Source organism: Micromonospora fulviviridis, from assembly GCF_014648395.1.
GTDB classification, from domain to species: domain Bacteria; phylum Actinomycetota; class Actinomycetes; order Mycobacteriales; family Micromonosporaceae; genus Micromonospora; species Micromonospora fulviviridis.
Window position 1 is genome coordinate 157,933 of sequence record NZ_BMRA01000003.1, and the last position, 56,915, is coordinate 214,847.

Consider the following 56,915-nt stretch of genomic DNA (forward strand, 5'->3'; position numbering starts at 1 on the left):
CCCACCGGCGTCGTCGGCTCAGCGCCCCGGACCGCGATCCTGGGGCCGCTGCCCGGTGAGGCGCTGGAGCTTGGCCTCCTTGTGCTCGACGCGCCGGCGCTGGCGAGGCGTGAGCTGCGGGCGGCCACTCTGCTGGCGGTAGTGGGAGACACGTCGGTCGGACGGCAGCATGCTCATGGCGGGCTCCCCTCGGTCGGGATCGACTCTCGCGCTGGTCACCACCGTCCCGCGCGGGCGGGTGAGGGCGCCTGACCCGATCCGGGTGAGCGGGCGGTCAGCTGCCCGGCTTCGGGAAGGCCACCGGGCTGCGGTGCCCCGCCCGGTCCACCGCCCGGACGCCGAAGAACACGTTGTCCTTGGACAGGTCGATGGTCACCTCGGTGACGTCGCCCACCGGCAGCACCTTCTGCCACTCGGGGGCGGTGGTCTCCCGCCACACCACCTCGTAGCCGGCGAGGTCGGGTTCGGCGCCGCGCTGCCAGCGCAGGGTGGTGTCGTTGGTCAGGTTCGTGGTGACGACGGTGACCCCCTTCGGGGTGCCCGGCGCCTGCGCGAGGGACCACAGGGTCGCGCCGTTCACCCGGGCCACCCGGGTGATGTAGTCGAAGTCGCAGAACTCCGGCAGGTCGCCGTACTGGACGCCGTCGACCACCCGGACGTCCTGGTGCTGGTGGGCGAAGTCCTCGTTCGGCTCGGTGAACCGCCCGGCCGGCCAGCCCTCGCGCAGGAACGAGATGTGGTCGCTGCCGCGCAGGTAGCGGTCCCGCCGGTAGATCACCCGGACCCGCATCCCGGTCGCGCCATTCTCGGCGACGTCGGACACGAACCGGGCGAGCTGCCGCGACGGCGAGTCGTTCTCCCCGCCGACGGACTGCCGCACGCTCGCCTCGGCCGGGGTCTCGGCCGTCGGCACGCCCTCGGCGAAGAGCCGGACCACCCGCGGGTCGCGGGTGCCGTCGTCGGCGGTGCTGCTCCCGACGATGTCGTTGCTGAACATGCCCTGGACGTCCACACCGGCCGCCTTGAGCCGGCCGGCCAGGTACGCGGAGCCGTACAGCCCCTGTTCCTCGCCGGCCACGGCGGCCAGGACGATGGTCGCCTCGCTGCGCCGGGTGGCCAGCACCCGGGCCAGTTCCAGGACCACCGCCACACCGGAGGCGTCGTCGTCGGCGCCCGGGGCGTCGCTGACGGCGTCCATCACGTCGGTGGCCCGGGAGTCGTAGTGGCCGGTGATCACGTAGACCCGGTCCGGGGTGGTGTCGCCGCGCAGGGTGGCCACCACGTTCGTGATGGTGGTGGCGGTCGGGATCCGGGAGGCCGGCTGCTGGACGTACGACTGGAGCTCGACGGTCATCCCGCCGCCGGAGGCGGCGGCGTACCCGGCGAGCTGGCTGTGGATCCAGTCCCGGGCGGCGCCGATGCCGCGTACCGGATCGTTCTGGTCCGAGAGGGTGTGCCGGGTGCCGAACGCGGCGAGCCGGCGGACGGTGGCCTCGATCCGGTCCCGGTCGATCTCGCGCAGCAGCGCGGTCAGCTCGCGGTCCGGCGGCTGCGGCCGGACCGGGTGGCCGGGGCCGGGTGGCGTGACGGTGTCGGTGGCGGCGGCCGGCGTGGCGGCCAGCGGGGCGGCGACGGTGGCGGCGGTGGCCGCGGCGGAGGCGGTGAGGAAGGTGCGTCGGGTGGACCTCGTGGGTCGGCCCCCGGCGGTCTCGTGGGTTCCCATCAGGGCATCCTTACCCTCGTCTATGGATTTGTCCATATCGGCGGCCGTGGATGGTGCCGGTTTCACCCGGTGCGGGCGATGCCGGCCTCGCCCTCCTCGTCCCTACCGTGGCGGCATGGCTGCCGTGCGTCCGACTCCGGCCGATCCGATGCCCGGCCTCGCCGCCGCCGCCGGGCCCGGCGACCAGCGGGCCGTCCCGCCCGAGCTGGGCCCCGAGTCGCTCGCGGTGCTCAGCGGTCCCACCTTCATGTACTCCGACCCGGCCGGGGACGTGCCGCCCGGCAGCATCGGCGGGCTGGTCCACCTGGACACCCGGATGATCAGCGGCTGGGTGCTGACCATCGACGGCTGTCGGTTCCTGGTGCTGCGCTCAGCGACCATCGACCACTACTCCGCGCAGTTCATGCTCACCAATCCCGAGCTGCCCGGTCTGCCGCCGGACAGCGTCACCGCGCGCCGGCTGCGCTACGTCGGCGAGGGGTTCCACGAGCGCATCGAGCTGACGTCGTTCTGCACGGAACCGGTGCGGTACGAGGTGCGGCTGGCCGTCGCCGCCGACTTCGCCGACCTGTTCGAGGTCAAGTCCGGGGCGCGGGACCGCTCCGGCGACATCGTCCGCCGGCACGGCGCCGAGGGCGCCGCGCTCTTCTTCCGGTACGACCGGGACGGCTTCACGGCCACCACCGAGCTGCGCTCCAGCCTGCCCCCGGACCGGATCGAGGGCGACGATCTGGTCTGGCAGGTGGAGCTGGACCCGCGGGAGGTCTGGAAGGTGGACCTGGAGGTGCCGCTGTCGCCCGGCCTGGGGGTGGTGGAGCCGGTACGTGGCGACATCGCCGATGTGCTGCACCGGCGGGCCGACGACCCGCTGCGCCGGTGGACGGAAACCCGCGCGATGCTGACCAGCGACAACCCGGTGCTGGAACGGGTCACCCGACGGTCCCGCTACGACCTGGCCGCGCTCCGGCTGGACCTGGAGGTCAAGGGCCAGCGGGTCATGCTGCCCGGGGCGGGTCTGCCCTGGTTCCTCACCGTCTTCGGCCGGGACACCCTCATCACCGCGTACCAGACCCTGGTGGCCGGGCCGGGCCTCGCCCATGGCGCGCTGCTGGCGCTCGCCCGGCTCCAGGGCACCCGGTACGACGACTTCACCGACGAGGAACCCGGCCGGATCCTGCACGAGGTGCGCAGCGGCGAGCTGACCCGCACCGGCGCCAAGCCGTACACGCCGTACTACGGCACGGCGGACGCCACCCAGCTCTGGCTGATCCTGCTCTCCGAGTACTGGCGGTGGACCCGCGACGACGAGATGGTCCGCCGGCTGCGGGAGCACGCGCTCGCCGCGCTGACCTGGATCGACGCGTACGGCGACCGCGACGGCGACGGCTACGTCGAGTACGCCACCCGCTCGCCGGAGGGGCTGGGCAACCAGTGCTGGCGGGACTCGCCGGACGGCGTCTGCTTCGCCGACGGCCGGATCCCGGTGCTGCCGATCGCCACCTGTGAGATCCAGGGTTACACCTACGACGCGAAGCTGCGCCTGGCCGAGCTGGCCGAGGGCCCGCTCGCGGACCCGGCGCTGGCCGCCCGGCTGCGGGCCGACGCCGCCCAGCTGTACGAGCGGTTCAACCGGGACTTCTGGCTCGACGAGCGGGGCGGCTTCTACGCGGTCGGCCTGGACGGCGACAAGACCCCTATCGACTCGAAGACCTCCAACATGGGGCACCTGCTGTGGAGCGGCATCGTGCCACCGGAGCGCGCCGAGGCGGTGGTGCGCCAACTGATGCACGAGGAGATGTTCTCCGGATGGGGGATCCGCACCCTGTCCCGGGAGGAGCGCACCTACAACGCCCTCGGCTACCACCTGGGCACGGTCTGGCCGCACGACAACTCGATCGCGGTGCTCGGGCTGGTCCGGTACGGCTACCGGGCCGAGGCCAACCGGATCAGCATGGCACTGCTCGACGCGGCCGAGCAGTTCGGCTACCGGCTGCCGGAGGCGCTCAGCGGGTACACCAGGGACCGGACCATGTTCGCCGTGCCGTACCCGACCGCGTGCAGCCCGCAGGCGTGGGCGGCCGGCGCCCCGCTGGCCCTGGTCCGGGCCATGCTCGACCTCAACCCGGTGGACGGCCGGCTGGAGCTCGATCCGGACATCCCGCCGGAACTGGGCCGGATCGCCGGCGAGCGGGTGCGCGCCTTCGGCCGCCGCTGGGACATCGAGGCGGTCGGTCGGACCGGGTACGTCCGGCTCGCCCCCGACTGACGGCCACGTTTGTCGGGGTCCTCGACGGGAACGGCAGCAGGCATGACGAAACCTCGTGTGGTGATCGTGGGGGCCGGGTTCGCCGGATACCACGCGGCGAAGACGTTGAGCCGGCTGGCCGGCAAGCGGGCCGAGATCGTCCTGCTGAACACGACCGACTACTTCCTCTACCTGCCCCTGCTGCCCGAGGTCGCCGCCGGGGTGGTCGAGCCCACCCGGATCTCCGTGCCGCTCGCCGGCACCCTCGACGGCGTCCGCGTGGTCATCGGCGAGGCGGACCGGGTCGACCTCCAGAACCGCTGGGTCGGCTACCGCTCGGCCGAGGGGGACCACGGCCAGCTCGCGTACGACCGGCTGGTGCTCTCCGTCGGCAGCGTCAACAAGCTGCTGCCGATCCCCGGGGTGACCGAGTACGCGCACGGCTTCCGCGGCCTGCCCGAGGCGCTCTACCTGCACGACCACGTGGTCCGCCAGATCGAGCTGGCCGAGCTGGCCGAGGACCCGGCCGAGCAGCGGTCCCGGACCACGTTCGTGGTGGTCGGCGCCGGCTACACCGGGACCGAGGTCGCCGCGCACGGCCAGCTCTTCACCGACCGGCTGATGGCCCAGCGGCCCCACCTCAAGGTGCGTCCCCGCTGGATGCTGCTGGACGTCGCCCCGCGCGTGCTGCCCGAGCTGGACCAGCGCCTGTCCGTCACGGCCGACCGGGTGCTGCGCCGGCGCGGCGTCGACGTGCGGATGGGCACCTCGGTCTCCGAGGCCACCCCGGACGGGGTGATGCTCACCGACGGCGAGTACGTGCCGACGTGCAGCCTGATCTGGTGCGTCGGGGTGCGCCCCGACCCGTTCGTGGCCGAGCTGGGGCTGCGCACCGAGAAGGGGCGCCTGGTGGTCGACGAGTACCTCAACGTCCCCGGCTATCCGGAGGTGTTCGCCTGCGGCGACGCGGCGGCCGTGCCCGATCCCACCCGCCCCGGCCAGGTCTGCGCCATGACGGCCCAGCACGCGCAGCGGCAGGGCAAGCTCGCGGCGCACAACATCGCCGCCTCCTACGGACAGGGCACCCGGAAGTCGTACAAGCACCGCGACCTGGGCTGGGTGGTCGACCTGGGCGGCAAGGACGCGGCCGCCAACCCGCTGCACGTGCCGCTCGCCGGCCTGCCGGCCAAGGCGGTCACCCGCGGCTACCACCTCTATGCCATGCCCAGCAACCGCGCCCGGGTCGGCGCGGACTGGCTGCTCGACGCCACCCTGCCCCGCCCGGCCGTGCAGCTCGGCCTGGTCCCGGCGAACGCGGTGCCGCTGGAGAGCGAGTCGCCCGAGGTGGTGCGTCGGCGCTGACCGGGTCCGCAGGTCTCATCCGCCGGCCGGCGGCGGGTTCCCCTCCGCGGGACCCCGACCGCCGGCCGGACGCCGTACCGGCGGCTCCGGGCCGGCGGCCGGAACGGGCAGGGTCTGCCGTCCGGCGGGGGCGAACTCGCGCAGCAGGACCTGGGCGATCCCCGCCACCGGGATGGCCAGCAGGGCGCCGACCAGGCCGGCCAGCTCGGCGGCGAGCAGCACGCTGACCAGTACGGTCAACGGGTTCAACCGGACCGCGCGCGCCATGATGACCGGTTGCAGCAGGTGGTTCTCGACCTGCTGGTAGACCACGAAGAAGACCAGCACCACGACGCCGGCGGTCGGGGAGTGCAGGAACGCTGCCCCGGCCGCGACGATCGCCCCGAGGGTGGCCCCCACCAGCGGGATGAGGTCGGCCAGCGCGACCACCAGGGCGATCACCGCGGCGAACGGCACGCCGACCAGGAAGAGCACGCCGAAGGTCAGCCCGCCGCAGATCACGCTGATCACCAGGTTGCCGCTGAGGTAGCCGGTGATGATCCGGGAGGAGTCCCGGCCGATTCGCCGCAGCCGTTCCGCCGGCCCGTCGCCGACGAGCTTGAGCGTGCCGGCGATGATCTTCGGCGCCTCGAGGACCATAAGGTAGGCCAGCACCACCACGGTCACCACCGCGGCGACGGTCTGGAGCACGCCCCGCAGCACCCCGACCGCCGGCTGGCCGATCCGGGCACCGTAGCGCTGGAGCTGGTCGGCGTGGGTGTCGGCGTACCGGCGCAGGTGGAAGCGGTTGAGCGCCTCGCCGACCGGTCCCCGCCCGGCCCGGGCCTCGCGGATCAGCTCCGGGGCCCGGTCGGCGAACCGGCCCAGCTCGTCGACCAGCGGCAGCACGATCATCGCCCCCAGCGCGGCCAGCAGCACGAAGGTGGCCAGGAAGACCAGCAGGGTGGCCAGCGCGCGGTGCCGCACCAGCCGCCGTTCCACCCGGTCGACCAGGGGCTTCAGGGCGACCGCGAAGAACGCCGCGACCAGGCCCCAGACCAGCACCCGCCGGGTCGCCCAGACCAGCGCCAACCCGACAAGCGTGACGAGCACCAGACCGATCACGATCAGCGCCCGGCGGGCGGTGGACCGGTCGTCGGCGTTGCTCATCCGGCGCGGCTACCCACCGCCGGCCCCCGGAAACCCCGCCGGGTCAGCCCTGCGCGAGGGTGGCGTCGGTGGCCGGCCGGGTGCCGGCGACGAACGCGTCCAGCGTCGCCCCGTGCAGCACCCCGCCGGGCAGCGGGTCGCCGGCGGCGCGGGCGACGAGCCGGCGCACCGGCAGGCGGTCGGGGCGGGTCGCGGCGGCGAGCACCAGGTTGCCGTACCGCCGGCCGCGCAGCATCCGCCGGTCGGCGACCAGGCAGACGTCGGCGAAGACCGCCCGGAGCGTGGCCACCTGGGTCCGGGTGTGTACCAGCGGCGGGAGGTCGGTGACGTTGACCAGGAAGACGCCGTCCGGGCGCAGCACCCGGGCCACCTCGGCGGCGAACTCCACGCTGGCCACGTGGCGGGGCATCCGGGCCGCCCGGTAGACGTCGGCCAGCACCAGGTCGTACGCCCCGGCCGGCGCGGCGGTGACCGCGTCCCGGGCGTCGCCGATCTCCACGACCACCTCGGGCGGCACCGGCGGCAGGTCGCGGCGCACCAGCTCGACGACCGCGGGGTCGCGCTCGATCACCCGCTGCGGGGAGCCGGGGCGGGTGGCCGCCAGCCAGCGCGGCAGGGTGAGCGCCCCGCCGCCGAGGTGCAGGGCGGTCAGCGGCCGGCCCGGCGGGGCGGCCAGGTCGACCACGGCGGCCATCCGCCGGACGTACTCGAAGTGCAGGTGGCGCGGGTCCGTGACGTCGACGTAGGACTGTTCCACCCCGGCGGCGAGCAGCGTCCGGCCGGTGGGCCGGGCCGGGTCGACCACGATCTCCAGGGCCTCGGCGTCGCTCTCCACGGCGGGCAACGGTACCCGGGCCACGGCGGGCCGGCGGGCGGGGTGCCCGCCGGCCCGTGGACCGCCTGCCGATCAGCCGGTGGCCATCCCGGCGCCGGCCTCGTCGATTGCGTCGTCGACCCGCCGGGCCAGGTCCACGTCCAGCGCCGTCACCCCGTCGACCTGCTGGGTGCGCACGGTGAGCACGGCGCTGTCCGGGTCGGGCCGGCCGATCTGCGGGCCGCGCCCGGTCTCGCCCCGGAGCTGGTCGAGCCGGTCGAGCACCCGGTCCAGGTTGCCGGCCGGCAGCTCGATGGTGCGCACCAGCGACTGCCGGTCGCTGGACCAGTACGGCAACCGGCCGAGCGCGGCGCGCAGTTCCTGCTCGTCCAGCGGGGCGGTGGCGGACGTCGGACCCACCAGGCCGCCGCCGGGCTCCGACGGCGCGAGCAGGTCCCGCAACCCGTCCGGTACGCGCAGCGACTCGACCAGTTCGCCGTCCGCGTCGGCCAGCGCCGCGAGGGTCGCCTCGGCCTGGTAGCGCGCCTGCTCCGGGGTGAGGCGGCTGCGCCGGCCCACCTCGGCCAGGAAGCCGGGCAGGTCCCGCCGCCGCTCGATGCCGTCCACCGGCACCACGTCGTGCAGCTTCACCGGCACCGCCTCGAGCAGCCGCTCCCGCTCGGCCTCGTCGAGCGCCCAGGCCAGCGCGAGCACGGTCGCCTCGGCCGCCACCTTGGCGGTGGAGAAGTCCACCCCGGCCCGCCGGCTCACGTCGTCGACGAGATCCCGGTAGCCCAGCGTGGTCACCCGGACCGGCCGATCGTCGGGCAGCGGGCGCGGGCGCTCCGCCACGGCCGCCGGCGGCGGCGCGGGACCGCCGCGCGTGGTGTCCGGCTTGCGCCGGCCGGCCGGCGGCGGGCCGGACCGTTCGCGCCGGTCCAGCGAGGTGATCTGCTTGGACGCGCTCAGGCTGGCGCCGGTCTGGCTGGGCTGCACACCGCGTCCCCGGGCGTCCCGGGCCAGGGCCCGGCGGCGCTGGTTGTCGCCCTCCATCTGCTTGCGCATCGTCGCACCTCGTTCCTGGTCGGTTGCGCTTGCGCCGGTCGCCTTCCCGGCGCCGCTGGGAAGGAAACGGGCGCGGCCAGACCGGCCAGCTTCACTCGCTGCGGGTGAGGACCGGTCACCCGGCGGGGCCGCACCATCGGGGTGGACCGGAAGAACTTCCGACGCACGCGGAAGGGCAGGTCGTCATGAAACGGATCGTGGAGATCGTCCCCGCCCGGCCCGGCTGGTACGCGCGGTGGCAGGTGGAGCCGGAAGGCACCCGCTGCTACCCGGTGACCCTGTGGGCGCTGCTGGAGGAGAGCGACGGCAGCGGGCGCGAGGTCGTCGGTGTCGACTGTGTGGGGCAGTGGCCCGGAGCGGACGACAACGAGGTGGGTGGGGAGTTCGTCCGTTACCTGTTCCAGACGCCCGATTCCGGCGCGCCCGAGGACGCGGCCTCGCCCACGGTGGGCGAGCTGCGCGAATCCGGCCCGCGCCTGCAGGCCGCCCCTGCCGCCTGAGCCACCCTCCCCGGCCCCCGGCCCCTGGTCCCAGGGTCGGGGGCCACCCCCCGTTCCGGCGGTGGTCAGCCGACCTGGCGGGTGTCCCCGGTCGCCGTGGACGGCGGGACGGCCAGCAGCTCGGCCAGCCCGGTGCGGTCCAGCAGCTGCCGTACCGGCGGGTTCACGGAGTCCAGCAGCACCGTGCCGGCGCCCGACCGGTGGATGACCACCAGGGCGCTGAGGCCCGAGGAGTCGCACAGCGTCACCCCGGCGAAGTCGAGCAGCAGCTCCTGGTAGCCGTCGCGGCGCAGCTCGGCGGCGGCGGCGACGAGTTCCGGCGCGGTGTCGAAGTCCAGCTCGCCGGTCAGCCGAAGCCGGGCACGTCCGGCGGCGAGCCGGTCCACCTCGATGGTCAACAGCTGGGAGGGCATGTCGCCATGTTCCCAGGTCGGGATGATCGGGAAACCCCCGGGGTGCTCACGCCAAGGCGGACGAGTCGGTCACGGGCCGCTCGGACCGGCCCTCCGGCCGCGGCCGGGACAGCAGGCCGGTGACCCCGGTCAGGTCGAGGATGGTGGTCAGGAAGCGGGGCGGCTCCCGGAGCTGGATCGCGGTGCCCCCCTGCTGACCCTCCCGCCAGGCGTGCACGATCACCGACAGGCCGGTGCTGTCGATGAAGAGCAGGTCGTGGAAGTCCAGCACGAGTGTCCCGGGGTGCTCGGCGAGCAGCCGGTCGACCTCGGCGCGCAGCGGGGCGGCCGTGGTGAAGGCCAGGTCGCCGCCGACCTTGACGACGGGGGCCGCGGGGTCGGACCGGTCCACGGAGATGTGCAGCGGCGTCGCCTCGGGCGTAGTCCGTCGGGGTGCCACCATCACGCCTTTCCGTGGCTGCCGGTCGGGGGCGGTCGTCAGGGATCGTAACAACGCCGGCACGGCCCCGCCGGACGGCGCGTCCGCAGGCCGCGGCGCAGGCCGTGGGGTGGCGGTCCCGGCACACCGGCGTAGGGTGGGGCGGAGAGATCTGACCATACGCGCCGTCTCAGGCGCGCCGCGGGTATCGACAAGGAGTGGGGCTCAGCTGGTGACTTCCGCCGACGTCAGGGGTGCTGACCCGGGCGACGGACGGGTCTCCACGCCGGGAACGGGAAGGGCCCGTCCGTGGCCCGACGCCGCCCCGGCCCTGCCGCCCCTGGCCCCGGACCGCGGCCTGCCCACCCCCGACTGGTCGGAGGTGGTGGAGCACTTCCGTGAGGGTCTGATCGTGTGCGACGCCGACGGCGTGGTGCGACACCTCAGCCCGGTCGCCGAGCGGCTGGTCCCCGAGGTGGTGGCCGGCGAGGTGCTCGCCGCGGCCGGCGTGCCCGCGCTGCTCGCCACCGACCCGGGCGAGTTCACCCATCACGGGCGGCGCCTGCGGCTGCGGCAGGTCCCGCTCTCCGCCGCCCGCCGCTGCTGGTACGTCGAGGACGTCACCGAGAGCGTCAGCCGGGCCGACGCGCTGCTCGCCGAGCGGGCCCGCTCGGCGTTCCTCGCCGTGGTCGGCGAGAAGCTCGGCAACCCCCTGCACCCCGACCGCGCCGCCGCCGCGGTGGTCCGGCTGGCCGTGCCGACCGTGGCCGACGTCGCCGTGCTGGTGCTGGCCCCGCGCTCCGGCCGGGCGCGCTGGTGGCGGGCGGTGCGGGCGGACGACGAGGCGCCCGCCCTGGACAGCGGCATGCTCGCCGCCGCGGCGCTGCCGTCGGCGATCGAGGAGGGCCTCGGCGGCACCGAGCCGCACGCCCTGGACTGGGTGGTCGAACAGGCTGTCGAGGCCGGCTGGCTGCCCGGGGTCGACGCCGCCGGAGCCACCGCGCGGGTGGTGCCGCTGCCCGGCCGGGAGACGCCGGCCGGGGTGCTGCTCGTGGCCCGTCGGGACGGCCGCTGGTACGACGAGGCCGACCTCGACCTGGTCCGCGCCTTCGCGGCCCGCGCCGGCGCCGCGCTGACCACCGCCGTGCTCTACCGCGACCAGGCCGAGGTCGCCGACACCCTCCAGGCCAGCCTGCTGCCCGTCGAGCCGGCGGCGGCCGCCGGTGTGCAGTGGGGCACCGCGTACCGGCCGGCGCAGGCCGGGTTGCGGATCGGCGGTGACTTCTACGGCTCCCACCGGCTCGTCGACGGCGGCTCGGTCTTCTTCCTCGGCGACGTCTCCGGCAAGGGCGTCGAGGCGGCGGTGTTCACCGGCCAACTGCGCCAGTGCCTGCACGCGCTGCACCGCGTCGAGTCGCAGCCGGGGCGGCTGCTGAAGCTGCTCAACGACGCGCTGCTGGAGACCACCCAGGCGCACGGGCAGGGCCGGTTCGCCACCATGGTGCTGGGCGTGGTCCGTCCGCACCGCGACGGCAGCCTCACCCTGACCATGGCCGGCGGCGGCCACCTCCCGCCGCTGGTGCTGCGGGCCTCCAGCGAGGTCGAGGTGGTGCCGCTGAGCGGGATGCTGATCGGGGTGGTGCCGGATCCCCGGATCGGCGAGGTGACCGTGCACCTGGCGCCGGGCGAGACCTGCCTGCTCTACAGCGACGGGGTGACCGAGGCGCGGGGCGGCCTGCGCGGCGACGAGCAGTTCGGCGCCGAGCGGCTGCTCCACGCGGTGACCGGCTGCCACCGGATGCCGGCGCCGGCGCTGGCCGAGCGGATCGAGCAGGTGACCTGCGACTGGCTCGGCCACGGCGACCACGACGACATCGCCGTGCTCGCGTTGCGGGCCACCGGCCCGGGCCGCCCCGGCCGCCACCTGCACGCGGTGCACGGCCCGACCGGCGCCGACCGACCCAGGGAGACCACTCCGTGACCGCGACGACCACCGAGGCCGACCCGGCCCGCGCCTTCCCCGGCTACCTGGAGTTCCTCGCGGAGGCCGACGAGCACGGCGCGGTCGAGGTGGCCGTCGGGCTGCTGGAGTCCGGCGTGCCGGCCGAGCGGGTGCTGCTGGACCTGGTCGCCCCCGCGCAGGCCGAGGTGGGGGAGCGGTGGGCGCGCGACGAGTGGAGCGTGGCCCAGGAGCACGCCGCCACCCACATCAGCGAGCGGGTGGTGGCGGCCGTCGCCGCGTACGCCGATCCCCGCCCGACCCGGGGCCGCATCGTGGTGGCCTGCATGGACGGTGAGTGGCACGCGCTGCCGGCCCGGCTGGTGGCCGAGGTGCTGCGGCTGCGCGGCTGGCAGGTGACCTTCCTCGGGGCCAGCGTGCCCGCCGCGCACCTGGTCTCCTACCTGCACCGCTACGACGCGCACGCGGTGGCCCTGGCCTGCGCGCTGCCCATGCGGCTGCCGCACGCGCACCGGATGATCGAGGCGTGCCGCCGCTCGGACGTGCCGGTGGTGGTGGGCGGGCGCGGCTTCGGCGACGACGGCCGCTGGGCCCGGGTGCTCGGCGTCGCCTGGGCGCCGGACGCGCCGACCGCGGCCGACCTGCTCGCCGACGAGCGGGCGCTGCGCGCGATGCCGCCGGCCCGGCTCGACCACCTCGCCGACGACGAGTACGCGAGCCTGACGAAGCGTCGCGGCGAGCTGATCGACAGCGCCCTGGCCGACCTGCGGGAGCGGGTGCCGGGGGTCCGCGACTACACCCCGGCGCAGCTCGACTCGACCGTCAGCGACCTCGGCTACATCGTCGACTTCCTCGCCGCCGCCCTCTACGTCGACGACGAGACCCTCTTCGGCGAGTTCGTCGAGTGGCTGGTGGCGATCCTGGTCAGCCGCCGGGTCCCGGCGAGCGCGGTCGGGCTGACCCTCGACCACTATGGACAGCGGCTGCGCGACTTCCCCCGCGCCGGCCGGTTCCTCGACCGGGCCCGCGCCCTGGTCAGCGGGCTGTCGGACGCCCCGCGACGGTGACCGCCGGGGTGCGGGGAACTCTGCTTATACTTGCTGCACTGCAAGGGTCGGCCTGCGGTGGGAGCGAGGGGGGCCAGGGTGACGTTCACCGTCACACGCACCGGGCTGGACGGCAGCCCGGCGCGCCTCCGGCTCGCGGGTGAGCTCGACCTGAGCACCGCGCCGGAGCTCACCGCCGCCATCGACCGGCTGGCCGCCGAGGGGCACCGTGAGCTGCTGCTGGACCTCGCCGAGCTGACCTTCTGCGACTCCACCGGCATCGCCGCGTTCGTGCGCGGTGACAACCTCGCCGCGGCCGCGGGCGGCTGGTTGCGGATCACCGGGGCGACCGGGCGGGTGGCCCGGGTGCTCCAGATGACCGGGCTGGCCGAGGTGCTGCGCTACGAGGGGGGCACGGCCGACCCGGCCACGCCGGCCGCCTCCTGATCGGATAGATTTCCCCGCCGGGCGGTCGACCTCGCCGTCGGCCCCTCCACCTCCGAGACGAAGCAGGTTTTCCCATGGGTCATGGCACCCCGAGCCCCGTTCGCATCCTGGTGGTGGACGACGACCCGGGTGACGTCCTGATGATCGAGGAGGCGCTCGAGGACTCGGACGTCGAGAAGATCATCGACGTGGTGAACGACGGCCAGGAGGCGATGGAGTTCCTCCGCCGCGAGGGCCGGCACACCGATGCCCAGCGGCCCGACGTCATCCTGCTCGACCTGAACATGCCGCGCATGGACGGGCGTCAGGTGCTCGGCGAGGTCAAGCGGGACGAGAACCTGCGTACCATCCCGATCGTCGTGCTGACCACCTCCAACGCCGACACCGACATCCTCGGCAGCTACACGCTCCAGGCCAACGCGTACGTGACGAAGCCGATCGACCTGGACGACTTCAACGACGTGGTGCGCCGCATCGACGAGTTCTTCGGTCGGGTTGTCGTGCTCCCCAAGCACCCCTGACCACCTTCGTCCGGGCATCCGGATGCTGAACATTTTGCGGGAACCGCCACGGGCGTGGCCGCCCGCCGCCCAGGATCGTCAGGTGGGGAAGTGACACCAGCTGCCTGGGGGGCGACACGCATGAGGTTCTCCGTGGTTGAGACCGGTTACGACCAGCGGCAGGTGGACTCCTGCCTGGACGAGCTGGGAATCCGGTTGGTCCGGCTCGCCGCCCGCGCGGAGAGCGCCGCCGGCGCCGGCCGGGAGTGGGACCAGATCCGGGAGGACGCGACCCACCTCTGCGACTTCCTGCGCCGCCGCACCGCCGTCGTGGACGGCGAGGCGGCCGCCGGGACGGCCGCGGAGCGGGAGGCCGCCATGCTGCTGGCCCAGGCCCGCAGCGAGCTGGAGGCGGCCCGCGAGGAGGCCCGGCAGGTACGCGAGCAGGCGTACGCCGAGGCGGTGCGGGCGCGCCGGGACTTCGAGGCGGCGCTGCTGGCCCGCCGCCGTCGCGAGGCCCGTGTCGACGAGATCCTCCGCGGCGACGTGGTGTCCCCGGACACCCCGACCGCCGCCGCGGGCCTGCCGACCGGTGGCGCCGCCGAGCGCAGCGCGGCCTGAGCGCCCGCTCAGACCAGCGCCGCCACCACGGTAGTGGCCCGCTGCTCGTGCTGCGCGTACGCGTCGGGGAAGGCGGAGACCTGCACCGCCTGGGCCGCCGCCGTGAGGCTCAGCTCCGTCCAGCCGGGCACCTCCTTCAGCGCCGTGAAGAACGCGCGGGCCGCGTACGCCGGCCGCATGATCTCGGCGACGGTGCCCCAGCCGCTGCTGGGCCGCTGCTGGAACAGCCCGATCGAGTCGTGGTCGGAGCCGCTGCCCTGGTGCGGGTAGTCGAACGACTCGGGGAGCACGTCGCTGGCCAGGTTGTAGAGGTCGCTCTCCTGCATGGCCGTGGCGACGGCCACCACCAGCGCCCGGCGGGGCATCTTCATGGCCAGGCCGACGTCGACGATCGCCTTGGCGTTGTCCATCTGCCGCTGGTCCAGCCCGGCGACGGGCCGGGGGTGCTTGGGCCGGACCGGCTTCTTCGGCGCCTTCCGGGTGGGCGTCGGGCTGGGCGTGGCGACCGGGACCGGGGTGACCGGCACGGCGACCGGCGGGGCGGTGCGCTCGAAGTCCCGGGAGGCCCGCTGCTCGCCGGCGGCGGCCGCCCGGTCGGCGAGGGCGTCGCGGATCGGCTCGTGCGCCTGCCCGGTCTCCCGCGCGCCGACGACCCCGATCAGGCCGAGGCAGCAGGTCACGCCGGTGGCGACGGCGACCCGGGCGGGGGTGGAGCGGAGCGGCCCGCGCCGTGCCGGTTCCGGGGCCCGGTGCCGCCCGATCCTCCGTTCGGCTGATGCCGGGTCGATCGTACGGCGAACGGGGGCGGTCTCGGTCTTCTGCTGCTCAGCGGGCTCGTCGGGATGCACCCGCCGAGGCTAGAAAGCTTCCCGGCGCTTGCCATCGGGGTGGTTGGTGGCATGCGCCACAATTTGCCATGATCCGCCCGCGCATTACGCTCGGTAGAACATGAATTCGATCTCTCTCGCCTTTCGCTTTTTCCGGTCATGTCGGAAACACCGGAACAGATCAGGCGCATGATCATCTTTGCGGCGGTTCCGGCCGGCCTCCTCCGTTCGGGGGAGGGGCAGGCCCGTCACCTGGGGGGACCCGCGTGGGCCGGAGAGGCCACGCGGCCGGGGCCGGGGCATACCCGGATCGCCGCCACCCGAGGGCCGCCGGCTCGATACGATGCGGACGGTGACGGAGCAGATGGTCGATGAGCGGGCCGCCGGAGAACCCGCCGGCCGCCGGGGCCGGCGGGGCCTGGTCGTCAGCCTCTGCGCCGTCCTGCTCGCCGTGCTGCTCGTCGGCCACCGCGCGGTGCCCAACGTGCACGGCCTGGGCAGCCTCGTGGACAGCGCCACCCCACTGCTCGGGCTCGGCGTACCCCTGCTCGCGCTCGCGGCGCTGCTGCGCCGGTCCCGGCTGGCCCTGCTCGTGGTCCTGCTGCCGGCGATCGTCTGGGCGGCGCTCTACGGCGGGGCCTGGCTGCCGCCGGCCTCCGGCGCCGGCGCCACCTCGCTCCGGGTGGCCAGCCAGAACCTGCGCTCCGGCAACCCCGACCCGGCCGCCACGGTCGACGCCCTCACCGACGCCGACCCGGACCTCATCGGGCTGCAGGAGGTCGACGACGGCGACCGGGTCGCCGCCGCGCTGGCCGGGCGCTACCCGCACCGGGCCGCGGTCTCCACCGTCGCGCTGTGGAGCCGCTGGCCGATCCGCGAGGCGCACGGCGTGGACACCGGCCTCGGCTGGGAACGGGCCCTGCGGGCCGTGGTCGCCGCCCCGCAGGGCGACCTGGCCGTGTACGTGGTCCACCTCGGCTCGGCCCGGGCCGGGCACACCGCCACCCGCGACGAGACCGTCGCCGCCCTCGCCGCCACCGTCCGCGCCGACGACGCGCCGCGGCTCGTGGTGCTCGGTGATCTGAACACCGCCACCACCGACCGGGTCTTCGCGCCGCTCACCCACCTGCTGCGCGACGCCCAGGCCGACGCCGGACAGGGCTTCGGCTTCACCTGGCCGGCCGACCTCCCGGTGACCCGCCCGGACCACGTCCTCTTCCGGGGGCTCACCCCCACCGCTGCCGGGGTGGTGCACACCCCCGACAGCGACCACCGGGCGGTGACCGCCGGCTTCCGCTGGTGAGCGGTCAGTGCCGGCCGTTCTCCGCCGGCGTCACGGTCAGCCGGTGCCGGCTGTTGTCGCCGCTGGAGAACGGCCAGAGCCGGTCCGCGTGCGCCACCAGGTCGGCCAGCTGCTCGCGGGTGAGGCCCGCCGAGGAGATCTCGGCGTGCACGTCGGCCCGGTAGCGGCCGTCGTCGTCGCGACCCAGCTTCGCCGCCGCCGTCACCTCGACGGTGTGCGCCTCGTCGGTGATCTCACCGGCCGCCTCCACCGCCGCGTGGTGCAGGCAGGAGGCGAACGCGGCCGCCAGGAGCTGCTCGGGCGTCAGACCGGTGCAGTGCGGCGCCAACGGGGACGCCAGGGCGGAGGAGAGACCGCCGTCTTCGGTGCGTACGTGACCGCCCGCGGCGGTCGCCGTGGCCGTCTCGGCCAGCCAGGAACTCGGATCCGGCATCGCGTTCCTCCCGTCACTCACCCGCCCGGCTACCCGGCCCCCGGCCGGCGAAACCGCGCCTGAGCAGGCAGCGCGTCAGCCGGCCCGGCCGGTCGGGTACGCGTCGACGGCGACCGCCTCGGTCGCCTCGGCCGCCGCCCGGTCGGTCCACGGCGACACCGGCACGCGCCGCTGGCGGGGGGCCGCCGCGACCATCGGCACGTAGACGCGGGCGTCCACCACCTCGGCGAGCAGCAGCGCGGCCATCAGGCTGCTCGGCCGGGCGGTCGGGTCGGTGGCGAGGCAGCGCCCGCACAGGTCGGCCGCCTCGGCCGGCAACCCGTCGATCTCGGGCAGCGGCTCCGGCGGCCGGCGCCGGCCCGAACCGAGCAGCTGGGTGGTGGTGTCGGCCGCGTACGGGAGGCGACCGGTCAGGCAGTAGTAGAGGAGCACGCCCAGGGCGTACATGTCGGCGGCGGGGGTGGCCGGCTGCCGGTCGAGCTGCTCCGGCGCCAGGTACGCCGGGGTGCCGACCACGATCCCGTCCGGTGTGTGGTCGGGTGCGCCCGTCGGGGTGGCGATCCCGAAGTCGAGCACCTTCACCCCGGCCGGGGTGAGGATCACGTTCGCCGGCTTCACGTCCCGGTGCACGATGCCGTGCGCGTGCGCGGCCGCCAGCGCGGCGCTCACCTCGGCGCAGACCCGCACCGCGATCCGCCAGTCCAGTGGGCCGCCGCGCAGGTGGGCGGCGAGCGTCTCCCCCTCGGCCAGTTCCATCACGATGTACGGCACCGCGCGCCCGTCCGGCAGGGCGGCCGTGCCGAAGTCGTGCACGCTGGCCACGTTCGGGTGCACCAGCCGGGCCGCCGAGCGGGCCTCGGCCCGGATCCGCTCCACCGAGGTGGCCTCGCCGTCCAGCCCCGGCGAGATCAGCTTGACCGCGACGGTCCGGTCTAGCACGAGGTCGTGCGCCCGCCAGACCTCGGACATCCCGCCGATGCCGACGCGCCGTTCGAGCTCGTACCGCCCGCCCAGCGTCCTCATCGACCACTCCTCGCGCTCGTCCGGTGCTTCACCACGTCTCGCTACCCGGGCCCCGAGCAGGGCAAACCGCCGGAGTTCCCACCCCCGGCCGGGGTAGCTTCGCGAGCAGGGGACTCGTGTCCACGGCGGGACGGAGGGTGGCCGGTGGCTCTGGTGCGCGTGCGGTTCGTCGGGGGACCCGCCGACGACCTGGTCCGGGATCTGCCCGCCGACCCGGACGGGTCGCCGCCGCGGCGGTGGATCCTGCGCCACCCCGACCGGCCGCCCGGCGGCGAGGCGGACCACCTCTACGAGCGCGACCGCCACCACGACGGCGAGGGCGCCTGGATGATGCGGTACGTGCGCACCGACCCGTTCGGCGCCACCGAGTGAACCCGGTCAGGCCGCCCGCGCGCCGGTCGTGCCGAGGATGACCGACGCGACCAGCTCCGGGTCGTCGTGCATCGGCACATGGCCGCAGCCGGCCAGCTCCAGGTGCCGGGCCGCCGGCAGCCGGGTCCGGGCCAGCGCGGCCTGCCGGTAGGGCAGGATCCGGTCCCGGGTGCCCCAGGCGACCGTCACGGGCACGGTCGGCGCGCCGGCGAACGCGTAGCCCCGGCCGGCCCGGGCCACCGCGCGGAAGGCCCGCGCCTCGCGCAGCGCCCGCGCGTCGGCCAGCGCGTCGGCCAGCGCCATCCGGTTCGGCCGGGCCAGGATCATGCCCAGCGCGAGGGTGCGCAGCGCCGGGGACGCGAACAGCGACCGCAGCACCGGCTCGGGCAGCCGCGCCGCGTTGCGGTGCAGGGTGAGCACGGTGAGCGCCCAGCGCAGCTCGCGCGGCGTGCAGAAGCCGGCGGGGGAGAGGGCGGTGGCGGAGGAGACCGCGCCGGCGGCGGCCAACTCCAGCGCGATGGCCCCGCCGAGGCTGTTGCCCGCCACGTGCGGGCGGTCCAGCCCGAGCGCGGTGAACAGCTCCGCGATCCCGGCCACCAGGCCGGGCATGTCGGCGGGCAGGCCGGCGGCGGGCACCGGCGAGCGGCCGAACCCGGGCAGGTCGACGGCGATCACGTCGTGCGCCTCGGCGAGCCGGTCCAGCACCGGCGACCAGGCGGCCCAGTGGTGCCCGATGCCGTGCAGCAGCACCAGCGGCGCGCCGGCCCCGCGCCGCTCGAAGACCACCTCCACCGCGGCGCTCACCGTGCCACCTTCCGTTCGCGACTGCGGGGCTCGCAGGACCGGCTCACTCCTCGCGCTCACCGTGCCACCTTCCGTTCGCGACTGCGGGGCTCGCAGGACCGGCTCACTCCTCGCGCTCACCGTGGCACCTCCGGCGTGCTCGCTCCGAAGCCCCGACCCAGCGCCCGGGACTGCTCCTCGATCAGCGGGACGGTGTCCCTCGCGGTCCGGCCGATCAGCCGGTCGGCGAGCGGGCTGACCAGCACCGACCGGACCGCCTGCACGGCTCCGACGGCTCGTGGCACGTAGACCCGCCGCTGGCGGCGCTCGATCGCCCGGACGAACGCCGCGGCGCACTCCTGCACCGTGGTGGTCCGCCGCATCGGCCACGGCAGCTTCGCCAGCGCCGCCTCGAACGCCGGCAGGTCGGCCCGCGCCTCGCGGACCAGGTCGGTGTCCACCCAGGACGGGTGTGCCGTGCCCACGGCCACCCCGCGGTGCGCCAGCTCCAGCCGGATGGCGGTGCCGAAGTGCTCGACGCCGGCCTTCGAGGCGCAGTAGGCGGCCATCCCCGGCAGCGCGGCGAACGCGGCGGCGGACGAGACGATCAGCAGGTAGCCCCGGCGGGCGGTGAGCGCCGGCACGGTCGCCGCCGCGGTGCGCATCACCCCGATGAGGTTCACCTCGACCGTGCGGACCAGCGCCTCGACGTCGCCGACGGCGATGGTGCCCCGGTTGGCCACCCCGGCGTTCGCCACCACCGCGTCGATGCCGCCCAGCGCCGTGACCGTGCCGTCGACCGCGGCGGCCAGCTCGGCCTGGTCGGTGACGTCGGCGGGGAACCACACGTGGCCGGGACCCAGCTCCGCGGCGAGCGCGGCGAGGCGGTCGGGCTCCAGGCCGACCAGGGCCAGCCGCGCGCCCCGGGCCGCGGCGAGCCGGGCGGTGTGCTCGCCGATCCCCCGGGCCGCCCCGGTCACCAGCACCACCTTGCCGGCCAGCCGACCGGTGGGACGACCGTCGATGGACATGCCGGCAAGTTACCACCGGGTAGCAGGCTGGGGAAGGGTCGTCCGGCGTGTCCGCGGCCAGGCCCGGACGCCCTGGCCGGCGAGCCAGTCCGGGCCGTCGGCGCCCCGCGCCAGGGCGGCCACGGCCAGCATCGCGGCCCGCGCGGCGTCGGGCGCGGCCACCGTCACCGCGGCCCACGGCGAGTCCGGCGCGGCGCCGGTGCGCGGATCGCGTACGCCGCCGCCGTCCGGGCGCAGCACGTCGGCGGTGACCAGCGCGCCGCCGGCCAGCGTGGCCGGCCCGTGCGCGACCCGCCAGCCACCCGACGGCGCCGGTCCCGCGGCGGCCGCCCGGGACCCGACCGCCACCAGCACCCCCGTCCCGTACCGGGCCGCCACCTCTTCGGCGCACCGCTGCACCAGGTACGCGCCGGCCGTCCCGCCCAGGTCCAGCCAGAGCGGCGGCGGCACCGCCAGCAGGTTCCCGCGGAGCGACACCGCCCGCCAGCCCTCGCCCCGTTCCACCCGCCCCCAGCCCGAGCCGCACGCCGGCAGCGCGGTCACCGACCGGCGCAGCCGGGCCGCGCCGACCGTCGGGTCCACCGCCCCGCCGCTCGCCTCCGCCGCGCCCAGCGACACCGCCACCAGGTCGCGCAGCAGCGGGCCGACCGGCACCGGCCGGCCGGCCGCCCGGTGCGCCCGGGACAGCTCCAGGCCGACCACGCGCAGCCCGGCCAGCCGGCGCGCCACCGCCCGGCGGGCCGCCGGCAGCGCCGTACGATCGGACACCGCCACCCGGACCGCCCTGCCACGGCTCCCGCTCGGTGCGGCCGACGCCGCGCCGCGCCCCGCAACCGTCGGGTCCCGCCACCACCAGCGGACCTCGAAGAACCCGTCCACGCCCATGCGCCGAGCGTCCCCCGCGAGGCTGGAGGTGGCGTGGGGCGTGCCTGTGGTCCGGCTGTGCGTCCGCGCCGGCCGCCGGGCCGCGCGGATCCCGGCGGCCGGCCCGCACAGCTGGTACACAGGATCAGGACAGGACCGGCACAGCGGGTGCGCCCACGATGGGGGTCATGGTCATGAACGGGCAGGCCGCGCAGGGCCGGATCGAGCTGCGCCGACCCGACGGCGAACCGGTGCGGGTGCTGGTGGTGGACGACGAGCCGACGCTCACCGACCTGCTCTCGATGGCGCTGCGCTACGAGGGCTGGCAGGTGACGACCGCCGGGAACGGGATGGCGGCGATCAGCGCGGCCCGGCAGTTCAAGCCCGACGCCGTGGTGCTCGACGTCATGCTCCCGGACCTGGACGGCTTCCAGGTGCTGCGCCGGCTGCGCGAGCAGGCGCCCACCGTGCCGGTGCTCTTTCTGACCGCCCGGGACGCGGTGGAGGAGCGGATCGCCGGGCTCACCGTCGGCGGCGACGACTACGTCACCAAGCCGTTCAGCCTCGAAGAGGTGATCGCCCGGCTGCGCGCCCTGCTGCGCCGCTCCGGGTTCGCGGTCGCCGCCCGCGAGGAGGCGGTGCTCACCGTCGGCGACCTCAGCCTCGACGAGGACAGCCACGAGGTACGCCGCGGCGGTGACCTCATCAACCTCACGGCCACCGAGTTCGAGTTGCTGCGCTACCTGATGCGCAACCCGCGCCGGGTGCTCAGCAAGGCGCAGATCCTCGACCGGGTCTGGAACTACGACTTCGGCGGCCAGGCCAACGTGGTCGAGCTGTACATCTCGTACCTGCGCAAGAAGATCGACGCGGGCCGCGAGCCCATGATCCACACCTTGCGCGGGGCGGGTTATGTCCTCAAGCCCGCGGAGTGACCGGGGTGGTCGGCTGCGGCGGCGGCTGGCCGGCTGGTCGCTGCGCCGCCGCCTGGTGCTCTCCGTGGTGGCGCTGCTGGCCCTGGTCAGCATCGGCATCGGCGGGCTGACCACCGTCGCCCTGCGGCACTTCCTGATCGGGCAGGTCGACGACCAGCTCACAATGGCCGACCGGCGCACCGGCGACGTGCCGCGGTGGCTGCGCCAGCCCGGTGACCCGCGTCGGACGGACCCCTGCGACCAGCCGGCACCGGAGCCGCCGCCCGGCTACCCGCCCGGCTCGATCGCCCTCCGGAACGCCTGCGGAGCCACCACTGCGACGGCGCGAGCCGAGTCCGGGGAGGCCGAGACCGTTCCGGCCACCGACATCGTCGCGCTCGCCGCGCTACCGCTCGACGGGCAGCCCCGCACCGTCGAGGTCGGCGATCGGGGTGACTATCGGGCGGTGGCCCATCGGTCGCCGAACGGCGACGTGATGGCCGTCGCCATCCCGCTCGCCGGGGTCCAGGACACGGTCATGTGGGTGCTGGTCGCCCAGGCCGGGCTGGTCGCCGCCGGGCTGATCATCGCGGGTGGGCTCGGCGCGCTGATCGTCCGGGCCGCGCTGCGCCCGCTGAACCGGGTCGCCGCCACCGCCGCCCGGGTCACCGAGCTGCCCCTGGACCGGGGCGAGGTGGCCCTGTCGGTGCGGGTGCCGGCGGCCGACACCGACCCGCGTACCGAGGTCGGGCAGGTGGGCGGCGCGCTCAACCGGATGCTCGGCCACGTCGCCGCCGCGCTCGCCGCCCGGCAGGCCAGCGAGACGCGGGTACGCCAGTTCGTCGCCGACGCCAGCCACGAGCTGCGTACCCCGCTCGCCGCCATCCGCGGCTACGCCGAGGTGGCCCGGCGTGGCCGGGACGAGGTGCCGCCGGACGTGGCGCACGCCCTGCGCCGGGTCGAGTCGGAGAGCACCCGGATGACCAGCCTCGTCGACGACCTGCTGCTGCTCGCCCGGATCGACTCCGGCCGTCCGCTGGCGGCCGAGCCGGTCGACCTCACCGCCATGGTGGTCGACGCGGTGAGCGACGCCCACGTGGCCGGTCCCGGGCACCGCTGGCAGCTCGACCTGCCCGACGAGCCGGTGGGCGTCACCGGCGACGCCCACCGGCTGCACCAGGTGCTGGCGAACCTGCTCGCCAACGCCCGGGTGCACACCCCGCCCGGCACCACGGTGACCACCCGGCTCGCGCCGGTGGCCGGCGGCGTCGAGCTGAGCGTCACCGACGACGGCCCCGGCATCCCCGAGGAGCTGCAACCGGAGGTCTTCGAGCGGTTCGCCCGCGGCGACAGCTCCCGCTCCCGGGCGGCCGGCAGCACCGGCCTCGGGCTGGCCATCGTGGCGGCCGTGGTGGAGGCCCACCACGGCCAGGTCGAGGTGGCGAGCCGCCCCGGCCGGACCGTCTTCACGGTGCGGCTGCCCGAACCCACAGCCGACGCATAGGTCGCTCATGGGGGCGGGCCAGCGGCCCGCCCCAGGCTTGCCCGCATGGACAGAACAGAGAGCCTGCTGACCGCGCCCGCGGCCGGGTCGCCCGCGACCGACCCGGCCTCCGCGCCCGCCCCGGAACCGGTCCCGACCCCGGCGCAGCCGCCGGCCGAGCCGCCCCGTCGCGACCCGCGCTGGACGCGACCGGCGCTGCTCGGCCTGCTGCTGGCCACCGCGCTGCTCTACCTCTGGGGCCTCGGCGCCTCGGGCTGGGGCAACGCGTTCTACTCGGCGGCCGTGCAGGCCGGCTCGGAGAGCTGGAAGGCGTTCTTCTACGGCTCCTCGGACGCGGCCAACTCGATCACCGTCGACAAGACCCCCGCCTCGCTCTGGCTGATGGCCCTCTCGGTCCGCCTCTTCGGGCTGAGCAGCTGGTCGATCCTGGTGCCGCAGGCGTTGCTCGGCGTCGCCTCGGTCGGCGTCCTGTACGCCGCCGTGCGCCGCTGGTACGGACCGGTCGCCGGCCTGCTCGCCGGCGCGGTGCTGGCGGTCACCCCGGTGGCCACGCTGATGTTCCGGTTCAACAACCCGGACGCCCTGCTCGTGTTCCTGCTGGTCGCCGCCGCGTACGCGACGGTGCGCGCGGTCGACACGGCCAGCACCCGGTGGATCATGCTGACCGGTGCGCTGGTCGGCCTCGGCTTCCTCACCAAGATGCTCCAGGCGTTCCTGGTGATCCCGGTCTTCGCCGCGGTCTACCTGCTGGCCGCGCCGACCGGCTTCTGGCGACGGATCCGCCAGCTGCTGCTCTCCGGGCTGGCCGTGGTGGTCGCCGGCGGCTGGTGGGTGGCGATCGTCGAGCTGGCGCCGGCGAGCGCCCGCCCGTACATCGGCGGCTCGCAGCACAACAGCATCCTGGAGCTGACCCTCGGCTACAACGGCCTCGGCCGGATCACCGGTGACGAGGAGGGCAGCGTCGGCGGCGCCGGCCGGATGGGCGGCGGGGGCGGGGGCCCGTTCTCCGGACAGTCCGGCCTGCTGCGGATGTTCGACACCGAGGTCGGCGGCCAGATCTCCTGGCTGCTGCCGGCCGCGCTGATCCTGCTGGTCGCCGGGCTGTGGCTGGCCGGGCGGGCGGCGCGTACCGACCGGACCCGGGCCGGGCTGCTGCTCTGGGGCGGCTGGCTGCTGGTCACCGGGCTGATCTTCAGCTTCATGTCCGGCATCTTCCACGCGTACTACACGGTGGCCCTGGCCCCGGCGGTCGGCGCGCTGGTCGGCATCGGGGCGACGCTGCTCTGGCGGGCCCGGACGACACCGGCCGTTCCCGGTGGTCCGCTGGCCCCGGGCCGGCGGCGTGGGTTCGCCGCGACCGTGATCCTGGCCGGCGCGCTGGCCGTGACCGCGTGGTGGTCCTGGCACCTGCTCGGCCGCAGCGCCGACTGGTACCCGTGGCTGCGCACCGCCGTGCTCGTGGTCGGCGTGGCCACCGCCGCGCTGCTGGTCCTCGCCCACTGGCTGCCCCGCCGGGTGGCCCCGGTGCTGCTGGCGCTCGGTGCTGCGGCCGCGCTCGCCGGCCCGGTGGGGTACTCGCTCCAGACCGCGGCGACCGCGCACACCGGCTCGATCCCCAGCGCCGGCCCGTTCGTGCAGGGCGCCTTCGGCCCCGGCGGCCGCGGCGGGTTCCCGGGCGGCGGCCGGATGGCGGGCGGCATGGAGTTCCCCGGCGGCCAGTTCCCCGGCTTCCCGGGCGGCGGCCAGAACGGCGGCACGGCGCAGAACGGCGGGACCGCGCCGGACGGCAACGGCCAGTTCCCGGCGTTCCCCGGCGGCACCGGCGTCCCCGGCGGCGCGAGCGGCATCGGCCAGAACGGCGCGACCGCGCCGGGCGGCGGCAGCCCGCAGGTCCCCGGCGGCGACGGCCGGTCGCCGGGCGGCGGCATGGGCGGGCTGCTCGACGCCCGCGAGCCGAGCGCCGAGCTGAAGGCGCTGCTGGAGGCCGACGCGGACGACTACACCTGGGTCGCCGCGACGGTCGGCTCGAACAACGCCTCCGGATACCAGCTCGCCACCCGCGAGCCGGTGATGCCGATCGGCGGCTTCAACGGCAGCGACCCGTCGCCGACCCTCGCCCAGTTCCAGCGGTACGTCACCGAGGGCAGGATCCACTACTTCATCGGCGGCGGCGGGTTCCGCGCCAACGGCGGCAGCAACGCCTCGTCCGAGATCGCCAGTTGGGTCGCCGAGAACTTCACGGCGCAGACCGTCGACGGCGTGACCGTGTACGACCTGAGCAGCGGAAAGCAGGGCTGAGCGATGACGTTCACGAGCCAACCCCGGGCCGCCGTGCAGGCCCGGCCCACGGCGCCCACGGCGGTGCTGGACGTGGTGGTGCCCGTCCACAACGAGGAGACCGATCTCGCTCCCTGCGTCCGGCGGCTGCACGCGCACCTCACCGCGCACTTCCCGTACCCGTTCCGGATCACCGTGGCGGACAACGCCAGCGTGGACGGCACCCTCGCGGTGGCCGAGGCGCTCGCCGCCGAGCTGCCCGAGGTGGGGGTGCTGCACCTGGACGCGAAGGGGCGGGGCCGGGCGCTGCGGGCCGCCTGGTCGGCCTCACCGGCGCCGGTGCTGGCGTACATGGACGTGGACCTCTCCACCGACCTGGCGGCGCTGCTGCCGCTGGTCGCCCCGCTCATCTCCGGCCACTCGGACCTGGCCATCGGCACCCGGCTGGCGCGGACCAGCCGGGTGGTCCGGGGCGCCAAGCGGGAGGTGATCTCGCGCGGCTACAACCTGCTGCTGCGCGGGACCCTCGCGGTGCGCTTCTCCGACGCGCAGTGCGGGTTCAAGGCGATCCGCGCCGACGTGGCGGCCGGGCTGCTGCCGCTGGTGCAGGACACCGGCTGGTTCTTCGACACCGAGCTGCTGGTCCTGGCCCAGCGGTCCGGGCTGCGCATCCACGAGGTGCCGGTCGACTGGGTGGACGACCCGGACAGCCGCGTCGACATCGTGGCCACCGCGATGGCCGACCTGCGCGGCATCTGGCGGCTGGGCCGGGCCCTGGTCACCGGGGCGCTGCCCCTGGCCGACCTGCGCGCCCAGCTCGGCCGGGCGCCGCTGCACGCGCCGCCGGCCCAGGTGCCGGCCGGGCTGCCCCGCCAGCTCGCCCGGTTCGCCGTGGTCGGGGTGGGCAGCACGCTCGCGTACCTGGTGCTGTTCCTGCTGGCCCGCGGCCCGCTCGGGGCGCAACCGGCGAACCTGCTGGCCCTGCTGGTGACCGCGGTGGCCAACACGGCGGCCAACCGGCGGCTCACCTTCGGGGTCACCGGCCGCCGGCACGCCGGCCGGCACCACCTTCAGGGCCTGCTCGCCTTCGCCCTCGGCCTGGCCCTGACCAGCGGCTCCCTGGCGGTGCTGCACGCCACCGCCGGCACCCCGCCCCGCGCCCTGGAGTTGACCGTCCTGATCGCCGCCAACCTCGCGGCGACCGCCCTCCGCTTCACCCTGCTCCGCCTCGCCATGCACCACCGCGCCTGACCGCCCGATCGTGGCGAGTTTCCGTCCGTGCGGAACGGAAACTCGCCATGATCCGGAGCGGCGACCGGGCCGCGGCGTGGCAGGGTGGGGACATGTACCGGGAGGAGCCGGTGGCGACGATCCGCGGCGCCGTGCGGTGGGCGAGCGTCTCGCGCGGCGACGGGGCGGTGCGGGTGCTGCCGGACGGGTGTCTGGATCTGCTCTGGTCCAGCCGGGCGGGGCTGCTCGTGGCCGGGCCGGACCGGAACGCGCACCTGTCGGTGAGCGTGCCGGGGGAGCGGTGGGTCGGGCTGCGGCTGCCGCCGGGCTCCGGACCCGCCGTGTTCGGCGTGCCCGCCGACGAGCTGCGCGACCAGCGGGTGCCCCTCGCCGACCTGTGGGGACCTTCCGCCGCCGACCTGGCCGACCACATCGCGGCGGCCGACCCGCCACCCGCGTCCGCCGGTGGCAACCCGGCCGCTCCGGCGCTCGGCGGATGGCCGGCACCGTCGATCGCCGCCGCTCTGGAGGAGGTCGCGCTCGGCCGGTTACGGGCCGCGGGCGGCCCGGACCCGATCGGCGCGCGCGTCGCCGCCCGGCTCGCCGCCGGCGCCACGGTCGCCGCGACCGCCGCCGAGGTCGGCCTCGGGGCGCGGGCCCTGCACCGGCGCAGCCAACTCCTCTTCGGGTACGGCCCGAAGACCCTGGCCCGCATCCTGCGGATGCGCCGCGCCCTCGACCTTGCTCGCGCCGGCGCGCCGCTCGCCGAGGTCGCCGCCCTCGCCGGGTACGCCGACCAGGCCCACCTCACCCGCGAGGTGAAGGAGTTGGCGGGCGTCCCACCGACCCGCCTGCTGCCGACCGACGCCTGACCGACCGCGCCCGCCCGACGGGCCGAGGCACGCACCTCCGACGCGCCGCGCCGCTCGGGCACCGACCGGGCCCCGGCACCACCGGTCGTCGGTGGAACGCCATGGAGGTCACCGGGCTCCGGACGCCTCCATCGCGTTCCACTCGCCGGCCACGGCGCTCCGGCTCACTCGGACTTGAGCGGGGCGAACAGGTCGACGCCGTTGCCGTCCGGGTCGTGCAGGACGGCGTAGCGCTGGCCCCAGAAGGCGTCCCACGGCGGGAGGTGGCCGTGGTGTCCGGCGGCGGTCAGCTCGGCGTACCAGCGGTCCACCTCGGCCGGGTCGGCGCAGCGGAAGGCCAGGCTGGCGCGCGGACCGCCGGCGGCCGGGGCGTAGGCGGAGTCGAAGCTGCGGATCGTCTCGACCGTGTCCCAGGCCAGCCGGACGCCGCTGTCGAGGGTGATCTCGACGTGCGGCTCGTGCTCCGCGCCGGGCGGGACCGGCAGCCCGAGCCGCCGGTAGAAGTCCAGGGTGCGTCCCATGTCGGTGACGACCATCCCGATGAGATCGAACTGCGGTGTCATGCGGCCACGGTAGGGGCCGGCGATGCCAGCTGTCTTGAACGGATCGGACGGGGGACGAGTGGCCGGTGTGGCCCGCACGGCCGGGGGCAGGAGCGTACGGTGTGGGACAAGTCCGGCTTAGAGCGGTAAAGCTCTCATATCGGGCCCGGACTCCGATGACTGGCGAAGGAAGGGAGCTGGCCGTGACGCACCTGGCCTACCTGGACGCGGGATCCGGCAGCCTGATCGTGCAGGCGGTGGTCGGAGGGGTGGCCGGCGTGGCGGTGGCCGCCAAGCTCTACTGGCGACGGCTGGTGGCCCGGTTCCGCCGGCAGCCCACCGACCAGGGCTGACCGGCGTGGCGCTCCCCGACACCGGCCTGCGCGACGAGCCCGGCTCCTTCCGCGACCCCGGCAACCGGGTCTTCCACCGTGCCGGCGAGGTGCTGCGCGGGCTGGACGAGCGGTCCGCGCGCGACTGGCGTGCGCTGGCGGCCAGCGACTTCTTCCGCGACCTGCTCGCCAACGGCCAGGTCTGCGGCACCCAGGAGCTGTTCCCCACCCCGGTCGACGTGCCCTGGGCCGCGGTGCTGCGCCACGAGCGGGTCCCGTTCGTCTCGCACCCCTACGAGTGGTCGTACGGGATGCTCCGGGACGCCGCCCTGCTGCACCTGGAGGTGCTGCGCGCGGCGCTGGCCGCCGGCTTCACCACCAAGGACGGCTCCGCCTACAACGTGCAGTGGCGGGGCGCCCGGCCGGTCTTCATCGACGTCGGCTCGTTCGAGGCGGCCCGCGACGGCGAACCCTGGGCCGGCTACCGGCAGTTCTGCCAGACCCTGCTCTACCCGCTGCTGGTCCAGGCCCACCTCGGGCTGGACTTCCAGCCCTTCCTGCGGGCCCGCATCGACGGCATCGAGCCGGACCAGATGCGCCGGCTCTTCGGCGGGGCCCGGCGCTGGCGGGCCGGGGTGCTCACCCACGTGCACCTGCACGGGGCCATGCAGGACCGCAACGCCGAGGCCAGCACCAGCGCGGTACGCGCCCAGCTCCGGGCCGCCGGCTACTCGCGCGAGCTGGCTCTGGCCACCGTGCGAGGGCTGGTGAAGCTGGTCCGCCGGCTGGACCACCGGCCGGGGGAGAGCCACTGGTCGGACTACCAGCGCACCTGCGCGTACTCGGTGCAGGACCGGCAGGCCAAGGAGCACTTCGTCGACCGGGCGGTGGCCACTATGGGGCCGGGCCGGGTGCTCGACCTGGGCGCCAACGACGGCCGGTACGCCCGGATCGCCGCCCGGCACGCCGATCACGTGGTCGCCGTCGAGCAGGACCCGGCCGTCGTCGACGCCCTCTACCGGGCGCTGCGCGACGAGGGGGAGCGGCGGATCCTGCCGTTGGTGATGGACCTGGCCGACCCGTCCCCCGGCGGCGGCTGGCGGGGCGTCGAGCGGGCCGCCTTCGCCGAGCGGGCCCAAGCCGACGTGGTGCTCGCCCTGGCCGTGGTGCACCACCTGGCGATCGGCCGGAACGTGCCGCTGCCCGAGGTGCTGGACCAGCTCGCCGCGCTCACCGTGACCGGCGGCAGTGTGGTGGTCGAGTTCGTCCACCCCGAGGACCCGATGGCCCGCCGGCTGCTGGCCAACAAGCCGGACGGGCTCTTCCCGGACTACCGCCGGGAGGCGTTCGAGTCGCTGCTCGCGGCGCGCGGGCGGGTGGTCGCCCGCACCGAACTGCCGTCGGGGACCCGCACCCTGTACCAGGTGGTGGTGGGTGGCTGAGGGCACGCTCGCGCCGCCACAGGCGCCCCCGGCGAGCCCGGAGCCGCCCCGGAACCGGGGCGGCTGGCGTGGCGAGGCGGGCCGGCTGCTGGAGGTGGTCGCGCTGGTCGGGCTGGTGGTGACCCAGCCGCTGCTGGACGTGCTCGGCCGCAGCCCCGACTTCTTCCTGTTCCACCGCGCCTCCCGGGCCGACGTGCTGCTCCTGGTGGCGCTGATCGCGATCGCGCCGACCGTGCCGTTCGCCGTGCTCGGCGCGATCGGCCTGGTGGCCGGTCGGCTCGCCCGGGCGGCCGTGCACACGCTGGTCGTGGGGCTGCTGCTGGCCGCGCTCGCGGTCCAGGTCGGCCGGCACGTCACGCCGCTGCGGGGCGTACCCCTGCTGCTCGTGGCGGGTGTGGCCGGCGCCGCCGCGGCGGCCGCCCACCGGCGGTGGCGGGTCCCGGGCCGGGTGCTGCGGGTGGCCGCGGTCGGGCCGCTGGTGTTCGTCGGCCTGTTCCTGTTCGCCTCGCCGGCCTCGGCGGTGGTGATGCCCCGGGGGCACGGCGGCGCCGCCGGGGTCGCCGGCGCGGGCGGGCACCCGCCGGTGGTCATGATCGTCCTGGACGAGCTGCCGCTGGTCTCCCTGCTCGGCCCGGACGGCAGGATCGACGCCACCCGGTATCCGCACTTCGCCGAGCTGGCCGGCGGCTCGACCTGGTATCGCAACGCCACCGGCGTCAGCGGCTGGACGCCCTACGCGCTGCCGGCCATGCTCACCGGGCGCTACCCGGCCCAGCCGTTCGCCCCGCACTACTCGCAGTACCCGGACAACCTGTTCACCGCGCTCGGCGGCCTGTACGACATCAAGGCCGAGGAGAGCATCACCCGGCTCTGCCCGCCCAGCCGGTGCGAGCAGCCGGTCAGCCCGGAGCAGGGGCTCGGCGTGCTGGTCCGGGAGAGCGGGAAGCTGCTGCGGCAGGTCACCGCCCCGGTGGACAGCCGAATCGACCCGGAGGACTCCTACCGGGAGCAGACCCGGGCCGAGGCGGGGCTGGACGCGGCCGAGCCGGTGCCGGACGACCCGAAGTTCCGCTGGGACACCCTCGACGACAACCAGCCGGCCCGGTTCACCGCCTTCCTCGCCGGGCTGCGCCCCTCCCCCCGGCCCACCCTGCACTTCCTGCACCTGCTCATGCCGCACTCGCCATGGGCGTACCTGCCGTCCGGGGCGCGGTACGCCGCCCCGGAGGACCTGCCCAACGACGGGGCCGGCTGGGTGGACCTGGCGCGGGCCCGGCACCTCGCCCAGCTCGGCTACACCGACCGGCTGATCGGCGAGACGCTGCGCACCCTGCGCGCCACCGGCCTCTACGACAAGGCGCTCGTGCTGGTCACCGCCGACCACGGGGTGAGTTTCCGCAAGGACTGGCAGGGCCGGGGGCTGGACGCCATCACGCACGCGGCCGACCAGGTGGCCTGGGTGCCGATGTTCGTCAAGGAACCCGGCCAGCGGGCCGGCCGGGTCGACGACCGGAACTGGGAGCACGTGGACCTGCTGCCGACGATCGCCGACGAGACGCACGTGCGGATCCCCTGGCGGGTGGAGGGCCGCTCGGCGAGGCAGGCCCCGCGCGAGGGCGCCGACAAGCGCTTCTACGACCGGCCCGGCGAGCCGCTGACGGTCACCGGCGGGGTCCCGTCGCCGCCCGCCCCGCCGGCGCCCGACCCGCTGCTCGGCACCCGCGTGGGGGAGAAGCCCGCCGGGGGTACGGCCACCGTGGCCAACCTCGCCGCGTTCCGCGACGTCGACCCCGCGCACGGCGAACTGCCCGCGCTGGTCTGGGGGACCGTGCCCGCCTCGGTGCCGGACGGCACCCGGCTCGCGGTGGCGGTCAACGGCACGGTGGGCGCGGTCGTGCCGGTGGTCCGGCCCGACCCCGGGGGCCGCCGCTTCGCCGCGCTCCTGCCCGACGACCGGCTCTTCGCCGCCGGGTCCAACCGGCTCGACCTGTACCGCGTCGAGGCCGACGGGACGCTGCGCCGGCTCACCCTCTCGTGATCATCCACAGCGGCGGCGGGTAGCCTTCCCAGCTCGGGGTGGTCGCGCTTCCACGGGGTTTCCGAGCCGGCAAGTCGGGAATCGGGTGACGCATACCTCACCACCGAACCATGACGAGCGGTGTCCTCCCCACCGTGATTACGGTAAAAGCGAAGGCAACTCAACGAAGATCTTGCCGGCGAAGCGAGGAACAGATGACGGAAGTCAAGCTCGACCACCCCGGTGGGCAGCTGTCGATGCCGGTACAGCCCGCGGTCGAGGGGCCCGCCGGGATCGGGGTGGGCAAGCTGCTGAAGGAAACCGGGATGACGACGTACGACCCCGGTTTCGTGAACACCGCGTCCTGCTCGTCCGCGATCACCTACATCGACGGTGACGCGGGCATCCTGCGGTACCGCGGCTACCCGATCGAGCAGCTGGCCGAGAAGTCCTCCTTCCTGGAGGTCTCGTACCTGCTGATCTACGGCGAGCTGCCGACCCAGACGCAGCTGACCGAGTTCAGCGAGCGGATCCGGCGGCACTCGCTGCTGCACGAGGAGATGCGCCGCTTCTTCGACGGCTTCCCGCGCGACGCGCACCCGATGGCCGTGCTCTCCTCGGCCGTCAGCGCCATCTCGACCTTCTACCAGGACAGCCTGGACCCGTTCGACTCCGACCACGTGGAGATGTCCACGGTGCGGCTGATGGCGAAGGTCCCCACCATCGCCTCGTACGCGTACAAGAAGTCGATCGGCCAGCCGCTGCTCTACCCGGACAACTCGCTGGGCTACGTCGAGAACTTCCTGCGGATGACCTTCGGCGTGCCGGCCGAGCCGTACGAGGTCGACCCCGTGATGGCCCGCGTGCTGGACATGCTCTTCATCCTGCACGCCGACCACGAGCAGAACTGCTCCACCTCTACCGTCCGGCTGGTCGGCTCCAGCAACGCCAACCTGTTCGCCTCGGTCTCGGCCGGCGTGAACGCGCTGTTCGGCCCGCTGCACGGCGGCGCCAACCAGGCCGTGCTGGAGATGCTCCAGAAGATCCAGGCCGAGGGCGGCGACGTCCGGTCCTTCGTGCGGAAGGTCAAGGACAAGCAGGACGGCGTGAAGCTGATGGGCTTCGGCCACCGGGTCTACAAGAACTACGACCCGCGCGCCGCCATCGTGAAGAAGGCCGCCCAGGACGTGCTCGGCCGGATGGCCAAGCCGGACCCGCTGCTCGACCTCGCGGTGCAGCTGGAAGAGATCGCCCTCGCCGACGACTTCTTCGTCTCCCGCCGGCTCTACCCCAACGTGGACTTCTACACCGGCCTCATCTACAAGGCCATGGGCTTCCCGACCAAGATGTTCACGGTGCTCTTCGCGCTGGGCCGGCTCCCCGGCTGGATCGCCCAGTGGCGCGAGATGATCAACGACCCGGAGACCAAGATCGGCCGCCCCCGGCAGATCTACACCGGCTACGCCGAGCGGGACTACGTCCCCGCCACGGAGCGCTGAGCCCGGTCCTGACGGCGAAGGCCGCCGACCCCGTGCGGGTCGGCGGCCTTCGTGTCGCTGCGGGACGGTGCGTCAGCCCACCAGGGACCGGAGCGGGACCCGCGCGTCCCGGAGGGCGCCCACCAGGTCACGCAGGAACGGGTGCTCGTCGGCCTGGAGGCCGGCCGGATTCGGGATCACCAGGTAGGCCGATCCGCCCACCACGGAGACCCGGGCGGTGTCGGTGTAGCGGGCGACGACCGCCTCGGCACGACCGCGGTCACCGGCCGCCACCTCGACGGTGATCGGACGCCACTCGCCGCCCAGGTCGTCCGCCACCGGCTGGGCCGCCGCGGCGGCCCGGGCGGGGTCGACACCGGCCGTCCGCGGCGCGGCGCCGCGGTCCGCCGCCGCACCGGACGGATAGAGCAGGGCGTTGGCCACCAGGTGCAGCCCGTTCTCGTTGTACGCGCGGAAGAGCGGGTTGAACGCGAACAGCACGGCCCGGCCGGCGCCGGTGGGCTCGTCCACCAGTGCGACCGTGCCCTTCAACACGTCGCTGCGCACGGTGTAGCCGTTCGCCCAGAAGGTGTCGTCGGACGGGTAGGTCAGGACGTTGGTGCCGGTGCTGCTCGGGTTCAGGATCGAGTCGCTGTTGTTGAACTCGAAGTCCTCCGCCGGGCGGCCCAGCGCGACCGGGCTGCTGCGGTCGACGTCGACCCGCAGGTGCGAACCGATCATCCGGTAGTCCGCCGGCTTCGCCTTCTCCGTGGTGGAGGTGAGGCCGGCGGCCCGGGCCATCCGGGTGCCCTCGTTGCGCAGGCCGAGGTAGGTGTGGCCCTGGGCGATCCAGTTCCGCAGGTTGGCCTGCCCGGCGGCGGTGAGCCCGCCGGTCGCGCTGCTGCCGTCCGGCACGAGCAGCACGGTGCGCTCGGTGAACGCCGGGGTGTTGTCGTTGATGTCGGCGGTGGTCACCGGCGTGAGGTCGAGCCCCCACCGCTTGCCGAGCACGTACCGGGCCTCGCCGTGCGAGCCCGAGGTGGTGGAGATGCCGGTGCCCTGGAACAGCCCGACGTCCGGCAGGTCCACCGGGCTCCCGCCGGCCGCCGTGTCGCTCGGGCTCAGGGTCACTCCGAGCGACCGGGCCAGCCGGTCGATCTCCGGGGTCAGGCTCCTCGCGGGGAAGCCCACCAGGCTCGTATCGAGGTCACGGACGAGCGGCACGCCCCGGCCGAGCAGCCGGAAGGTGAGTTCGGCCGCCGCCGCCGAGTCCAGCGGGTACCCGTACGAACCCTTCGCCCCGGCCGCCGACGTCGTGCCGCCGGTGATCTGCCGGACCGGCCGGGCGTGCGGCCGGACGTCGTCGCCGGTGTAGATGGTGTCCACGCCCATGAGCAGCGGGTTGCTCCAGGACGACACGTCGTAGAAGTAGGGGAACGGGACGTACGGGTCCTCGCCCATGATCGCCTGGATCCAGTGCTTCTGCGGCTGGTCCATCGGGATCCAGTACGCGCCCACCGGCACCGTGACGTCGGTCGCGGTGCGCCCGCCGAAGACCCGGGCGGTGGGCACCTTCGTCGGCCTGGTCACCTCGTAGACCTCGACGTCCATTCCGCGCAGCCGCTCGACCAGCCGGCGCACGTCGCCGAGCTGCCGGTCGGGGAGCAGGAAGTACGAGCGGATCCTGACGTCCGGCACCGGGAACTGGACGGTGTTGGTCGGCTGGACCACCTCGTTCGGCTCCAGCGTCCCGGCCCTGCCCTCGGCGAGCGCGTCCGTCCAGATCTTGAAGTAGCTGGTCAGCACCTCGTGCTTGTTCGCCGCGGCCCAGCCCAGGGTGGACCACTGGGTGTGGAACTGCTGCTGGACCCGGTCGGCCACCGCCGACGCGCTGCCCTTCTCGAAGGTCATGCCGGCGGCGCCGAAGCCGGCGGCCGGGACGGTGTCGCCGTAGCCCATGAAGAACAGGTCGTACGTCGAGTAGTTGAAGTAGCACTCGGTGGTGACGGCGCCGCCGCAGGCGCCGTTGAAGCCGAAGCCGGCCTTGTTGGCCTCGCCGATCCGGTTGATCCAGTCGACGTTCTCGCTGGCGATCTCGTGGTGGATCGGGTCGGCGTTGGGCGGGAAGAAGTACTGTCGACCGCCCATCTCGTGCGCGTCGATGAAGACCTGCGGCGGGTACTGCCGCAGGAGTTCGATCTTGCCGTCGGTCTCCTGCTGGGTGCGGGCGAACCAGTCCCGGTTCATGTCGAAGCCGTACTCGTTCTGCCGGCGGCTGGCGTCGCGGCCGTCGGGGTTCTGGGTCGGCACGATGACGGTGACCAGGTTGTCGTTCCGCTCCGCGACCGCGCAGGACAGCCCGGAGGCCAGCTCGTACAGGGTCTTGAGCGCGGCGTCCGTGCCGCTCTTCTCCCCGCCGTGCACGTTCCCGGCCACCCAGACGATGGCCGGACGGTCGGTCGCGGTCTCGGCGGCCTTCTTCGCCCTGGTCCGGCGCGGGTCCCGCAGATCGCGGATGTCGTCGGCGATCTGCCGCAGCGCGCCCGGCCGGACGTGCCGCTCGTCAGAGACGATCGCGTACGGCAGCGGCTGGCCGAGCACGCTCGTCGCCATGACGCCGGTGACCACGCGGTCGGAGGCGGCGTCGACGGCCTTCAGGTAGCCGCGGACCTCGTCGTTGGTGACGACCCGCTCCTGGCCGGCGCCGAGCGGGAACCCCAGCGCGGCTTCGGGACTGGGCACGGTGGACAGCCGGGCGGCAGGGTCGTCGCTGCAGTTGGGGGGCGTGGGGGCGGCGCCGGCCGGCGCGCCGCCGAGCAGCGGCGTCAGGCCGGCCAGCAGGAGCAGCGCGGCGACGCCGGCCGTTCTTCTCGTGGGGATCGCCCTGTGCGGACGCTTCGACAGGCGCATCGGGATGCCTCGTTTCCCTGGGCGAGAGATCAACGGAGCTGGATCGAACGTATGACCGGCGGTTTCCCGGGTCAAGACTCGGTTCGTGCGGTCAGTGGGCGCGGTGCCCGCCCTCGCCGCCCGTGGTGGGCAGGCTGCCGAGCACCTGGTTGATGATGTGGATCCGGGCGCCGGCGACCTGGTAGTCGGCGCACACGGTGTCGGCCCGGCCGGCCAGGCGGGCGGTCCCCCCGCCCCCGGTGACCGTCACCTCGGTGCCGGCGAGCGTGGTGACCTTTCCGGCGGCCACCAGGTCGGACAGCGACAGCGACCCGGCGACGAGGTGTTCGCGGAGCAGGCCGCGGAGCGTGTCCCGGTCGGCCAGGAGCAGCCGGTCCAGGTCGTCCTCGGAGAACTTGGCCGCGAACGCGTCGTCGGTCGGGGCCAGGATGGTCAACCCCGAGCCGCCGTGCAGGTCGGCGGACATGCCGGACGCCCGCACCGCCGCCTCGAACGTGGTGAGGACGGGCAGCCACCGCAGGGCCGCCTCGGCCGGCTGGCCGGTGAGGGCCGCCGGGTTGCCCGGGTCGCTGCCGGAGGGCAGCAGGTCGCACAGCGGTCCGCTCACGACGGGCGCCGCCCCCGGTGCGGAGCCGCCGGCCACCTTCGGTGCGGCGCCGCCGGCCGCAGCCGGCGAGGCGGTGCCGGCGCCGGAGCAGCCCGTGCCGGTGAGCACCAGGGACAGCGCGACCGCGGCGAGCGCAGCGGCCCGTCGCCGGCGGGCCGGCCACCGGAGCCGTGGGAGAGATCGGGATCGCGGGGGGATGACGGTCCGTTCCACGGCGTTCTCCGGTCGGATCGGGTCGTACCGGCAGGCCCGGGAGGCCGGACCTGCCGGTACGACGGTCAACGGGTCAGAGGCTCGCGCACTGGCCGCTCTTCGGGCCCTGCGTCGAGTTGCCCAGCCCGAGGTCGACCGGCTCCTGGGTGTTGCCCCCGCAGCTCAGCGGGCCGGTGATGGTGTTGGCCGCCACCAGCGGCGCCTCACCGCGGTTGTCCGACACCTCGACCGGGCCGGTGACCTCCGCGTCGACGAGCACCACCGGGCCGCTGGACTGCGCGACCCGCACCGGGCCGTCCACCGCCGTGTCGGTCAGGAACACCCCGGCCGCGCCGACGGCGTCCACCGGGCCGGTGATCGACGAGCCGGTGGCGACCAGCGTGCCGCCGGGCCGGACACGGACCGGGCCGGTCACCGTGGCGTCCCGCAGGCAGGTGACGCCGGAGACCACCAGCGCGCCGTCGCGCGGGCCGGTGACCGTCGGGTACACCCGCTCGCCGTCGACCAGCTTCTCCACCGCCTGCCCGTCGAGCAGCAGCGGGATCAGCCCCCGCTCGGGCTGAGCGAGGGGCACCACGTACCCGTCGGCGACCTTGACCACCTTCCAGCCGTGCGCGGCGAGCCGCTGCGCCACGGTGGTCCGCTGGCCGGCCGGGCCGTCGGTGCGTTCCCCGTGGTACTGCTCCTCGGTGAGCTTGTACGCGCACGGCACGTCGGTGAGGATCCGGTCGGGCTGCGGCGCGTCGAGCGGCGGCGGGGCCTCACCCGGGTGCGGCGCCGGGTACGCCGCGATCGGCCGGGAGCCGCGGAACACGATCCGGCCGGTGTTCGACACCTGGAAGGTGATCGCATCGGCCCGCGCCGAGGTGATCTCCTTGAGGTTCGCCCGGTGGTAGTCGAGGAACTGGTGGAAGGTCCAGAGCGCCGAGTACGCCTTGCGCCGCCGGTTGTTCGCCGTGTTGCCCTCGTCGGGCCGGGTGGCGCCGCCGGCGCTGCGCAGCTCCAGCAGGGAGTTCACCACGTTCTTGAGCCCCAGCGTGTTGCGCAGGATGGTCTCCTCGCTGAGCCCCACGTTCCCGCCGCCGTTGCACCCGTACGGGCAGGGCCACCAGCCGTCCTTCGCGCCCTGGGTGTACATGTGGCCCTCGATCATGTGCTGCGACTCGTCGAAGATCGACTGGGCGACGTTCTGGTGCCGCGGCGGCAGCATCGGCAGGTCGCCGGCGCTGGAGTTGCCGAACTCGTGCCCGTCGTAGCCGGCCACCGGGCGGTAGTCGCGCAGCATTCGCACCAGCGCGAACGTCTCGGGCTGGCGGACCAGCGAGTAGTCGCGGTTCAGGTCCTGCCCGGTGGAGTTGCCCCGGGTGTTGGCCGCCCGGCCGTCCCCGTTGATGGTGGGCACGATCAGCACGGTGGTGTGCGACAGCAGGTCCAGCGTCCGCGGGTCGTCGCTGAAGGCCAGTTGGCGCGCCATGATCAGGCAGGCTTCCCGGTCACCGGGCTCGTTGCCGTGCACGTTGCAGTTGATCATCAGCGGTGAGGTCGCCGCCACCGCCGCGGGGGTGGCCGGCGGCGTGGGGTAGCCGATGACGAACATGTTGATCGGGCGGCCCAGCGCGGTCCGGCCGATCTCGGTCACCCGGACCCGGTCGCTCAACTCGTCGACCGCGGCGGTGTACGCGTACTCGTCGACGTCGCTGGTGTACTGCGCCGCGAGGGTGGTCTCCCACTGGGTACGGAGGCTCTGGCCCGGCACGGCGGGGTCGCCCCAGGGGGCCCTGGTGGTGCCGGCGACCGGCGCCGAGTACGGCTCGGCGGTGGCGCCGAAGCGGGCGCGCACCCGCCACTGGAACCGGGCGCCCGGGTTGAAGCCCGCGTCGGCGAAGGTGGGGGAGGAGTTGTCGATCTGGCGGTTCGGGCGCCAGACGCCGGTGATCACCGCCGGTCCGGTGGGCGCGTCGTCGGCGGCGACCGGGGTGCGCTCGATCTGGTAGTCGGTGGCGCCGTCGACCGGCGTCCAGGCGAGGGTGGCGTAGCCGTCGCCCTGCACGACCGTCAGGCCCTGGACCTGGTTCGGCTCGGCCGGGTCGGCCTGTGCGGGCACGGGCCCGGCGAACGCCGCGAGGCTGGCGGCGAGGAGGGCGGAGAGGAGGGCCGTCGTCCGTCTGTCTCTCATGGAAGCTCCAGAACAGGTGGGATGACTCGGTCCCGACAGCACACGCCAGCCACCCCGTCCACGGTCGACGGTGGACGATTTCTTGAGGTTGATCTGAGGATCGGCGGCTCAGGCCGGCCGGAGCCGGTAGCCCACCCCGCGTACGGTCTCCACCAGGCCGGCGTCGTCGAGCTTGCCCCGCAGGGCCGCCACGTGGACGTCGAGGGTGTGGCCGCCGCCCCAGGTGGTCTGCCAGACGTCCATGAGCAGCCGCTCCCGGGGCACCACCGTCCCGGCCTGCCGGGCCAGCGCCATCAGCAGCGCGAACTCCTTGCGGGTCAGGACCACCTCCCGGCCGCCGAGCCAGACCCGCCGGGCGTTGAGGTCCAGCCGCAGGTCGCCGACCTCCAGCGCCGCCTCGGCCCGCAGGGCGCGGGCGGTGCGGCGCATCACCGCCTCGATCCGGGCCTGCAACTCCGCCATCGAGAACGGCTTCACCACGTAGTCGTCGGCGCCGGCCCGCAGCCCCGCCACCCGGTCCCGCTCGTCGGAGCGGGCGGTCACCGCGATGATCGCGAGGTCCTCGTTGTGCCGGCGGATCTCCCGGCACAGCGACAGGCCGTCCCGGTCCGGCAGGTTGAGGTCGAGCAGCAGGAGATCGACCGGCCCGGCCGCCACCGCCTCCGAGGCGGTCGTGGCCGTGATGACCGAGTTGCCCCGGCGGCGCAGCGCGGCGGCGAGCGCGGACGCGACTCGCAGGTCGTCTTCCACCAGCAGCACCCGCACCGCGTCTCCCGGAACATCGTCGCGACAGGTTCACGCGAGTCTGTCCGATCCGCCCGGCCGCGACCAGCCCGAACGGAAGATCGCGACCGGACGATCATGCGGGTCGAGCCGTCGGGCCGACCTGCATGATCGACAAGACGCGCTAGGTGGCCTCGAGGTGAAGCGGTAGGACCACCGCGGAGGAGACCGCCAGCTCCCGGTCCAGCACCTCGTCGCGGGGGACGAAGACCATCGCCCGGCCCTCGCCGAGGACCACGTCCTCCTGGCCCGCGTCGGTGGCGCCGCGGAAGGCGTGGACCGTGACCGTGTGCGGGAAGCCCTCCTCGTACGGGCGCGGGCCGGTCCAGAGGGGGTGCAGGTCGCCCACGGTCAGGCCGGTCTCCTCCAGCAGTTCCCGGCGGGCGGCCTCCTCCGGCGTCTCGCCGGGCTCGACGTGGCCGCCCGGCAGGCTCCACTGGTTCGGCGAGACGGGCGCGTGCTCGTCCCGATGCTGCAGAAGAACGGCGCCCGAGGGGTCGACGAGCAGGACAAGCGCCACGTCATAGCTGGCCATCGCGGAATCATGCCATGCCGCGTCCATGGCGGAGGGCCACCACCTGGGCGTCCTACCGCGCAGGTCTGGTGCTCGTCGCCGGCGTCATCCGGCTCCGATGAGCGACGCCGCGGGCCCTAATCCAGGCGCCGGCCCAGCGAGAGACCGGCGTCGGTGTAGCCGTGCCTGCCATAGAAGCGCACCGCATCGACGTTGCGGTGGTGGATACCGGCCGACAGGTACCTGATGCCCCGGTTGGTTGCCCACCGCTGGGCTGCCCGCACCAACGCTGATCCCACCCCGAGTCCCCTCGCATCGGGCAGCACAACCGTGTGCACCTGCGCGGAAGGCTCAGGACGCAGGATCTGATGCTCCGGCGGATCGGAATACCGCAGCACCTCAACCATCCCGACCACGCGGCCGTCGTGAGCCTCAGCGACCAGAACACCGTCCCGCCCCGCCTCGTCGGCCAGCATGGCCGTGAAGTGGCGCACCACCGCCGCGCGCTGCGGAACGCGGTAGACGCCAGGGTCGAGAGCGAGGTGCGCCTCGGCGTTGGCCAGGCGCAACTCCACAAGTGAGGGAACATCCGCCAAGCGCGCCGGCCGAACCGTCAGCCCAACCTCCTGCATCATCCCGATCCTAGGGCCGACACGGCAGCTTTTGGGGGTGGCCATGATCGGCAGGGCAGGCCTAGTCGATTTCTGGACGCTTCTCGGCGATCCACTTCTCGACGTCCTCGGCGAGCCAGACGTTGCCCATCTGCAGCATGGCAACGGGTTCCGGGAAGTCTCGGCGGCTGGTGATCTGGTATGCCCGCTGCCGCGACACACCGCCGAGGAGCACGCGGATCTCCGCCGAGCCGACCAGCCGCAGCTTCTTGGGCATGCCTCGGACGCTAGGTGTCCGACAACTAGTCACGTATCAGCTTGACGCACGCCTAGTAGTCGTCCGTACTAGTCGTCTATCATGACCCCGTGACTAGCGCCTGGGAACCTGAGCCGCCTTTCCTCGTCATGGCCGCCGGCTTCATGGTGGATCTCCACACCCGCAAACGCTGCCCGCACTGCCGCCCCGACGGGACATGTCCGCGCGTGCAGCACGCCAAGAGGCTGCTCCGCGCCTGGCGCCTGACGGTCGAGACGCGACGGAGGCAGCGCTACTTCCGCTGTCCCTGAACCGCGACGACGGCCGCCGGCCCCGTGCGGGGTCGGCGGCCGTCGTGGTTCGGCTCAGCGCAGGCCGGCGGCCGCGAGCAGGTTGCCCTCCGGCTGGGCGGGCCGGGTCCGGCCGAGGCTCATCCGCTGCTCGGCGCGCGCGGCGGTGAACGCGGGATCGCCCGCGATGGCGGCGGCGTACGCGGCAGCCGTGCGGGACGCGATGGCCGACCAGCCGTACTGCTCGTGGACCATCGTGCGGGCGCGCCGGGCGAGCAGCCGCGCCCGGTCCCGGTCGGACAGCAGCGCGTGCACCGCGTCGGCGAGCCCGTCCGGGTCCTGCGGGGCGAAGGTCAGCCCCGTCACGCCCGGCTCGACGATCTCCGCCAGCCCGCCGGTGCGGGACACCGCGAGCGGCGCGCCGGCGGCGGCCCCCTCCAGGGCCACCATGCCGAACGGCTCGTAGATGCTCGGCACCGCGAAGCAGTCCGAGGCGGCCATCACGGCGGGCAGGTCGGTGCCGCCCAGGAAGCCCGGCATGCTCACCGTGGCGCCCAGCCCGAGCCGGTGCACCTCGGCCTCCAGGGTCGCCCGGTAGGGCCCGTCGCCGACGATCACCGCGCGCAGGCCGGGGTGCCGGTCGCGCAGCCGGGGCAGCCCGGCCAGCAGGTGCTGCACGCCCTTCTCGTAGACCAGCCGGCCCGCGAAGGTGACCAGCGGGCCGTCCCCGGCGAACCGGGCCCGGGCGGCGGCGACCGCCGAGCCGGGCACCCGCCAGCGGTGCGGCTCCACCCCGTTGGGCACCACGTCGACCCGGGCCGAATCCACGCCGAACAGCGCGCCCACCTCGTCGCGCATGTAGCCGGAGCAGACGATCACCCGGCCGGACTCGGTGGCCAGCCAGTGCTCGACGCCGTGGATGGTGCGGTTCATCTCCTCGGGCAGCCAGCCCTGGTGCCGGCCCGCCTCGGTGGCGTGGATGGTGCTGACCAGCGGCACGTCCAGGTGCTCGCGCAGGGTCATCGCGGTGTGCGCGACCAGCCAGTCGTGGGCGTGGATGACGTCGTACGCGCCGGACTCGGCGGCGCGCAGGGCGGCCCGCGTGAGGGTGTGGTTGAACGCCATGGTCCAGGCCAGCAGCGAGCCGGTGGCCAGCGGGAAGGTGACCGGGTCCTCGGCGGCGCGGACGATCCGCACGCCGTCGGCGTACTCCTCCAGCGGCGCGCCCTCGGCGTGCCGGGTGACGACGGTGACCTCGTGGCCGGCGGCGGCCAGGGCGACGGAGAGGGCGTGCACGTGGCGGCCGAGGCCGCCGACGAGCACCGGCGGGTACTCCCACGACAGCATGAGGATGCGCCGGGTCCGGGGCGGAACGCCGGGCTGCGGCGGGATGGTGGGGCGGGAGGTGAGGGTGGGCCGGTGGGTCCGGTCCGTCGCGGTGGCGGGCTGCGCGCCGACCCGCAGGGTGGTCACATCGATCTCCGTCCATGCATGCTGGTACGCGCCGGCGCCACTGGCGGCGTGGGGAGCGTGGTGGGGTGGCCGAACGGCCGGGTGGACCCGCGCGGGCACGCGTGTCCGTTATCCAGGTAAAGGCATTCGGCGCGAACCCGCACCTCGAAAAGGGCGATCGTGACGGACAACACCCGAAAGCTCAGCCGGGTCCAGGCGGGTGGATTTCGGTTACCGTCCGAACGGGTGGATTGGCGGAGCGTGCGGCGGGGCATTAGCGGCGTGCGCACCGGCGGCCCGCCCGTCCGGTGCGCTCATGATCATGGCCGAAGGAGCGACATGCAGGTCTGGCCGGGCGAGAGCTACCCACTCGGCGCCACCTACGACGGGATGGGCACGAACTTCGCGATCTTCTCCGAGGTGGCGGAGAAGGTCGAGCTCTGCCTGTTCGACGAGTGGGACACCGGCGCCGAGCGCCGGGTCGAGCTGCGCGAGGTCGACGCGTACGTCTGGCACGCCTACCTGCCGGGCATCGAGCCCGGCCAGCGCTACGGCTACCGGGTGCACGGGCCGTGGAACCCGGCAAACGGGCTCCGGTGCAACCCGCACAAGCTGCTCCTGGACCCGTACGCCAAGGCCGTCGACGGAGAGGTCACCTGGGACCCGGCCGTCTACGACTACGAGGTGGGCGGCGACCCCGACCGGCGCAACGACACCGACTCGGCGCCGTTCATGCCGAAATCGGTCGTCGTGAACCCGTACTTCGACTGGGGCAACGACCGGCCGCCGCGCACGCCCTACCACCACTCGGTGATCTACGAGGCGCACGTGCGTGGGCTGACCATGCGCCACCCGGACATCCCGGAGGAGCTGCGCGGCACCTACGCGGCGATCGCCTCGCCCGTGATGATCGACTACTTCAAGCGGCTCGGGGTGACCGCGGTCGAGCTGATGCCGGTGCACGAGTTCGTGCACGACCACCGCCTGGCCGACCTGGGGCTGCGCAACTACTGGGGCTACAACACCATCGGCTTCTTCGCCCCGCACCACGGCTACTCGGCGCTGGGCCGGCTCGGCCAGCAGGTGCAGGAGTTCCGCGGCATGGTCAAGGCGCTGCACGCGGCCGGCATCGAGGTCATCCTCGACGTGGTCTACAACCACACGGCCGAGGGCAACCACCTCGGGCCGTCGCTGAGCTTCAAGGGCATCGACACCCCGAGCTACTACCGGCTCTCCGAGGAGGACCGGCGCTACTTCGTCGACTACACCGGCACCGGCAACAGCCTCAACGTGCGCAGCCCGCACTCGCTCCAGCTGATCATGGATTCGCTGCGCTACTGGGTCACCGAGATGCACGTCGACGGCTTCCGCTTCGACCTGGCGGCCACCCTGGCCCGGGAGTTCTACGAGGTGGACCGCCTCTCCACCTTCTTCGAGGTGGTGCAGCAGGACCCGGTGGTCGGCCGGGTCAAGCTGATCGCCGAGCCGTGGGACGTCGGCCCCGGCGGCTACCAGGTCGGCAACTTCCCGCCGCAGTGGACCGAGTGGAACGGCAAGTACCGGGACACCGTGCGGGACTTCTGGCGCGGCGAGCCGGCCACCCTGGCCGAGTTCGCCTCCCGGATCTCCGGCTCCGCCGACCTCTACCAGGACGACGGCCGCCGCCCGTTCCACAGCATCAACTTCGTCACCTGCCATGACGGGTTCACCCTGAACGACCTGGTGTCGTACAACGACAAGCACAACGAGGCCAACGGCGAGGAGAACCGGGACGGGGAGAGCCACAACCGCTCCTGGAACTGCGGCGTCGAGGGGGAGACCGACGACCCCGCCGTGCTGGCCCTGCGGGCCCGGCAGCGGCGCAACTTCCTGGCCACCCTGATCCTCTCCCAGGGCGTGCCGATGCTCGGCCACGGCGACGAGCTGGGCCGCACCCAGCGCGGCAACAACAACGCCTACTGCCAGGACAGCGAGCTGGCCTGGGTGGACTGGGAACGGGCCGACGACGAGCTGCTGGCCTTCGTCCAGCGGCTCACCGAGTTCCGCAACCGGCACCAGGTGTTCCGCCGCCGGCGGTTCTTCACCGGGCTGCCGGTCGGCGGCCGGGCCGCCGGCTCCGCCCTGCCCGACCTGGCCTGGTACACCCCGGACGGCCGGGAGATGACCGGCGAGGACTGGGGCAACGACTTCGGCCGCTCGGTGGCCCTCTTCGTCAACGGCGACGGCATCCCGGAGCGCGGCCAGTACGGCCAGCGCCACCGGGACGACTCCTTCCTGCTGCTGTTCAACGCGCACGACGCGCCGCTGGACTTCACCCTGCCGCCGGCCGAGTTCGGGCAGCGGTGGGAGCCGGTCATCAGCACCGCGGACCCGGATCCGGAGAAGACCCCGGCGGTCGAGGCGGGCGGGAGCGTCTGCGTCCCCGACCGCTCGCTGCTGGTCCTGGAGAGGACGGCCTGACCCATGCCCGACACCCCCCACCCCCACGACACGACGGCGACGACGACGCGGGTGGGGTCGACCTACCGTGTCCAGGTCCGCCCCGGCTTCGACCTCGACGCCACCGCCGGCCTCGCCGGCTACCTGGCCGACCTGGGCGTCACGCACCTCTACAGCGCGCCGCTGCTCACCGCCACCCCCGGCTCGCAGCACGGCTACGACGTGGTCGACCACCGCGCGGTCAACCCGGAGCTGGGCGGCGAGGGCGGCCGGCAGCGGCTGGTCCGGGCGCTGCGCGCGGCCGGGCTCGGCCTGGTCGTGGACATCGTGCCCAACCACGCCGGGGTGGCCCGGCCGGCGGCCAACCCGGCCTGGTGGGACGTGCTGCGCCGGGGCCGGGCCTCGGCGTACGGGGACTGGTTCGACATCGACTGGGACCGGGGGCGGCTGCTGCTGCCGGTCCTCGCCGACAGCCCCGACGCCCTGGACGACCTCAAGGTGGTCGACGGCGAGCTGCGCTACCACGAGCACCGCTTCCCGATCGCCGACGGCACCGGGGACGGGACCCCGCGCGAGGTGCACGACCGGCAGCACTACGAGCTGGTCAACTGGCGGCGCGGCGACACCGAGCTGACGTACCGCCGGTTCTTCGCCGTCTCCGACCTGGCCGGGCTGCGGGTGGAGGACCCGGAGGTCTTCCGCGCCACCCACGCGGAGATCCTGCGCTGGGCCGCCGCCGGCGACCTGGCCGGCATCCGGGTCGACCACCCGGACGGGCTGCGCGACCCCGCCGGCTACCTGGCGCGGCTGCGCGCCGCCGCACCCGGCGCCTGGCTGGTGGTGGAGAAGATCCTGGAGTACGGCGAGGAGCTGCCGGACTGGCCGGTCGACGGCACCACCGGCTACGACGCCCTCGCGGCCACCTGCGGGCTCTTCGTCGACCCGGACGCCGAGGCGGACTTCACGGCGCTGGACGGCCGGCTCACCGGCCGGCACACCTCGTGGGAGGACCTGACCCACGACACCAAGCTGGCGGCCGCCACCCGGCTGCTCGCCGCCGAGCTGGGCCGGCTCGCCGCGCTCGTCCCCGACCTGCCCGCCGAGCAGGTCCGGGCGGCCCTCGCCGAGTTGGCCGCCTGCTTCCCGGTCTACCGCGGCTACCCGCCGGAGGGCGCCCGCCACCTGGCCGCCGCCCGCTCCGAGGCCGGCCGCCGCCGCCCCGACCTGACCGCGGTGCTGGACGCGGTCACCGCCCGGCTCCGCGACCCCGGCCACGAGTTGGCCGCCCGCTTCCCGCAGCTGTCCGGCGCCGTCATGGCCAAGGGCGTGGAGGACACCGCCTACTACCGGTGGAGCCGGTTCGTCACCCTCAACGAGGTGGGTGGCAGCCCGGCCCACTTCGGGGTGCCGCCGGCCGAGTTCCACCGCTTCGCCGCCGCCCGGCAGGTGCGTTGGCCGGCCAGCATGACCACGCTCTCCACCCACGACACCAAGCGCGGCGAGGACGTCCGGGCCCGGCTCGCGGTCCTGTCCGAGCTGCCCGGGCGCTGGGCCGAGCGGGTGGCCGACTGGATGTCCCGCGCTCCGCTGGCCGATCCCGCCTTCGCCCACCTGCTCTGGCAGACCGCCGTCGGGGCCTGGCCCATCGAGCGAGAGCGGCTGCACGGGTACGCGGAGAAGGCCGCCCGGGAGGCGTCCGTCTCGACGAGCTGGGCCGACCCCGACCCGGCGTTCGAGCACGAGCTGCACGCCCTGGTCGACCGGATGTACGACGACCCGGAGCTGCACGCCCAGCTCACCGCGTTCGCCGACGAGATCACCCCGGCCGGCTGGTCCAACTCGCTCGGGCAGAAGCTGGTCCAGCTCGCCATGCCCGGCGTGCCGGACACCTACCAGGGCACCGAGCTGTGGGAGAACTCCCTCGTCGACCCGGACAACCGCCGCCCGGTCGACTTCGCCGTACGCCGGGAACTGCTGGCCCGGCTCGATGCCGGCTGGCGGCCCGCGGTGGCCGCCGACGGCGCGGCCAAGCTGCTCGTGGTCTCCCGCACCCTGCGGCTGCGCCGGGACCACCCGGAGCTGTTCACCGGCTACCGGCCGGTGCCCGCGCACGGCCCGGCCGGCGCGCACGCGGTGGCCTTCGACCGGGGCGGCGCGATCGCGGTGGCCACCCGGCTCCCGCTGCGGCTGGCCCGCGCCGGCGGCTGGGGCGACACGACGCTGGCGATTTCCGGCAACAGTGTTACGGACGTGTTCACCGGTCGGGTCTACAGTGGGTCTGAGCTGCTGATGCACGATCTTCTGAGCACCTATCCCGTCGCCCTCCTCGCTCCCACCGACTCCGTGGAGGCAGCCGCATGACCGAATTCACGGTGTGGGCGCCCGAAGCCGCCCGGGTCCGGCTGCGCCTGCCGGGCGTCGCCGACCACGACATGCGCCCCACGCCCGGGGGCTGGTGGCGCGTCGAGGTGCCCGGCGCCGGGCCGGGCACCGACTACGCGTTCCTCCTCGACGACGACGAGCGGGCCCTGCCCGACCCGCGGTCGGCCTGGCAGCCGCAGGGCGTGCACGGGCCGAGCCGGCGCTACGACCACGCCGCGTTCGGCTGGACCGACCAGGGCTGGACCGGGCGGCAGCTGCCCGGCAGCGTCCTCTACGAGCTGCACATCGGCACCTTCACCCCGGAGGGCACCTTCGACGCGGCGATCGGCCGCCTCGACCACCTGGTCGACCTCGGCGTCGACCTGATCGAGCTGCTCCCGGTCAACGCCTTCAACGGCGAGCACAACTGGGGCTACGACGGGGTCTGCTGGTACGCGCCGCACGAGCCGTACGGCGGGCCGGACGGGCTCAAGCGCTTCGTCGACGCGGCGCACGCCAGGGGGCTGGGGGTGATCCTCGACGTCGTCTACAACCATTTCGGGCCCTCCGGGGCCTACGCGCCGCGCTTCGCGCCGTACCTCACCGAGCAGAGCAACACCTGGGGCCGCACCGTCAACCTGGACGGGCCGCACTCCGACGGGGTGCGCCGATACATCGTCGACAGCGTGCTCATGTGGCTGCGCGACTACCACGTCGACGGGTTGCGGCTGGACGCCGTGCACGCCATGCCCGACTCCCGGGCCACCCACCTCCTGGAGGAGGTCGCGGCCGAGGTGGAGACGCTCTCCACCCACCTGGGCCGGCCGCTGTCGCTGATCGCCGAGAGCGACCTCAACGACCCGAAGCTGATCAGCCCGCGGGAGGCCGGCGGGTACGGGCTGCACGCCCAGTGGAACGACGACGCCCACCACGCGCTGCACACCCTGCTCACCGGGGAACGGCAGGGCTACTACGGGGACTTCGGCTCCCTCGAATGCCTCACCGACGTGCTGACCGGCGCGTTCTTCCACGCCGGCACCTGGTCCAGCTTCCGCAACCGCAGCCACGGCCGGCCCGTCGACCGGCAGCGCACGCCGGGGCACCGGTTCGTGGCGTACCTGCAGAACCACGACCAGATCGGCAACCGGGCCACCGGCGACCGGATCTCCGCCACGCTCTCCGCCGGGCTGCTGCGCGTCGGCGCCACCCTGTTGATGACCGCGCCCTTCACCCCCATGCTGTTCATGGGGGAGGAGTGGGCCGCCAGCACCCCCTGGCAGTTCTTCACCAGCCACCCGGAGCCGGAACTGGCCACCGCCGTGGCGGCCGGGCGCCGGCGGGAGTTCGCCGCGCACGGCTGGCCGCCGGGCGACGTGCCCGACCCGCAGGACCCGCAGACCTTCGTCCGGTCCCGGCTCGACTGGGCCGAGCTGGACAAGCCCGAGCACCGGGAGATGTACGACTTCTACCGGCGGCTCATCGCGCTGCGCAAGCGCCGTCCCGACCTGTCCGACCCGCGGCTCAGCCACGTCGAGGTACGCCACGGCGACCAGTTCCTGCTGATGCGGCGGGGCGGCTGCCTGGTGGTGGCGAACCTGGCCGGCAAGGCGCAGCGGATCAACCTGCCCGGTGTGGTGCGGCGGGTGCTGCTCGCCACCTCCGAAGGGGTCACCGTCATGCGGGACGGGATCGAGCTGCCGGCGGAGTCGGCCGCGATCGTCGCGCTCTGAGGAACACCGCCGCGCCGCGCGGCGTACGACAATGCTCGGAGAAATCTCGGCGGGGCGTGTCGGATCGAGGCGGCGGCGTTCGTAGCAGGGGTGACAGGCGGCCCGATGGGGCGGCCACCCGGCGACAGGAGATGATCCCCATGGCGCAGTACCTGATGTCCGTGCTCGACGACCAGGCCCGCCTCGCCAGCGCGGAGGAGATGGCCGCGATCGACGTCTTCAACGAGCAGCTCCAGGCCGACGGCCAGTGGGTCTTCGCCGGCGGCCTCGCGTCGCCCGGCTCGGCCACCGTGGTCGACGGCCGGGACGGGGATCCGGTGTTCACCGATGGGCCCTACGTGGAGTCGAAGGAGCACGTCATCGGCTTCTGGATCATCGAGGCGCCCCACCTCGACGTGGCGCTGCGGCTCGCCGCCGGGGGATCGAAGAGCTGCAACCGGAGGGTCGAGCTCCGACCGTTCCTGGGTTGATGACCGACGTCGACGAGGTGATCAGCCGGATCCACCGCGAGGAGTGGGCCCGGGTGGTCGCGACCCTGGCCCGGCGCTTCGGAGACCTCGACATCGCCGAGGACATGGCCGCCGAGGCGTTCGCGACCGCCGTCGAGCGCTGGCCGGTCGAGGGCGTCCCGCCGAGTCCCGGCGCGTGGCTCACCACCACCGCCCACCGCAGGGCGATCGACCGGCTCCGGCGTGAGGTCCGGCGCGAGGAGAAGCACAAGGAGGCGCTGATGCTGTCCGACACCCCTGAGCCGCTCGGCGCCATCGACGACGACCGGCTCCGCCTCGTCTTCACCTGCTGCCACCCCGCTCTCGCCATGGAGGTACGGATCGCGCTGACCCTCCGGCTGGTCGGCGGGCTCACCGTGCCGGAGATCGCCCGCGCGTTCCTGGTCCAGGAGACCGCCATGGGCCGGCGGATCACCCGCGCGAAGGCGAAGATCAAGGCGGCGAGGATCCCCTTCGGCGTGCCGTTCCGGGAGGACCTCCCGGCCCGGCTCACCGGGGTGCTCGCCGTCCTCTACCTGATCTTCAACGAGGGCTACCTGGCCTCCGGCCCCGGGACGGAGGCGGTCCGCGGCGACCTGACCGCCGAGGCGATCCGGCTGACCCGGCTCGTCCGTGTCCTCATGCCGGCGGACGGCGAGGTCGCCGGACTCCTGGCGCTGATGCTCCTCACCGAGGCCCGCCGGGCGGCGCGGGTGTCGGCGAGCGGTGAGCTCGTGACCCTGGTGGAGCAGGACCGCGGCGCCTGGGACCGCGAGCTGATCGCCGAGGGCCACGCCCTGGTCCGCGCCCGCCTCGCCTCCGGCCGGGCGCCTGGGCGTTACCAGATCCTCGCCGCGATCAACGCCGTCCACACCGACGCCCGCGACGCCCGTGACACCGACTGGTCGCAGGTCGTCGCGCTCTACGACCAACTGGTCAGCCTCGACCCCTCGCCGATCGTGCGGCTCAACCGGGCGATCGCCGTCGCCGAGCTCGACGGCCCGGAGGTCGCCCTGGCGGAGGTGGACGGCCTGCCGCTGGAGGGCTACCACGCCTTCCACGCCGCCCGCGCCGCCCTGCTGCGCCGGCTGGGCCGCAGCGAGGAGTCGCGGGCGGCGTACGACCGCGCCATCGGGCTGGCCGGCAACACCGCCGAGACGGCGTACCTCATCCGCCGCCGCGACCAGCTGGCCGGCCGTGCACCGCACTCACCGTGACGCGGGACGGGCGCGGACAGCGGCTGGCAGGCGCCGGGTTCCGTGCCGGCCGGCTGCGCGACGACCCGTCCCCGCTCTGATCCGGCACGATCAGGGCAGCGGCCACTCGTGGACCGGGCGGTTGCTGTGCATCAGGTCGACGTAGTGGCGGACCACCTCGCGCAGCGCCTCCGGCCGGTCCAGGTGGTCGGCGGACTCCAGCCGGTGCAGCGTCTCCACCTGCCAGGTCGCGCCGTTGCGGCCGGTCAGGCAGCGCTGCTCGACGATGCCGAGCAGCCGGTCCCGCTCGGCCGGGTCGAGGCCCCACCGGTCCAGCCCGTGGTGGGCCAGCGGCAGCAGCCGGCGTAGCACCAGTTCGGTCACCGGCAGGTAGCCGAGCCCGGGCCAGAACACCTGGGCGTCGATGCCGTGCCGGGCGCAGTTGGTGAAGTTCTCCTCGGCCGCGCTGAACGACATCTGCGACCAGAGCGGCCGGTCGGACTCGGCGAGGGCGCGGACCAGGCCGAAGTAGAAGGCGCCGTTGACGACGGTGTCCAGCACGGTCGGCCCGGCGGGCAGCACCCGGTTCTCCACCCGCAGGTGCGGACGCCCCTTCAGCACGTCGTAGACCGGGCGGTTCCACCGGTAGACGGTGCCGTTGTGCAGCCGCAGCTCGGCGAGCTTCGGCACGCCGCCGGCGGCCAGGGTCTCCGCCGGGTCCTCCGGGTCGCAGACCGGCAGCAGCGCCGGGAAGTAGCGCACGTTCTCCTCGAACAGGTCGAACACGCTGGTGATCCAGCGTTCCCCGAACCAGACCCGGGGGCGTACCCCCTGGGCCTTGATCTCCTCGGCGCGGGTGTCGGTGGCCTGCTGGAACAGCGGCACCCGGGTCTCCCGCCACAACTCCCGGCCGAACAGCAGCGGCGAGTTGGCGCCGAGCGCGACCTGGACCCCGGCGATCGCCTGGGCGGCGTTCCAGTAGTCGGCGAACTGGGCCGGGCTGACCTGGAGGTGGAACTGGGTGCTGGTGCAGGCGGCCTCGGGGGTGATGGTGTCCGCGGTGGTGGCCAGCCGCTCCACCCCGCTGATCGAGATCCGCAGGTCCTCACCGCGCGCGGCGAAGATCTGCTCGTTCAGCAGGGCGTAGCGGGGGTTGGCCGACAGCGTGGCGGCGGTGAGGTGCTCCGGGCGCAGGGTCGGCAGGATGCCGATCATCACCATGTGCGCGCCGACCGTGCGGGCCTTCTCCTCGGCGGCGTTGAGGCTGGCCCGGACGTGCTCCTCGAACTGCGCCGTGCCGGTGCCGGTGAGCCGGCGCGGCGCGACGTTGATCTCCACGTTGAACTGGCCCAGCTCGGTCTGGAAGCTCGGATCGGCGATCGCCTCCAGCACGTCCGCGTTGCGCATGGCCGGCTGGGACTCGTCGTCGACCAGGTTCAGCTCGATCTCCAGCCCGGTCATCGGCCGCTCCACGTCGAAGCGCGACTCGCGCAGCATCTCGGCGAACACGTCCAGGCAACGCCGCACCTTGTCGCGGTAGCGGGCCCGGTCCTCCCGGCTGAAGGTGCGCACGCCGACGTCCTCGCCCATGGTCACCACCCTGTCACCGTTGGTCCCCCTAACCTCGCACGCCCCGGCGGCGCGAGGAAAGACCCGGGGGATCCATTACTACCCAGCCGTCCCGCCGGTGATCCCTGTCGCGTCGTCGGTTTCCCCGGCCGGTCCGGCGGGCGCGGGTGGCTAGCATGGCCGGATGCGCGAGACGACCATCCGGCTGTTCGTGGCGGCGGCGATCGCCGAGGCCTGCTCCTGGGCCGCCCTGCTGGCCGGCATGGCCGTCAAGTACGGCCCGCCGCGCAACGAGATCGGCGTGCACGTCTTCGGCCCGGTCCACGGCGCGCTCTTCGTGGCGTACGGGCTGCTCGTGCTGGTGGTGGCCCGGCAGCGGCGCTGGTCGCTGTGGCACACGGCGATCGCGCTGGCGTGCGCCGTGCCGCCGTTCGCCACGGTGCTCTTCGAACGCTGGGCCCGCCGCCGCGGCCTCCTCGCCACCCGGGTCCCCGCCGACCGCCGGCTCACGCCCGTCGGCTGACCGCCGCGACTCACCCGGCCAGGAAGTCGCCGAGCAGGGCGGCCAGTTCCGCCGGGGCCTCCTCGGCCATGTGGTGGCCGGAGGGGATCGAGGCCGCCCGCACGTCGTCGGCCCAGTCCCGCCAGATCGCCGCCGGGTCGCCGTACAGGTCGACCATGTCGTCCCGCTCGGACCAGGCGAACAGCACCGGACAGCCGATCCGCCGGCCGGCGGCCCGGTCCGCGTCGTCCGCCGCCCGGTCCGGGCCGAGACCGGCCCGGTAGTCCTCGCACATCGCGTGCACCGTGGCCGGGTCGTGGATGGCCCGGCGGTAGTCGGCGTACGCCTCCGCGCCCATCGCCTCCGGCGAACCGCCGTACCAGGCGTCCGGGTCCGCGTTGATCACCCGCTCGGCCGGCTTGGCGAGCTGGCCCAGGAAGAACCAGTGCCACCAGCGGGCCGCGAACCGGGCGTCGCAGCGCGCCAGGGCCTCGCCGATCGGCACCCCGTCCAGCACGCCGAGCCGGGTCACCCGGTCCGGGTGGTCCAGGGCGGTCCGCATGGCCACGTACGAGCCCCGGTCGTGGCCGACGACCGCCGCCCGGGGGTGGCCCAGCGCGTCGAGCAACGCCACCACGTCGCGGGCCATCGCCCGCTTCGAGTAGACCGTGTGCGCCGGATCGCTCGGCGGCTTCGACGAACCGCCGTACCCGCGCAGGTCCGGGCAGATCACGGTGTGCCGGGCGGCGAGCAGCGGCGCGACCCGGTGCCAGGTGGCGTGGGTACGCGGGTGCCCGTGCAGCAGCACCACCGGCGGCCCGGAGCCGCCGTGCCGGACCCGCAGCCGGACCGGGCCGAGGTCGATCTCCGACAGGGTGAATCCGGGGAACATGAGCGAGCCGGTGCCCCGGGCGGCGGAGGCGGAAACCTCAGCCGAGGGCCGAACAGGCGGCGACACCCGCGACCAGCAGCACGCCGAGCACCGCCTGGAGCAGCAGCGCCGGCCCCAGATGCGACCAGACCGTCGCGGTACGCGGGGTCAGCAGCTGGCCGGTGGTCAGGTTGACGATCCGCTCGATTCGGGGCGGCAGGTCGGCGTCGCGCTGCGGGCGCAGGGTGAGCTGCACGTGGTCGCCGGGGTGCAGGGCGCTCTGCGGCAGGTGGCCGTGCAGTTCCACCTCCACCAGCCGGTCGGCGGCGTCGCGCACCCGCACCGGGGTGACCAGGAACTCGGGCCCCTGCTTCAGCTCCTTGAAGCTGCGCCGGGCGCCCCCGCCGCCGCTGCTGAGCAGGGCGCGCACCACGCGGAGCAGCAGCCCCACCACACCCGCGGCGGTCAGCACCGCGACCAGCACCGGCTGCCCCACCCGCACCTCGCGGGCATAGCCCTCCAGAAGGCGGACCAGCCGGCCGGTGACGATCCGTTCCGTCGGGTGGACGGTGCGGCGAATGTGCAGCTCCGTGTCCATGTTCACCACCGAGAGTTCCGTCGCGTTCACTGATCGTATCGATTCTCCGGGTTGAACGACGTGAATGAACGCCGGTCACGCGGCCCGGCCCACAAGGTGACATCCGGAGTCGCGCGGGTATGCGTGCGGCCGAGCTGGAAAGGGGTCGAGCATGCAGCTGTCCTTCCTGCGCCCGCTCTACGACCGTCCCGGGCCCTGGTGCTCGGTGTACATGGACGCCTCCCGGGACACCCACGACGCGCGTCCGCAGGTCGACCTGCGCTGGCGCGCGCTCAAGGGCGACCTCATCGGGCAGGGCGCCGACCAGGCGACCGTCGAGGCGGTCGAGGAGGTGGTCCGCCGGCACCAACCGATGCCCGGCGACTACGGCATCGCGGTCTTCGCCAACCGGGGGCGGGTGGTGCTCACCGAGTACCTCTCCGCGCCACCGTTGCGCGACCTGGGGAGCTGGTCCGCGCTGCCGCACACCATGCCGCTGGTGGCCCAGCGCGGCGAGCAGATCGCCTGGGTGCGGGTGCTGGCCGACCGGACCGGGGCGGACGCGGTCGCGGTCAGCGCCGGCGGGGTCCCGCGCCGGGCCTCGGTGAAGGGGCGGGAGAGCTGGCAGCTGCGCCGGGTGCAGCCGGGCGGCTGGTCGCAGTCCCGCTACCAGCGGGCCGCCATGGAGGCATGGCACCACAACGCGGGTGACGCCGCGGCGGCCACCGCCGAGCTGGCCGACAAGGTCGGCGCGGACGTGGTGGTCGTCGCCGGTGACATCCGGGCCACCGGGATGATCGCCGCCCAGCTGCCGGAGCGCTGGCAGGACGTGCTGGTCCGCACCGACGCCGGCTCCCGCGAGAAGGTCGGCTCCGACGACATGCTGATGGACGACATCACCGTGCAGACCATCGCCGAGGTCGCCGACCAGCGGGTCGCCACCGCGCTGGACCGCTTCGGCGTGCAGGAGGACGTCGGCGCCGGTCTGGAGGCCGTGGTCTCCGCCCTGCAACGCAACCAGGTCGACACCATGCTCATCGTCGACGACGCGTCCGCCGACGGCGAGCTGTGGGTCGGGCCCGAGCCGACCGAGATCGCCACCGACCCGCGGCAGTTGGCGGCCATGTCGGTGGCCGACCCGCAGAAGGTACGCGCCGACGCCGCGCTGCTGCGCGCGCTGATCGGCACCGACGCCGAGCTGACCGTGCTCGCGCCGGAGGAGGCGCCGGAGCTCACCGACGGGGTCGGCGCCGTGCTGCGCTACGTCGACGCCAGCACGCCCGGGCGGGGCAATGGCTGACCGCACCGTGGCCGACCTGGTCGTCGAACGGATGCGGGCCTGGCGGGTGCCCCGGGCCTTCGGTTACCCGGGGGCGGCGATCGCGCCCCTGGTCGACGCGCTCGACGCGGCGGGTGGGGATCCGGAGTTCATCCCCGCCCGGCACGAGGAGACCGCCGCGTTCATGGCCACCGGGCACGCCAAGTTCACCGGCGAGATCGGGGTGTGCCTGGCCACCCAGGGGCCCAGCGCGGTGCACCTGCTCAACGGCCTCTACGACGCCAAGCTGGACAGCAAACCGGTGGTGGCGATCGTCGGCGAGGACATCACGGGGCCGCTGGGCGGGGCGCACGAGGAGATCGGGCTGAGCCGGCTCTTCGGCGACGTCTGCAACCAGTTCGTCCGCTACGGCCGCACGCCCGAACAGGTGCCGGGCCTGCTGGACCAGGCGTTCCGCACCGCGGCGGCGACCCGCAGCCCGACCTGCGTGGTGCTGCCGTACTCGTTGCAGGTGGCCGCCGTCCCCGACCTGCTGCCGCAGGTCGCCGGCGTGATGTCGGCGACGCCGGGCGAGCCGCTGGCCC

Annotated in this window: 52 protein-coding genes (1 of these 52 running past the window's edge); 27 read left to right on the top strand and 25 right to left on the bottom strand. The window is 74.4% G+C overall.

The features are described from left to right. Positions 1–18: 18 nt before the first annotated feature. A complete protein-coding gene (locus tag IEY96_RS09260) occupies positions 19–177 on the bottom strand; it encodes a hypothetical protein (RefSeq protein WP_189194396.1) in 159 nt (52 codons plus the stop codon). 97 nt (positions 178–274) lie between these two features. After that, positions 275–1,723 (bottom strand): M20/M25/M40 family metallo-hydrolase, encoded by a 1,449-nt coding sequence (locus IEY96_RS09265; protein ID WP_189194397.1) that lies wholly within the window; start codon positions 1,721–1,723, stop codon positions 275–277. 115 nt (positions 1,724–1,838) lie between these two features. On the opposite strand from IEY96_RS09265, the gene IEY96_RS09270 reads away from it, so the two are divergent. Together IEY96_RS09270 and IEY96_RS09275 are read left to right on the top strand one after the other, a co-directional pair. Further along, positions 1,839–3,989, top strand: a complete 2,151-nt coding sequence (locus IEY96_RS09270) for an amylo-alpha-1,6-glucosidase (protein WP_189194398.1) — start codon at positions 1,839–1,841, stop codon at positions 3,987–3,989. 42 nt (positions 3,990–4,031) lie between these two features. Further along, positions 4,032–5,330: an NAD(P)/FAD-dependent oxidoreductase gene (locus tag IEY96_RS09275; RefSeq protein ID WP_189194399.1), complete on the top strand. Its 1,299-nt coding sequence runs from the start codon at positions 4,032–4,034 to the stop codon at positions 5,328–5,330. 15 nt (positions 5,331–5,345) lie between these two features. On the opposite strand, the gene IEY96_RS09280 is transcribed toward IEY96_RS09275, so the two are convergent. From IEY96_RS09280 to IEY96_RS09290, 3 genes are all read right to left on the bottom strand, one after another. Beyond that, complete coding sequence (locus IEY96_RS09280; RefSeq protein ID WP_189194400.1) at positions 5,346–6,479, bottom strand: AI-2E family transporter; 1,134 nt, start codon at positions 6,477–6,479, stop codon at positions 5,346–5,348. 43 nt (positions 6,480–6,522) lie between these two features. Then, the gene (locus IEY96_RS09285) at positions 6,523–7,314 is read right to left on the bottom strand and encodes a spermidine synthase (RefSeq protein WP_189194401.1); all 792 of its coding nucleotides are present in this window, start codon (positions 7,312–7,314) and stop codon (positions 6,523–6,525) included. 72 nt (positions 7,315–7,386) lie between these two features. Further along, entirely contained in the window at positions 7,387–8,358 is a 972-nt protein-coding gene (locus IEY96_RS09290; protein ID WP_189194402.1) for a DUF2267 domain-containing protein, read from the bottom strand. Between the two features lie 185 nt (positions 8,359–8,543). On the opposite strand from IEY96_RS09290, the gene IEY96_RS09295 reads away from it, so the two are divergent. Continuing rightward, positions 8,544–8,858 (top strand): hypothetical protein, encoded by a 315-nt coding sequence (locus tag IEY96_RS09295; RefSeq protein WP_189194403.1) that lies wholly within the window; start codon positions 8,544–8,546, stop codon positions 8,856–8,858. Positions 8,859–8,923: 65 nt separating this feature from the next. On the opposite strand, the gene IEY96_RS09300 is transcribed toward IEY96_RS09295, so the two are convergent. Then, complete coding sequence (locus IEY96_RS09300; protein WP_189194404.1) at positions 8,924–9,271, bottom strand: STAS domain-containing protein; 348 nt, start codon at positions 9,269–9,271, stop codon at positions 8,924–8,926. Positions 9,272–9,317: 46 nt separating this feature from the next. After that, positions 9,318–9,713: an STAS domain-containing protein gene (locus IEY96_RS09305; protein ID WP_189194405.1), complete on the bottom strand. Its 396-nt coding sequence runs from the start codon at positions 9,711–9,713 to the stop codon at positions 9,318–9,320. 208 nt (positions 9,714–9,921) lie between these two features. Between IEY96_RS09305 and IEY96_RS09310 the strand changes: the two genes are divergently transcribed. The 5 genes from IEY96_RS09310 (at position 9,922) to IEY96_RS09330 (ending at position 14,263) form a co-directional block, all read left to right on the top strand. Continuing rightward, a complete protein-coding gene (locus IEY96_RS09310; RefSeq protein ID WP_189194406.1) occupies positions 9,922–11,670 on the top strand; it encodes a PP2C family protein-serine/threonine phosphatase in 1,749 nt (582 codons plus the stop codon). Beyond that, the gene (locus IEY96_RS09315; RefSeq protein ID WP_189194407.1) at positions 11,667–12,716 is read left to right on the top strand and encodes a cobalamin B12-binding domain-containing protein; all 1,050 of its coding nucleotides are present in this window, start codon (positions 11,667–11,669) and stop codon (positions 12,714–12,716) included. Before IEY96_RS09310 ends, IEY96_RS09315 begins: the two co-directional genes overlap by 4 nt. Positions 12,717–12,794: 78 nt before the next feature. Further along, entirely contained in the window at positions 12,795–13,142 is a 348-nt protein-coding gene (locus tag IEY96_RS09320; protein WP_189194408.1) for an STAS domain-containing protein, read from the top strand. Between the two features lie 74 nt (positions 13,143–13,216). Beyond that, positions 13,217–13,663 (top strand): response regulator, encoded by a 447-nt coding sequence (locus IEY96_RS09325; RefSeq protein ID WP_189194409.1) that lies wholly within the window; start codon positions 13,217–13,219, stop codon positions 13,661–13,663. A 120-nt stretch (positions 13,664–13,783) separates the two neighbouring features. After that, positions 13,784–14,263: an ATPase gene (locus tag IEY96_RS09330; RefSeq protein WP_189194410.1), complete on the top strand. Its 480-nt coding sequence runs from the start codon at positions 13,784–13,786 to the stop codon at positions 14,261–14,263. 8 nt (positions 14,264–14,271) lie between these two features. Here IEY96_RS09330 and IEY96_RS09335 read toward each other — a convergent pair whose 3' ends face one another. After that, the gene (locus tag IEY96_RS09335) at positions 14,272–15,111 is read right to left on the bottom strand and encodes a hypothetical protein (protein ID WP_189194411.1); all 840 of its coding nucleotides are present in this window, start codon (positions 15,109–15,111) and stop codon (positions 14,272–14,274) included. A 331-nt stretch (positions 15,112–15,442) separates the two neighbouring features. Between IEY96_RS09335 and IEY96_RS09340 the strand changes: the two genes are divergently transcribed. Continuing rightward, a complete protein-coding gene (locus IEY96_RS09340) occupies positions 15,443–16,393 on the top strand; it encodes an endonuclease/exonuclease/phosphatase family protein (RefSeq protein ID WP_229791489.1) in 951 nt (316 codons plus the stop codon). 4 nt (positions 16,394–16,397) lie between these two features. On the opposite strand, the gene IEY96_RS09345 is transcribed toward IEY96_RS09340, so the two are convergent. Beyond that, positions 16,398–16,826, bottom strand: coding sequence for an OsmC family protein (locus IEY96_RS09345; RefSeq protein WP_091309083.1), 429 nt, complete (start codon positions 16,824–16,826; stop codon positions 16,398–16,400). 75 nt (positions 16,827–16,901) lie between these two features. Next, the gene (locus IEY96_RS09350; RefSeq protein ID WP_189194412.1) at positions 16,902–17,849 is read right to left on the bottom strand and encodes a serine/threonine-protein kinase; all 948 of its coding nucleotides are present in this window, start codon (positions 17,847–17,849) and stop codon (positions 16,902–16,904) included. 144 nt (positions 17,850–17,993) lie between these two features. Between IEY96_RS09350 and IEY96_RS09355 the strand changes: the two genes are divergently transcribed. Next, the gene (locus IEY96_RS09355) at positions 17,994–18,221 is read left to right on the top strand and encodes a DUF8847 domain-containing protein (RefSeq protein ID WP_189194413.1); all 228 of its coding nucleotides are present in this window, start codon (positions 17,994–17,996) and stop codon (positions 18,219–18,221) included. A gap of 6 nt (positions 18,222–18,227) precedes the next feature. On the opposite strand, the gene IEY96_RS09360 is transcribed toward IEY96_RS09355, so the two are convergent. The 3 genes from IEY96_RS09360 to IEY96_RS09370 form a co-directional block, all read right to left on the bottom strand. Further along, complete coding sequence (locus IEY96_RS09360; protein ID WP_189194414.1) at positions 18,228–19,025, bottom strand: alpha/beta fold hydrolase; 798 nt, start codon at positions 19,023–19,025, stop codon at positions 18,228–18,230. 116 nt (positions 19,026–19,141) lie between these two features. After that, positions 19,142–20,035 (bottom strand): SDR family oxidoreductase, encoded by an 894-nt coding sequence (locus tag IEY96_RS09365; RefSeq protein WP_189194415.1) that lies wholly within the window; start codon positions 20,033–20,035, stop codon positions 19,142–19,144. A gap of 9 nt (positions 20,036–20,044) precedes the next feature. Beyond that, positions 20,045–20,920 (bottom strand): FAD:protein FMN transferase, encoded by an 876-nt coding sequence (locus IEY96_RS09370; protein WP_189194416.1) that lies wholly within the window; start codon positions 20,918–20,920, stop codon positions 20,045–20,047. Between the two features lie 173 nt (positions 20,921–21,093). On the opposite strand from IEY96_RS09370, the gene IEY96_RS09375 reads away from it, so the two are divergent. The 5 genes from IEY96_RS09375 (at position 21,094) to IEY96_RS09395 (ending at position 27,696) form a co-directional block, all read left to right on the top strand. Continuing rightward, positions 21,094–21,834, top strand: a complete 741-nt coding sequence (locus IEY96_RS09375; RefSeq protein ID WP_107079796.1) for a response regulator transcription factor — start codon at positions 21,094–21,096, stop codon at positions 21,832–21,834. Beyond that, the gene (locus tag IEY96_RS09380; protein WP_189194417.1) at positions 21,812–23,317 is read left to right on the top strand and encodes a sensor histidine kinase; all 1,506 of its coding nucleotides are present in this window, start codon (positions 21,812–21,814) and stop codon (positions 23,315–23,317) included. The genes IEY96_RS09375 and IEY96_RS09380 overlap by 23 nt, the downstream gene beginning before the upstream one ends. 45 nt (positions 23,318–23,362) lie before the next feature. Then, positions 23,363–25,615 (top strand): mannosyltransferase YkcB-related protein, encoded by a 2,253-nt coding sequence (locus tag IEY96_RS09385; protein ID WP_189194418.1) that lies wholly within the window; start codon positions 23,363–23,365, stop codon positions 25,613–25,615. Between the two features lie 3 nt (positions 25,616–25,618). Then, the gene (locus tag IEY96_RS09390; protein ID WP_189194419.1) at positions 25,619–26,845 is read left to right on the top strand and encodes a bifunctional glycosyltransferase family 2/GtrA family protein; all 1,227 of its coding nucleotides are present in this window, start codon (positions 25,619–25,621) and stop codon (positions 26,843–26,845) included. 92 nt (positions 26,846–26,937) lie between these two features. Beyond that, positions 26,938–27,696, top strand: coding sequence for a helix-turn-helix transcriptional regulator (locus IEY96_RS09395; RefSeq protein WP_189194420.1), 759 nt, complete (start codon positions 26,938–26,940; stop codon positions 27,694–27,696). A 164-nt stretch (positions 27,697–27,860) separates the two neighbouring features. Here the strand turns inward: IEY96_RS09395 and IEY96_RS09400 are convergent, their stop codons facing one another. After that, a complete protein-coding gene (locus IEY96_RS09400) occupies positions 27,861–28,259 on the bottom strand; it encodes a VOC family protein (RefSeq protein ID WP_189194421.1) in 399 nt (132 codons plus the stop codon). 182 nt (positions 28,260–28,441) lie between these two features. Between IEY96_RS09400 and IEY96_RS09405 the strand changes: the two genes are divergently transcribed. The 4 genes from IEY96_RS09405 to IEY96_RS09420 all read left to right on the top strand — a co-directional run bounded on the left by IEY96_RS09405 (position 28,442) and on the right by IEY96_RS09420 (position 33,528). Then, positions 28,442–28,591: a hypothetical protein gene (locus IEY96_RS09405; protein ID WP_167364301.1), complete on the top strand. Its 150-nt coding sequence runs from the start codon at positions 28,442–28,444 to the stop codon at positions 28,589–28,591. A gap of 5 nt (positions 28,592–28,596) precedes the next feature. After that, positions 28,597–30,012, top strand: coding sequence for a class I SAM-dependent methyltransferase (locus tag IEY96_RS09410; protein ID WP_373293533.1), 1,416 nt, complete (start codon positions 28,597–28,599; stop codon positions 30,010–30,012). Beyond that, on the top strand, positions 30,005–32,050 hold the full coding sequence (locus IEY96_RS09415) for a sulfatase-like hydrolase/transferase (protein WP_189194422.1): 2,046 nt from the start codon (positions 30,005–30,007) through the stop codon (positions 32,048–32,050). The genes IEY96_RS09410 and IEY96_RS09415 overlap by 8 nt, the downstream gene beginning before the upstream one ends. 194 nt (positions 32,051–32,244) lie before the next feature. Beyond that, positions 32,245–33,528 (top strand): citrate synthase, encoded by a 1,284-nt coding sequence (locus IEY96_RS09420; RefSeq protein WP_189194423.1) that lies wholly within the window; start codon positions 32,245–32,247, stop codon positions 33,526–33,528. Positions 33,529–33,600: 72 nt separating this feature from the next. Here the strand turns inward: IEY96_RS09420 and IEY96_RS09425 are convergent, their stop codons facing one another. From IEY96_RS09425 to IEY96_RS09460, 8 genes are all read right to left on the bottom strand, one after another. Further along, positions 33,601–36,417 carry a M14 family zinc carboxypeptidase gene (locus IEY96_RS09425; RefSeq protein WP_189194424.1) on the bottom strand — a complete coding sequence of 939 codons (2,817 nt, stop codon included), beginning with the start codon at positions 36,415–36,417 and terminating at the stop codon, positions 33,601–33,603. A gap of 91 nt (positions 36,418–36,508) precedes the next feature. Beyond that, entirely contained in the window at positions 36,509–37,132 is a 624-nt protein-coding gene (locus IEY96_RS09430) for a fasciclin domain-containing protein (RefSeq protein WP_189194425.1), read from the bottom strand. 178 nt (positions 37,133–37,310) lie between these two features. Next, positions 37,311–39,413 carry a M14 family metallopeptidase gene (locus IEY96_RS09435; RefSeq protein WP_189194426.1) on the bottom strand — a complete coding sequence of 701 codons (2,103 nt, stop codon included), beginning with the start codon at positions 39,411–39,413 and terminating at the stop codon, positions 37,311–37,313. Positions 39,414–39,521: 108 nt separating this feature from the next. Further along, positions 39,522–40,178, bottom strand: a complete 657-nt coding sequence (locus IEY96_RS09440; protein ID WP_189194427.1) for a response regulator transcription factor — start codon at positions 40,176–40,178, stop codon at positions 39,522–39,524. 142 nt (positions 40,179–40,320) lie between these two features. Then, positions 40,321–40,731: an NUDIX hydrolase gene (locus IEY96_RS09445; protein ID WP_189194428.1), complete on the bottom strand. Its 411-nt coding sequence runs from the start codon at positions 40,729–40,731 to the stop codon at positions 40,321–40,323. Between the two features lie 116 nt (positions 40,732–40,847). Further along, positions 40,848–41,345, bottom strand: coding sequence for a GNAT family N-acetyltransferase (locus tag IEY96_RS09450; protein ID WP_189194429.1), 498 nt, complete (start codon positions 41,343–41,345; stop codon positions 40,848–40,850). 58 nt (positions 41,346–41,403) lie between these two features. Beyond that, positions 41,404–41,598 (bottom strand): helix-turn-helix transcriptional regulator, encoded by a 195-nt coding sequence (locus IEY96_RS09455; RefSeq protein WP_189194430.1) that lies wholly within the window; start codon positions 41,596–41,598, stop codon positions 41,404–41,406. A 344-nt stretch (positions 41,599–41,942) separates the two neighbouring features. After that, positions 41,943–43,340: a glycosyltransferase family 4 protein gene (locus tag IEY96_RS09460; RefSeq protein ID WP_189194431.1), complete on the bottom strand. Its 1,398-nt coding sequence runs from the start codon at positions 43,338–43,340 to the stop codon at positions 41,943–41,945. Positions 43,341–43,658: 318 nt separating this feature from the next. Here IEY96_RS09460 and glgX point away from each other — a divergent pair, with 318 nt between their 5' ends. The 5 genes from glgX (at position 43,659) to IEY96_RS09485 (ending at position 51,554) form a co-directional block, all read left to right on the top strand. After that, entirely contained in the window at positions 43,659–45,779 is a 2,121-nt protein-coding gene (gene glgX, locus IEY96_RS09465) for a glycogen debranching protein GlgX (protein ID WP_189194432.1), read from the top strand. A 3-nt stretch (positions 45,780–45,782) separates the two neighbouring features. After that, complete coding sequence (treY, locus tag IEY96_RS09470) at positions 45,783–48,119, top strand: malto-oligosyltrehalose synthase (RefSeq protein WP_189194433.1); 2,337 nt, start codon at positions 45,783–45,785, stop codon at positions 48,117–48,119. Continuing rightward, positions 48,116–49,849: a malto-oligosyltrehalose trehalohydrolase gene (gene treZ, locus IEY96_RS09475; RefSeq protein WP_189194434.1), complete on the top strand. Its 1,734-nt coding sequence runs from the start codon at positions 48,116–48,118 to the stop codon at positions 49,847–49,849. Before treY ends, treZ begins: the two co-directional genes overlap by 4 nt. A gap of 140 nt (positions 49,850–49,989) precedes the next feature. Beyond that, on the top strand, positions 49,990–50,319 hold the full coding sequence (locus IEY96_RS09480) for a YciI family protein (RefSeq protein ID WP_189194435.1): 330 nt from the start codon (positions 49,990–49,992) through the stop codon (positions 50,317–50,319). Further along, positions 50,319–51,554 (top strand): RNA polymerase sigma factor, encoded by a 1,236-nt coding sequence (locus tag IEY96_RS09485; RefSeq protein WP_189194436.1) that lies wholly within the window; start codon positions 50,319–50,321, stop codon positions 51,552–51,554. Before IEY96_RS09480 ends, IEY96_RS09485 begins: the two co-directional genes overlap by 1 nt. A 90-nt stretch (positions 51,555–51,644) precedes the next feature. On the opposite strand, the gene IEY96_RS09490 is transcribed toward IEY96_RS09485, so the two are convergent. Continuing rightward, complete coding sequence (locus IEY96_RS09490) at positions 51,645–53,123, bottom strand: glutamate-cysteine ligase family protein (protein ID WP_189194437.1); 1,479 nt, start codon at positions 53,121–53,123, stop codon at positions 51,645–51,647. A 163-nt stretch (positions 53,124–53,286) separates the two neighbouring features. Between IEY96_RS09490 and IEY96_RS09495 the strand changes: the two genes are divergently transcribed. Beyond that, positions 53,287–53,625, top strand: a complete 339-nt coding sequence (locus tag IEY96_RS09495; RefSeq protein WP_189194438.1) for a DUF3817 domain-containing protein — start codon at positions 53,287–53,289, stop codon at positions 53,623–53,625. Between the two features lie 10 nt (positions 53,626–53,635). On the opposite strand, the gene IEY96_RS09500 is transcribed toward IEY96_RS09495, so the two are convergent. Beyond that, entirely contained in the window at positions 53,636–54,496 is an 861-nt protein-coding gene (locus IEY96_RS09500) for an alpha/beta fold hydrolase (RefSeq protein WP_189194439.1), read from the bottom strand. A gap of 37 nt (positions 54,497–54,533) precedes the next feature. Continuing rightward, a complete protein-coding gene (locus tag IEY96_RS09505) occupies positions 54,534–55,082 on the bottom strand; it encodes a hypothetical protein (RefSeq protein WP_189194772.1) in 549 nt (182 codons plus the stop codon). 142 nt (positions 55,083–55,224) lie between these two features. Here IEY96_RS09505 and IEY96_RS09510 point away from each other — a divergent pair, with 142 nt between their 5' ends. Continuing rightward, positions 55,225–56,352 carry a baeRF2 domain-containing protein gene (locus IEY96_RS09510; protein ID WP_189194440.1) on the top strand — a complete coding sequence of 376 codons (1,128 nt, stop codon included), beginning with the start codon at positions 55,225–55,227 and terminating at the stop codon, positions 56,350–56,352. Then, positions 56,345–56,915, top strand: partial view of a thiamine pyrophosphate-binding protein gene (locus IEY96_RS09515; protein ID WP_189194441.1) — the beginning only. It continues 1,190 nt past the right edge of the window; only the first 571 of its 1,761 coding nucleotides appear in the window; it begins with the start codon at positions 56,345–56,347; its stop codon lies off the right edge, out of view. The genes IEY96_RS09510 and IEY96_RS09515 overlap by 8 nt, the downstream gene beginning before the upstream one ends.

Coding starts and splice junctions, on each gene's coding strand:
- IEY96_RS09260 (WP_189194396.1), bottom strand. CDS start 177: ATGAGCATGCTGCCGTCCGACCGACGTGTCTCCCACTACCGCCAGCAG.
- IEY96_RS09265 (WP_189194397.1), bottom strand. CDS start 1,723: ATGGGAACCCACGAGACCGCCGGGGGCCGACCCACGAGGTCCACCCGA.
- IEY96_RS09270 (WP_189194398.1), top strand. CDS start 1,839: ATGGCTGCCGTGCGTCCGACTCCGGCCGATCCGATGCCCGGCCTCGCC.
- IEY96_RS09275 (WP_189194399.1), top strand. CDS start 4,032: ATGACGAAACCTCGTGTGGTGATCGTGGGGGCCGGGTTCGCCGGATAC.
- IEY96_RS09280 (WP_189194400.1), bottom strand. CDS start 6,479: ATGAGCAACGCCGACGACCGGTCCACCGCCCGCCGGGCGCTGATCGTG.
- IEY96_RS09290 (WP_189194402.1), bottom strand. CDS start 8,358: ATGCGCAAGCAGATGGAGGGCGACAACCAGCGCCGCCGGGCCCTGGCC.
- IEY96_RS09295 (WP_189194403.1), top strand. CDS start 8,544: ATGAAACGGATCGTGGAGATCGTCCCCGCCCGGCCCGGCTGGTACGCG.
- IEY96_RS09300 (WP_189194404.1), bottom strand. CDS start 9,271: ATGCCCTCCCAGCTGTTGACCATCGAGGTGGACCGGCTCGCCGCCGGA.
- IEY96_RS09305 (WP_189194405.1), bottom strand. CDS start 9,713: ATGGTGGCACCCCGACGGACTACGCCCGAGGCGACGCCGCTGCACATC.
- IEY96_RS09325 (WP_189194409.1), top strand. CDS start 13,217: ATGGGTCATGGCACCCCGAGCCCCGTTCGCATCCTGGTGGTGGACGAC.
- IEY96_RS09330 (WP_189194410.1), top strand. CDS start 13,784: ATGAGGTTCTCCGTGGTTGAGACCGGTTACGACCAGCGGCAGGTGGAC.
- IEY96_RS09345 (WP_091309083.1), bottom strand. CDS start 16,826: ATGCCGGATCCGAGTTCCTGGCTGGCCGAGACGGCCACGGCGACCGCC.
- IEY96_RS09350 (WP_189194412.1), bottom strand. CDS start 17,849: ATGAGGACGCTGGGCGGGCGGTACGAGCTCGAACGGCGCGTCGGCATC.
- IEY96_RS09365 (WP_189194415.1), bottom strand. CDS start 20,035: ATGTCCATCGACGGTCGTCCCACCGGTCGGCTGGCCGGCAAGGTGGTG.
- IEY96_RS09370 (WP_189194416.1), bottom strand. CDS start 20,920: ATGGGCGTGGACGGGTTCTTCGAGGTCCGCTGGTGGTGGCGGGACCCG.
- IEY96_RS09375 (WP_107079796.1), top strand. CDS start 21,094: ATGAACGGGCAGGCCGCGCAGGGCCGGATCGAGCTGCGCCGACCCGAC.
- IEY96_RS09380 (WP_189194417.1), top strand. CDS start 21,812: ATGTCCTCAAGCCCGCGGAGTGACCGGGGTGGTCGGCTGCGGCGGCGG.
- IEY96_RS09385 (WP_189194418.1), top strand. CDS start 23,363: ATGGACAGAACAGAGAGCCTGCTGACCGCGCCCGCGGCCGGGTCGCCC.
- IEY96_RS09390 (WP_189194419.1), top strand. CDS start 25,619: ATGACGTTCACGAGCCAACCCCGGGCCGCCGTGCAGGCCCGGCCCACG.
- IEY96_RS09395 (WP_189194420.1), top strand. CDS start 26,938: ATGTACCGGGAGGAGCCGGTGGCGACGATCCGCGGCGCCGTGCGGTGG.
- IEY96_RS09400 (WP_189194421.1), bottom strand. CDS start 28,259: ATGACACCGCAGTTCGATCTCATCGGGATGGTCGTCACCGACATGGGA.
- IEY96_RS09420 (WP_189194423.1), top strand. CDS start 32,245: ATGACGGAAGTCAAGCTCGACCACCCCGGTGGGCAGCTGTCGATGCCG.
- IEY96_RS09425 (WP_189194424.1), bottom strand. CDS start 36,417: ATGCGCCTGTCGAAGCGTCCGCACAGGGCGATCCCCACGAGAAGAACG.
- IEY96_RS09435 (WP_189194426.1), bottom strand. CDS start 39,413: ATGAGAGACAGACGGACGACGGCCCTCCTCTCCGCCCTCCTCGCCGCC.
- IEY96_RS09445 (WP_189194428.1), bottom strand. CDS start 40,731: ATGGCCAGCTATGACGTGGCGCTTGTCCTGCTCGTCGACCCCTCGGGC.
- IEY96_RS09450 (WP_189194429.1), bottom strand. CDS start 41,345: ATGATGCAGGAGGTTGGGCTGACGGTTCGGCCGGCGCGCTTGGCGGAT.
- IEY96_RS09455 (WP_189194430.1), bottom strand. CDS start 41,598: ATGCCCAAGAAGCTGCGGCTGGTCGGCTCGGCGGAGATCCGCGTGCTC.
- glgX (WP_189194432.1), top strand. CDS start 43,659: ATGCAGGTCTGGCCGGGCGAGAGCTACCCACTCGGCGCCACCTACGAC.
- treY (WP_189194433.1), top strand. CDS start 45,783: ATGCCCGACACCCCCCACCCCCACGACACGACGGCGACGACGACGCGG.
- treZ (WP_189194434.1), top strand. CDS start 48,116: ATGACCGAATTCACGGTGTGGGCGCCCGAAGCCGCCCGGGTCCGGCTG.
- IEY96_RS09480 (WP_189194435.1), top strand. CDS start 49,990: ATGGCGCAGTACCTGATGTCCGTGCTCGACGACCAGGCCCGCCTCGCC.
- IEY96_RS09485 (WP_189194436.1), top strand. CDS start 50,319: ATGACCGACGTCGACGAGGTGATCAGCCGGATCCACCGCGAGGAGTGG.
- IEY96_RS09490 (WP_189194437.1), bottom strand. CDS start 53,123: ATGGGCGAGGACGTCGGCGTGCGCACCTTCAGCCGGGAGGACCGGGCC.
- IEY96_RS09495 (WP_189194438.1), top strand. CDS start 53,287: ATGCGCGAGACGACCATCCGGCTGTTCGTGGCGGCGGCGATCGCCGAG.
- IEY96_RS09500 (WP_189194439.1), bottom strand. CDS start 54,496: ATGTTCCCCGGATTCACCCTGTCGGAGATCGACCTCGGCCCGGTCCGG.
- IEY96_RS09510 (WP_189194440.1), top strand. CDS start 55,225: ATGCAGCTGTCCTTCCTGCGCCCGCTCTACGACCGTCCCGGGCCCTGG.